Here is a 43,329-nt window from a genome sequence, read left to right as displayed (position 1 = left end):
CCCGCGGACACGCCACCGGCCCGGCCGTCCCTCGGACGACCGGGCCGACGGCATCCTGCCGTCAACTGTCAGCCTGTACTGCTCGGACATGGCCGCGGCGATGGCGTACACCTCGGCCAGGGTCGGTATCTCGTCCGGGTCCACGGCCGCATCCGCCTCCTTGAGCGGCGGCACGTCGTCACACGGGCTGAAGGGGATGCGCCGCTCCTTCACGGCCGCCGACATCATGGCCCGCAGGATGTTCATGCGGTCGTCGATGGTGGAGGCTGCAAGCCCGTCCGCGGCCAGGGAGGTCTGGAACTTCTTCACGTCCGAGACCGTGAGGCCGGCGATGGTGCGCGCCTCCAGGGCGGGCTCCGGATGGTCCGAGATGAACCCCTGGTAGTTGCGGCGGGTGGACTCGTTGACCGGATGCTGGGCCAGCCACTCCTCGGCCCACTCGCGCAGGGAGACACGGCCGAGCTGGTGGTCTGTGTGGACACCTTCCCGCTTGTCGTTCTCCGCTTTGATCCTGAAGTCCTCCGCCTCCCGCTTCGTCGGGAACGACTTCTCACGCTGACGGCCGCTGCGCCCTCCCGGCTCCCGGTGGCGGACCGTCCACAGGTGTGAGCACCGCGACTGGTTGCGGCGGTCACACTTCTTGAGAACCTTCGCCATCGAAGACATCTCACCCTTCCGGACGAGAAGCGCGTAACGACGTGAGACTTGCGCGCATGCCGCAAGTGCCAGAACACGAAGCGCCCGACGCCAGAGGCAACGAGGCCGGCGGGCGACTCACACGGGAGATCGTGGATGGTGCCCCTGCTCTGGTGAGTGGAAACGGGCCGGTGACTGCGGTCTGGCGAGAGGTTGAGTGGCCGCAGGAGAAGCGGGTTCGCTTTGCACGGCTCATCCTCAAACCAGCCGACATAGAGGAAGACGACGAAGAGGAAGACAAGCGAGCGACGTGACGATGGCGCTCGTTGAAGAGCAGCCAACGGCCACAGTCGGATCGCGTAGCTGTGGCCGTTGGTCGTCAGCGTTTGACTCGGCCACGGACAGCCAAGATGGCCAGACCTAGGAGCACCGGCTCAGTGAATCGAGAAGCCATCTCCATGTAAGTGCCGGCCGTGGTCAGATCTTGACCGGAAGAACGGAAGACGACCGAGTTGATCACCACCCGCAAGGACTTCTCGAATCGCTCGGTCGATAGACGTTCGCGCCACGGTCCAGTGGGATTGACCGGATCGGGTGTTTCCGTGGTCATCGTAATGTTGCGACCGGTGAGAGTTCCGGTGCTAGTCGACTTCGGAGAGTCCTGTGGCAAACCCCACAGCATCATCGCCAGTACGGTGGCGGTCATAGCTGCCAGCAACCAGCCCACGGCTCGGGAGGCACGCAGCCCGTAGCCAGACAGCGCCCAGTACGCAGTAAGTAGAGCGCGCTCGGCCCAGGGAATATCGTCGGCGTGACGGCGCATCTCCATCTCGCCGTAGTAAAAGTCGGCGGCTCCGGGCTCGTGCTTGCCGTCTTCGAAGCTCTTGCGCAACTGCCGGTACACCGGCGCCAGCGCGGCCGGCTCCAATACCTCCTCCCCCTCCGGCGCGGGCATCCAGCCGTCTGCGTCCGCGAAGCGGGTGGCACGCCAGTGATGCTCCTCGGCCAGCGTCCGGCGCGGCGTCCAACGCACTGGGCGCATCCCGCGCCACCGCAGCCCAGAAGGAACGGTAGCCAGGGTGTATCGCCCTTCCAGCCGTAGCTGGTCGAGATGGATGGTCCCGGCAAAGCGGCAGTCGGTGAGGTCGATGTCGGTGAGCACCAAGTGTGCCGCGTCCACTCCCCGCAGCGATACAGCTCGCACGCGGGGGTCTGTCAGGCCGGGCTCGGCCATCTCCTCGTCGCCGAAGACGAAGGGCCGGGAGCGGGCAGAGACACTCACCGGGTACTCCATGACCGCGTCACTCAGGTCCACGGCGGCGTACCTCAGCCGCAGCGCGGCAGTGGAGGCCCAGCGCGTTCGCCGACAGCGCACGGCCGCCGCTGCCACCTCGACAGTCACGGCGCGCTCGAACACCGCCTCCGACAGTTCCAACCTTTCCGTGCACACCAGTGGCCCGACCGTTGTGGCGCGCTCGAACACCGCCCCTTGGAAAGAGGCGCGACCGTCGACCATCGCTCCGCCGAACCAGACATGGTCACCAAAGGTCACCGACGCGAACCGGGCCTCGTGTTCAAACGTCGCATCTTGGAACACGGCGGGGAATTCGAATTTCGCCCCAACGAATACGGCATCACCACTGAACTTCGCCGCCTGAAACCAGACATTTTGACTGAACGTCGCCCCCGTGAACACCGCAACGTCGAGGAAACTCACATCGAAGAACCAGGCGATGTCGCTAAACGTTGCCTCGACGAACCAGGCTTCACCGCTAAAAACTGCTTCACTGAATTGAACTTCATCTTCAAACGTCGCCTCGTCAAACCGGACATGTCCTCCAAAAATCACTCCGGCAAAACTGGCAGGACCGTCAAAATTCGCCCTGACGAACCAAGCATCGCCGAGGCGAGGTTGGCCCGTAACGGGGTCTGTGAGCGCGGCAAGCAGTTCACCCAACAGTTCTTCAGTGAAGGAGGTACCGCGATGATCGATATCGGCGCCCGGAGACAAGGTGGCCAGATAAGCGGCGCGATCACTCTCCTCTAGGTGGTTCAGGCAGGCGTCGTAACCGGGGACAGGGACGCCCCGGCAGCCAACCGGGTCGATCAAGGGATGGGCGCTGTCGCCGCACGGCGGCCAGTCCGGTGTAGGCGGAAGAGGATCAAGGTTTGCAAACGTCATATCTCCGGAGACGTTGATACGCGACCAAGCAGTTTCCGTCGCTGGAACCTCATCGGATGACCAACCATGACTGCACCACGGGCGCCGTCATCCGCCGGTCGGTTCGGCATCGCGCACAAGCGCCCGTGCACGATCGCTGCGGCCAACCACCAGCATCGCTCGGGTTACATGAGCCCCGCCCGCTGCACAGCCCCAGGCGGGCTCGTGAGGGCCGGTCCCGGCCAAGGGCCGCCGAAGGCGCACCGCAGGCTTCTGAACCGCTGCACGCCCCGATCAGCTGACGAGTTGCCGACGCACGGGGCCGTGACTCGCGCCTGGGGTACCACATCGCCACTCTCCAAGGCCACGCATGCGAGTGGGCTATGGCCAACGTTATGTGTAACGGAGCAGTCGACAGCGTCGTGGACCGAGTGCTGCACCTGGAGGGCCTGGAGGCCGAAATCAACATCGCTGCCCTTGCTCGTATGACAGGCATCTCCCGGCAAACCTTTCACGCCCGCCTGCGCGCCGCTCGTGCCTCGGATTAGTCACATCACAAGCCCTCGCGTCATGCGTCTCAACCGCGCAGAACGCGAGGATTCTTGCCTGGGCCGACGCACCGCGCCCAGATGGACAGACCGCCGCTACTCAGCCCGCACGACGAGGGCGAGGGAGATGCAGACCCGCCGGAAGCTCCGGTGCCCGGCCCTGCCGGTATGCCGCATGCACTCCAGGTCGCGGCTGCCCCGTCCTCCGAAGGCCCGGCCTTCCAGTCGCACCGTAGACACTCGGCCTCGTACGTGACGTCAGTGTCCGGGTGCTGTGTGATTCGGTGCGTCACGTACCGCAGAACGGAGCGGGTCATCGAGGGCTCTCCGGGGTCCTCACAGCTTCCGCGACCCGCTCCGCGGCCTCCGCGCGCACCATGCCCACGTGTACGTACGCCGCGCCCTTGTGGGTGACTACGAGACGAACAGAGCCCCAGGCACTCTCGGGAAGGCGAGGGCGGCCAGTGCCGACCGGAGAGTCTCTGCCGCCTCGACGGCTCTCGTACGGGCTTCTCGCCATGTCCGCATGTCCACCGCTTCAGCGCCTCCGCCGCGTCCGGTGCGGGTGGTTGCGAATCTCGACATCGGCGTCTGTCGCCGCCGACAGGTCTTCCCTGTCGCGCGCTTCCTGTCGTTGCTTGACCAGTGCCCCGCACACATCACACCCCGGTGCCGGCTCCGGGAGCGGGAGGGGGAGTGCCAAGTTCACCGGCCCCGCCATCGTCGTCTTCCTTGTGCTCACTGCACGACCTTCCGCCGACTGCCTGTGCGGTAGCGATACTCCCGCGAGACCCGTTTCTGTTCGCGCTTTAGTCGCGTTGTGGGGTAAAGATCAAGAGCGACAGGCAGCCGACCACTCGGCAAGTTTCGCTCTGGCCGCTTCACCGAACAGGGCGGATTCCTCGTACCCGGAGAACTCCTTCAGGTAGCTCTGGATGTCTCGACCATCGCGCAGCACGAGACTGCCCGCCGAGGTCTCGATGGTGACCAGCGACGCGTCATAGATGGTGAAGGTGTTCAGCGGATTCGTGGGAGTAGGAGTCCCCATCGGGATCACTCCGATACGCACGTTCGGCAAGTAGGTGAGCGAGGCCAGGCGATCCATCTGCTCAGCCAGCGCCAGTGGAGAAACGACCGGCCAGCGGACCGCCTGCTCGGTGAGGATGAACGTGAACTGTTTCGATGTGTCGTAGAGGACAGCCTGCCTCTCCAGCTTTCCCGCTATCGCTTTGCTCGTGTCCGCCGGGGAGTGAGCGAGGCTCGCCCGCACGTATTCCGGGGTGGCCAGCAGGCCGGTGACCATCGAAAGCAGGAAGTACCGCATGTGCGTCGAGGACGCTTCGAGCGCCTTCAGTTCCGCCTGCCTCGTCCCGATCCCTTTACGACGCAGCTCCCGCAGGTTCCTCCACTCCGTGTTGGCCATCCTGGCGAGTGCCGAGACCTCGGCGACCGTGCTCGGTGGCGCGTCGAGGGCTCGGAGGATCTGCTCGACGTCGACCAGGGACGGCCGCACCTTGCCGTTCTCGATGCGGCTCACCTTGGACTGAGACATGTTGCAGCGCGCGGCGAGCCGAACCCCGGAGAGCCCGGCTCGCTTGCGCAGGTCTCGGAGCATCGAGGCCAGCTCCTGACCGGACTGGCCGAGCTGCTCGGGCTCGAACGTCACTCGTTCACGTACTCCAGGAACGGCACCGACTCGGCGATCGCGATCCGCTGGTACTCGATGAACGGCGCCGGGTCGCCCTCGTACAGCTCCCGGCCGATCTGCGTTCCGTCTTCCTCGTAGTGCATGAGGACGACCCTCGAACGATCGAACATCCAGAAGTCCTGGACTCCCGGCAGGGGATTCTCCCGGTCCGTTACGTCGAGGATTCGGATGTCCTCGCCGGCCAGCACGTGCGGGGCGTAGTACCGCGAGAACTCGAACCGCAGGTACTCGGACAGCGGGCGGGCCACGATGTGCACTCGCCCCTTCCGCTTCCCCTCCCCTCGTATCCGCTTCAGGTTCTCGGTGTACGCGGACGAGTAAGTGCGCGGGTCGACTCGCTTACCGGCCCGGAACGCTTCGAGTTCTTCCGTCTCCTGGGGGACGAGGTACTGCGGCAAGGTCTCCAGCCGCCACGCTTCCGACTGGAATTCCCGGAGCGTCGCCCGCCACTCGTCACCATCCAAGCGCACGGAACGCCTCCCGAAGAACGCTTTCCGGAATCTCGACCAGCCCCTCCCCCCGCGGTGGCGCGAAGGCGTCGGACACGTCGCCCTGCACGATGAACGTCCCCCGCTCGGTGCGGTACACGTTCGGGCAGTCGTCCTCGCCGCACTCGCCGTTCCCGTTGCCGGTCAGTCGGGTCAGCTCTGCACGTTCGGACACATCCACTCCCCTGTCCGCGGCTCCTGGTGGAGCCGTTCAGGACGACCGTACGAAGGCCGTAGAGGGCCGGTCTATGTACTTCGGCGACTATGCACGTCTTTGCATGAAGAGGCCGCGAGCGGCCCGTCAGAGGCAGCCCCTCGCGCCTGCGGCGCCAGCCGGAAAGCGGAGCCGGTCAGCACCCGAAGAAGGCCAGGTCACAGGCGCTTCCAGCCGTGCCGATGCGTCAGCACCAAGTCAGCACAGGGCCAGGAAAGCAGCCTGAAACAGCCGGGGAAAACAGGAAGGGGCCAGATCTTGCGATCCGGCCCCTGACCTGGGGTTCCCTACCCTGATCGGCGGTTCAGTCGATCAGGGAATCAGGCATCACACGTTGAAGCGGAACTCCACCACGTCGCCGTCCTGCATCACGTAGTCCTTGCCCTCCATGCGGGCCTTGCCGCGGGCGCGGGCCTCGGCGACCGACCCCGCCTCGACCAGGTCGTCGAAGGAGATGACCTCGGCCTTGATGAAGCCCTTCTGGAAGTCGGTGTGGATCACGCCGGCCGCCTCGGGGGCCGTGGAGCCCTTCTTGATCGTCCAGGCGCGGGTCTCCTTCGGGCCCGCCGTGAGGTAGGTCTGCAGACCGAGCGTGTCGAAGCCGACACGTGCGAGGGTGGCCAGCCCGGGCTCCTCCTGGCCGACCGACTGGAGGAGTTCGAGGGCGTCGGCCTCGTCCAGCTCGACCAGCTCGGACTCCAGCTTGGCGTTGAGGAAGATCGCCTCGGCGGGGGCGACCAGCGCGCGCTGCTCCTTCTTGAACGCCTCGTCCGACAGCTCCTCCTCGTCCACGTTGAAGACGTAGAGGAAGGGCTTGGTGGTCAGCAGGTGGAGGTCGTGGAGGATCGCGGCCTGCTCGGTGCCCTGGGCGATGCCCGCGGAGAACAGGGTGCGGCCCTCGTCCAGGATGGCCTTGGCCTCCTCGACGGCCTTCACCTTGGGCTGGACGTCCTTCTTGACCCGGGCCTCCTTCTGGAGCCGGGGCAGGACCTTCTCGATCGTCTGGAGGTCGGCGAGGATCAGCTCGGTGTTGATCGTCTCGATGTCGTCCTTGGGCGAGACCTTGCCGTCGACGTGGACGACGTTCTCGTCCCGGAAGGCGCGGATGACCTGGCAGATCGCGTCCGACTCGCGGATGTTCGCCAGGAACTTGTTGCCCAGGCCCTCGCCCTCGCTCGCGCCGCGCACGATGCCCGCGATGTCGACGAAGTCCACGGTCGCCGGGACGACGCGCTCCGAGCCGAAGATCTCGGCGAGCCTGGCCAGCCGGCCGTCGGGGACGCCGACGACGCCGATGTTCGGCTCGATGGTGGCGAACGGGTAGTTGGCCGCCAGGACGTCGTTCTTGGTCAGGGCGTTGAACAGGGTCGACTTGCCGACATTGGGCAGACCGACGATTCCGATCGTGAGCGACACGTGGCGACTTCCCGTAACGAGAGGATCTTGGTGGATCGGCCCGGGCGGGGCCGATCCCCCAGTCTACGGGCACCCAAAGGGCTGCCTGGGCGTGTCCGTACCGCCCTCCGGGCCGGTGGGCGTCCTACGTTGGTGAGGTGGAGCAACACAGTGCGCGCATCATCCGTGACCGTCGGCATCTCCTTCGTCGGGGCCGGGCGGCACAGCCCCCCTCCCCCGACGCGCGGGACGAGGCACGCGGTCCCGGACGGGACCGCCTCGAACGGGAACGCCCCGGACGGAAACGACCCGCCGGGGATCGCCCCGCCGGGGACCGGCCCCGCCCGGCCTCCGGAGCCGTGACCGCCCGACGCACCTGGCCGCCCGGCGCGCGGCTCACCGGGCTGGGCTGCGGCCTGCTGGCCACCGGGTCGGCGACGGCGGCCGGCGGGCTGGACGCGCTGCTGCTGGACGGGGACCCCACGGTGTACGGGATCTGCTTCGTGCTGGTCAGCGCCGTGTGCGCGCTGTGGGTGAGGCCGGCGGACCTGGCCGCGGCGCCGATCGCGGCACCGATCGCCTTCACCGCCGGGCTGCTGTTCCTCGGCGGCGACTCGGGCGGGTCGGCCGGGTGGCTCGTGGAGCTGGTGACCGCGCTGGCCGTCAACGCCGGGTGGGTGTACGGCGGCACGCTGGCCGCCGTGCTGGTCGTCCTCGCCCGGGCGGGCGTCGGCCGCCGCGGGTCCGGCCGGTTCGCCAAGCCCGGCCGGCTCGCCAGGACGCGGCTCGCCCGGCCGGACGGTCTCGGCGAGGGCCGGTCGGGTTAGCCGGCGGCCTTCCGCGCCGCCTCGGCGCGCAGGTCCCGCCGCAGCTCCTTGGGCAGGGAGAAGGTGATGGACTCCTCTGCCGCCTTGACGATCTCCACGTCCGTGAAGCCGCGCTGCGCCAGCCACTCCAGGACCTCCTCCACCAGCACCTCCGGCACGGAGGCGCCGGAGGTGACGCCGACCGTGGCGACGCCCTCCAGCCAGGTCTCGTCGATCTCGGAGGCGAAGTCCACCAGGTGCGCGGCCTTGGCGCCGGCGCCGAGGGCGACCTCGACGAGCCGCTTGGAGTTCGAGGAGTTCTGCGAGCCGACCACGATGACCAGGTCGGCCTCGGCGCCCATCAGCTTGACCGCGTTCTGCCGGTTCTGCGTGGCGTAGCAGATGTCGTCGCTGGGCGGGGAGACGAGCTTCGGGAACCGCTGCTTGAGCCTGTCGACGGTCTCCATGGTCTCGTCGACGGAGAGGGTGGTCTGGGAGAGCCAGACGACCTTGGACTCGTCGCGCACGGTGACGTTCTCCACGTCGTCCGGACCGTCGACGAGGGTGATGTGGTCGGGGGCCTCGCCGGAGGTGCCGATGACCTCCTCGTGGCCCTCGTGGCCGATCAGGAGGATGTCGTAGTCCTCCTTGGCGAAGCGGACCGCCTCCTTGTGGACCTTGGTGACCAGCGGGCAGGTCGCGTCGATGGTGGCGAGCTTCCGCCGCTCGGCCTCCTCGTGCACGATCGGCGCCACGCCGTGCGCGGAGAACATCACGATGGAGCCCTCGGGGACCTCGTCCGTCTCGTCGACGAAGATCGCGCCCTTCTTCTCCAGCGTCTTCACGACGTACTTGTTGTGGACGATCTCGTGACGGACGTAGATCGGCGCGCCGTACTGCTCCAGGGCCTTCTCGACGGCGATCACGGCGCGGTCGACTCCCGCGCAGTAGCCGCGGGGCGCGGCGAGGAGGACCCGGCGTGCGGTCGTAGCAGTCATGGGCCCATCGTACGGGCCGGATCGACGGGCCCGGGACGAGGGACGCGGGGGCGGGGAGGCCGCCGGCGGGGCCCGCCTGTCGGCTCCGGCGGTTAGCCTCCTCGCATGGCTCTCAACACGTCGCCCGAGGCGCCGGTCCCCGTCGGCGAGGTGTCGCGGCTGATCGGCGGATGGATCGACCGGCTCGGCGCCGTCTGGGTGGAGGGGCAGATCACGCAGCTCTCCCGGCGCCCCGGCGCGGGGGTGGTGTTCATGACCCTGCGCGACCCCTCCCACGACGTCTCCCTGACCGTGACCTGCTACCGCGCCGTCTTCGACCGGGTCGCGGACGTGGTCTCCGAGGGCGCCCGGGTGGTGGTGCACGGCAAGCCGGAGTGGTACGCGCAGCGCGGCCGGCTCTCCCTGCGGGTGGCGGACATCCGGCCGGTCGGGGTCGGCGAGCTGCTGGCGCGGCTGGAGCGGCTGAAGAGGTCGCTCGCCGCCGAGGGGCTGTTCGCGGCCGAGCGGAAGAAGCCGTTGCCGTTCCTCCCCCGGCTGATCGGCCTGGTCACCGGGCGGGCCTCGGCGGCCGAGCGGGACGTGCTGGAGACGGCCCGGCAGCGCTGGCCCGCCGTCCGCTTCGCGGTGCGCAACGTGGCCGTGCAGGGCGTGCACGCGGTGCCGCAGGTGATCCAGGCGGTCAAGGAGCTGGACGCCGACCCGGCCGTGGACGTGATCATCGTGGCCCGGGGCGGCGGCAGCGTGGAGGACCTGCTGCCCTTCTCCGACGAGCAGTTGGTGCGGACGGTGGCCGACTGCGTCACGCCCGTCGTCTCGGCGATCGGGCACGAGCCGGACACCCCGCTGCTGGACCTGGTGGCCGACCTGCGCTCCCGGACGCCGACGCACGCCGCCAAGGACGTGGTGCCGGACGTCCGCGAGGAGATGGAGCGGGTGCGGCAGTTGCGCGAGCGGGCGCTGCGGGCGGTCGAGACGATGCTGGAGCGGCAGGAGCGCGGCCTGGCGGACACCATGAGCCGTCCGGTGATGGCCCGTCCGTACACGATGGTGAAGGAGCGCGAGGAGCAGGTCGAGGCGCTGCTCGACCGGAGCCGCCGGACGCTCGGCCACCTGCTGGACCGGGCCGGCACGGAGCTGGAGCACACCCTCGCCCGGGTCGTCGCGCTGTCGCCCGCGGCGACGCTCCGGCGCGGCTACGCGGTGCTCCAGCGGGCCGACGGGAGCGCGGTGCGGGCGCCCGGGGAGGTGGCGGACGGCGAGGAGCTGCGCGCCCGCCTCGCCGAGGGCGAGTTGACGGTGGTGGCCCGGCGGGCGGACGAGGGCGAGTGAGCCGCGGAGGTGTCCGACCGCGGCCCTAGGCTGGTCGCATGACGGATACGAGCACCCCACAGCCGATCGAGGAGATGGGCTACGAGCAGGCGCGCGACGAACTGATCGCCGTGGTCCGACGTCTGGAGGCGGGCGGTTCCACGTTGGAGGAGTCGCTGGCCCTGTGGGAGCGGGGCGAGCAGCTGGCCGCGGTCTGCCGCCGCCGGCTGGAGGGCGCCCGGGCCCGGCTGGACGCGGTGCTGGCGGAGGACGCCGCCGGGGAGGACGGCGAGGAGGGTCCGGAGGAGTCCGGGGAGGTCGGGGAGGACGACGAACTCGGCGGGGAGGGCCGGGCGTGACGGTTTCCGCGTGACGGACCCCACGTGCGACCGCTCGGACCTCCTCCCTAGAGTAGATGGTGCAACATTCAACCATTTACTCGAAGAGGCACGCTCCCCATGACCCTGGCTCTCGACAACGCCGCCCAGGACCTGCTCTTCCGCGAGGCCCACACCGCGCACGCCTTCACCGACGAACCGGTGTCCGACGAGCAGATCCGGGCGATCCACGACCTGGTGAAGTACGGGCCGACCGCCTTCAACCAGTCGCCGCTGCGCATCACCCTGGTCCGCTCCCCCGAGGCCCGGGAGCGGCTGGTCCGGCAGCTGAGCGAGGGCAACCGGGCCAAGACCGCGGCCGCACCGCTGACCGCCGTCCTCTCGGTCGACCTCGACTTCCACGAGCGGCTGCCGGAGCTGGCCCCGCACGCCCCGAACCTCAAGGACGCCTTCTTCTCCGAGCTCTCCGTCCGCGAGGCGGCGGGCTCCTTCAACGCCGCGATCCAGATCGGCTACTTCATCGTCGGCGTCCGCGCCGCCGGGCTGGCCGCCGGGCCGATGACCGGCTTCGACGCCGAGGGCATCAACAAGGAGTTCTTCGGCGACGGCAGGCAGAAGGTGCTGGCCGTGGTGAACATCGGCAAGCCCGGCCCGGACGCCTACCGCCCCCGGGCGCCGCGCCTGGCCTACGAGGACGTCGTCACCACCGTCTGACCCCCTCCTGCGCACCCCGACGCCCCCCGGCGCCCCCGGCCGGCCGCCGCCGCTCAGCCCTCCTCGGCCTCCAGCGCGGCGGCCAGCCGCGCGAGGCCGTCGAACGACGCCGTGCCGGTGACCACCGTGGTCACCCCGGGCTCCCGACGCACCAGCGCGTCGTACTTGGGCCCCTCGTAGCGCGTCCACTCCTCGCCGTCGATCTTCTGGACGCGCTCGGTCTCCTCCGCGCCGTGGGTGACCTCGGCGACGAACGCGTCGGACTCGCCGTCGCTCTGCTCGACGGCCGCGTACTGGTCGTCCGGGTCCATGAACCCCAGGTGCCACACGCTCCCGTGGTCGCTCTGCGCCTCGTACCTCACCGAGGTGGCGCGCCAGGTCTCGGGCAGCCCGACCGGCGCGGCCACCGGGTACGGCGCCGCGCGCCGGGCCGTGATCAGCTCCGTGTCGTAGCTGATCGGACGGACCGGGTCCAGCGAGTCGTCGTGCGGGATGAACAGGTACACGACGCCGACGCCGAGAAGGATCACCAGCATCGACAGCACCATGTCCCGCGCTGTCTGCGTGCCGCTCTTGCTTGCCACGGCTCCATCGTCCCCCATGCCCGATTCCGCCCGCCGCACCACCCCCCGCCTGTCCGCCCGCGCGCTCATCCGTGGGGCACTCTGCTCACTTTGCCGCTCCCCCGGATAGGGTCGAAGCACCCTCAAAACTTCGGCCGTCGCGTTCGGAGGCCGTACAGACGTGCAGAAAGGTGCGTCACGATGACCGATCACCACCACCTTCCCTCCCAGCTCGAGGTCAGCCCCGAAGCCCCCGACCGCAACCTCGCCCTGGAGCTCGTCCGCGTCACCGAGGCGGGCGCCATGGCATCGGGCCGCTGGGTGGGCCGCGGCGACAAGAACGGCGCGGACGGCGCCGCCGTCAAGGCCATGCGCACCCTGATCTCCACCGTCTCGATGAACGGCGTCGTCGTCATCGGCGAGGGGGAGAAGGACGAGGCCCCGATGCTCTACAACGGCGAGCGGTTGGGCGACGGGACCGGCCCGGAGTGCGACGTGGCCGTGGACCCGGTGGACGGCACGACCCTGACGGCCAAGGGCATGGGCAACGCCGTGTCGGTGCTGGCCGTGGCCGAGCGCGGCTCGATGTTCGACCCGAGCGCCGTGTTCTACATGGACAAGCTGGTCACCGGACCGGAGGCCGCGGAGTTCGTCGACATCACGGCGCCGCCCTCGGTCAACATCCGTCGGGTGGCCAAGGCCAAGGGCAGCGCCCCCGAGGACGTCACCGTGGTGATCCTCGACCGGCCCCGCCACGCGGACATCGTGCGGGAGGTCCGGGAGTCGGGCGCCCGGATCAAGTTCATCTCGGACGGCGACGTCGCGGGCGCGATCATGGCCGCCCGGGAGGGCACCGGCGTCGACCTGCTGCTGGGCATCGGCGGCACGCCGGAGGGCGTCATCGCGGCCTGCGCGATCAAGTGCCTGGGCGGTGTCGTCCAGGGCAGGCTGTGGCCGAAGGACGACGAGGAGCGGCAGAGGGCGATCGACGCGGGCCACGACCTGGATCGGATCCTGACCACCGACGACCTGGTCAGCGGCGACAACGTGTTCTTCGTCGCCACCGGTGTCACGGACGGCGAACTGCTGCGGGGGGTGCGCTACCGCGGGGAGACCGCCACCACCCAGTCCCTGGTGATGCGGTCGAAGTCCGGCACGATCCGCCTCATCGACTCCACCCACAGGCTGTCGAAGCTGCGCGCCTACAGCGCCATCGACTTCGACCGGGCCCGCTGAACCGGTCGTCGAACGCCCCGGCGGCGGGTTCGAGGCCCGCCGCCGTACGGGGTGCCGGCCGGCGGTCGCGCGCCGGGCCGGAGGGTCGTTCGGCCGGTTCGACCGGGTCGGTCAGGCGATGCGGGACACCTGCGCGGACTGCACCGGCTCGGTGTCGCGGCGGCGCCGGCGGGCGAGCATCACCCTGCGCTCGGCCGCGGTCAATCCGCCCCACACGCCGTACGGCTCGGGCTGGAGCAGTGCGTGCTCACGGCACTCGACGAGCACCGGGCAGCGCGCGCAGACCCGCTTGGCCGCCTGCTCCCGGGAGAGACGGGCGGCGGTGGGTTCCTTGGAGGGGGCGAAGAACAACCCGGCCTCGTCCCTGCGGCAGACCGCCTCGGAGTGCCACGGTCCTGCCTGGTCCCGTGAGGACGTGCGCTGGACGGGGACGACGGCGGCCTGCGGAGACTGATGCGGCGTTGGCAGCACGGTCTACTCCTGACGACGGCTACGGTTGTTCGATCTGTCGATTGAGTCACCTTGATCCGCCTTGCTGCGCACGGCAGTTCGCGCTGCGGCCGTACGAGAGACGATGCATGCGGCCTACCCACTGTGCGCGCGCTTATGCATACCGTGGCGTATCACCGAGAGCCTTTGGCCAACGCTTCGGCCCCGCTGGTGGACGGGGCCCGTGACACGGTGTGCGCAGCGTGCGCGCGGTGCGGCGGGGGGCGCGGAGCCCGCCGTCCGCGCCGTCACTCCACGATGCGCACCGGAAGTGGACGCATTGCCTCCCGCAAATCCTTGGCGAGCACCTCGAACTCGTGCCGCCGCGCCGCGCCCGCCCGCATCGCCAGGCCGATCCGCCGCGAGGGCGCCGGGGCGGCGAACCGGGCGGTCGCCAGCATCTCGTTCCGCTCCGTCTCCACGTGCAGCGAGGTGCGCGGCAGCAGCGTCACCCCGAGCCCGCCGGCGACGAGCTGGACCAGGGTGGAGAGCCCGGCCGCGCTCGTGCCGGCCGGCACGCCCTCGGACCGCCCGACCTCCCGGCAGACGTCCAGGGCCTGCTGCCGCAGACAGTGCCCCTCGTCCAGGAGCAGCAGCTCCAGGTCGCGCAGGGCCTCACGCGGCAGGCCGTCCCGGCCCGCCAGCGCGTGACCGCGGGGCGTCACCAGGACGAAGTCCTCGTCGAACAGCGGCACCGTGACCACGCCGGAGGCCGCCGCGGACTCCTGCGAGCCGAGCGGCACCGCGAGCAGCAGCAGGTCGAGCCGCCCGCCCAGCAGCCCTTCGAGCAGCGAGGCCGTCTGCTCCTCGTGCACCTGGAGATCCAGGTTGGGATAGCGATCGTGAACGAGTCGGAGCACCGTCGGCAGCAGGTACGGCGCGCAGGTGGGGATCACCCCGAGGCGCAGCGGACCCGTGAACGGCCCCCGCACCGCCTCCGCCTCCTCCAGCAGCTCGCCGACCGCTTCCAGGACCGTGCGGGCGCGGGCGGCCAGCCGTTCGCCCGCCGGGGAGAGCAGTACCCTGCGCGTCGTACGCTCGAGCAGTTGTACGCCCAGCGTCTCCTCCAGTGCCGCGACGGCTCCCGACAGGGCGGGTTGGCTCATGCCGATCTCCGCGGCGGCCTCCCGGAAGTGCAGGTGCTCCGCCACGGCCGTGAACGCCCGCAACTGGGACAGGGTGGGGGGACGTCCCTGGCGGGGATGCCCCTGTCGGGGGTGTCCCTGGCGGGGATGTCGGGTCGGCGGAGCCAACGATAACCTCCTTCGATCAATGTCAGTGAGTCTAGTTATTTCTGTGATCAATGCTGTCTATGGCAGTGTGGATCATGTCCAACCCTCAGGAAAACCCCGATCAGGGGCATTTCCGCGCAACAAGGAGAGCGTGTGCTCACTGTCGGAGACAAGTTCCCCGAGTTCGACCTGACCGCTTGTGTGGACCTCGACGCCGACAAGGCGTTCGAGCAGATCAACCACAAGACCTACGAGGGCAAGTGGAAGGTCGTCTTCTTCTGGCCGAAGGACTTCACCTTCGTCTGCCCGACCGAGATCGCCGCTTTCGGCAAGCTGAACGACGAGTTCGCGGACCGCGACGCCCAGATCCTGGGTGTCTCCGGTGACTCCGAGTACGTCCACCACGCCTGGCGCAAGGACCACCCCGACCTGCGCGACCTGCCCTTCCCGATGCTGGCCGACCCCAAGCACGAGCTGATGCGGGCCTGCGGCGTCGAGGGCGAGGACGGCTACGCCCAGCGCGCGGTCTTCATCGTCGACCAGAACAACGAGATCCAGTTCACCATGGTGACCGCCGGCTCCGTGGGTCGTAACCCCAAGGAGGTCCTGCGGGTGCTGGACGCCCTGCAGACCGACGAGCTGTGCCCCTGCAACTGGACCAAGGGCGAGGAGACCCTCGACCCGGTCAAGCTGCTCGCGGGCGAGTGAGGCGGATTCCGACATGGCTCTCGACGACCTGAAGTCGGCCCTGCCCGACTACGCCAAGGACCTCAAGCTCAACCTCGGCTCGGTGATAGGCAACTCCGACCTGCCCCCGCAGCAGCTGTGGGGCACGGTGCTGGCCTGCGCGATCGCCTCCCGCTCCGCCAAGGTGCTGACCGAGCTGGAGCCCGAGGCGAAGGCCAACCTCTCCCCCGAGGCGTACACCGCGGCCAAGGCCGCCGCCGCCATCATGGCGATGAACAACGTCTTCTACCGGACCCGGCACCTGCTGTCGGACCCGGAGTACGGCACCCTGCGCGCGGGCCTGCGGATGAACGTCATCGGCAACCCGGGCGTGGACAAGACCGACTTCGAGCTGTGGTCGCTGGCCGTCTCCGCCGTCAACGGCTGCGGGCAGTGCCTGGACTCCCACGAGCAGGTGCTCCGCAAGGCCGGGGTGGACCGCGAGACGATCCAGGAGGCCTTCAAGATCGCGGCCGTCGTCCAGGCGGTCGGCACGGTCCTGGACGCCGAGGCGGCCCTGGCCGACCCGGCTCCGACCCAGGTCTGACCACCGTCCGGTCCCGGCACGGCACACCGCCGAACGGCCCCGAACCCGTCACCGGTTCGGGGCCGTTCCGCGTGTCGCCCGCCATCCGGCGCGGCGTCCGCCGGGCCGGTGGTCTCGTCCGCCGGGCCGGTGGCCGGCCTTCCGCGGGAGCCCCTACGGAAAGGGGATCTCGAACCAGACCACCTTGCCCGTGCTCAGCCGGGTGGCGCCCCAGCGCCGGGCGAGCCGGTTGACCAGGTACAGCCCCCGGCCTCCCTCGTCCGTGGCCCGGGCCTGCCGCAGCCGCGGCAGTTGCGGGACGTCGTCCCCGACCTCGCAGCGCAGCACGTCGGTGCGGAGCAACCGCAGCGTGATGGGGCGTTCGGCGTAGCGGACGGCGTTGGTCACCACCTCGCTGACCAGCAGCTCGACGGAGTCCGTCAGCTCGTCCAGATCCCAGCGCTCCAGCGCGCGCCGCGCCAGCCGGCGGGCCTGCCGCGCGGTCTGGGCGCGCGGGTCGAGGTACCAGTACGCCACGTCGCTGGGCGGTATCCCGTCGAAGCGGGCCGCCAGCAGCGCGATGTCGTCGTCCCGGTCGCCCGGCCCGAGGATGTCCAGCACCTCGTCGCAGAGCGGCTCCAGCGGCGGCGCGGTGTCGGGGCGGGTCAGCCCGGCCGTGTCGGCGAGCTTCTCGCGCAGCTGCTCGATCCCGGTCCACACGTCGCGGTGCCGGGACTCCACCAGGCCGTCGGTGTAGAGCAGCAGCGTGGCGCCCGCCGGGGCGTCCAGCTCCACCGCCTCGAAGTCCACGCCCCCGACGCCGATGGGCGCGCCGGCCGGGATGCGCAGCACCTCGGCCCGGCCGTCGCGGTAGAGCATCACCGGCGGCGGATGCCCGGCGTTGGCCACCACGATCCGGTGCGCCACGGGGTCGTAGACGGTGTACAGGCAGGTCGCCATGCGGTCGCTGCCGAGCCGCTGGGCCTGCTCGTCGAGGTGGTGCAGCACCTCCTGCGGCGGCAGGTCGAGTCCGGCCAGGGTCTGCGCGGTGGTGCGGAGCTGACCCATGATCGCCGCGGAGGTCATGGAGTGGCCCATGACGTCGCCGACCACCAGCGCCACCCGGCCGCCGGGCAGCGGTATCGCGTCGTACCAGTCGCCGCCGACCCGGGCGGTCTCGGCCGCCGGGAGGTAGCGGCTGGCCAGCGTCACGCCGGTGGGCTGGGGCAGCTCGTCGGGGAGCATGGTGCGCTGCAACTCGTCGGCGATGTACGCCTCGCGGCCGTAGAGCACCGCCTTGTCCACGCCCAGCGCGGTGTGCGTGGCGAGTTGCGCGGCCACCAGCAGGTCGTCGGACTCGAAGGCGGACCGGTCGGGGCGGCGCAGGAACACGGCCGCGCCGATCACCCGGCGGCGGCCGCGCAGCGGGGCCAGGATCGCCCGGCGCCCGGCCGGGGCGTCGCGTCCGGGGCCCAGCAGTTCGGGCAGCGCCTCGCGGGCGGTGGGCGAGTCGCCGAACACCGGCCGCACCCCGCGCAGCACCTCGGCCAGCGGACCGCCGCCGCGCACCTCGATCAGCTCCGGGGCCCCGGCCACGGAGCCCTCCGGCGGGCCGACGAGCAGCGGCAGCGGGAACTCCCCCGTGTCGGACGGGTCCTGGTCGGCGGGCGCCGGGGCGGCGTAGTCCGGCAGCCGGTCGGTACGGCGCAGCCGCAGGACGAAGGGGCCGGTGGGCCGCTCGTCCCCCACCGGCAGCGGGTCGCGCAGGTACACCAGGATCGCGTCGGCGAACGCGGGCACGCTGGCCCGGCACAGACCGAGCACGGTCTCGTCCAGGTCCACCCCGCGGGCGATCCGCCGGGTGGCGGCTCCCACGAACCGCAGCCGGTCGCCCCCGCGCCGCTCCCGTTCGGCCCGCTCGTCCCCGCTGGGGTGCTCGGCCGCGCCGGGCGCGGCGTCCCGGTGGGCCTCCTCCGGCCCGGCGGGACGGTGCCGGCCGACGGGCTCGTCGCCGCCCGCGGGCCGGGCGTGGCCCGTCTCCGTCGCGGGTCCGGGCACCGCCGCCTCCGGCGGCCGGCCGGGGGCGCCGTGCGGGGTGTCCGGGGAGGCGCCCGCCGCGGGGTCGGACGCGCGCCGCCCGCCGTCACGGGGATCGGGAAGCGCGGCGGGCGCGGCGTCCGCGTGGCCCGCCACGGGCATGGCCGTGCGGGCACCGCCGCCCGTCGGCCGGGCAGCGGACTGCTGGGGGGTGGGGTACTCCGTCACGCGTAGGGTTCCATCCGTCCGGGGCCGCGCATCGGGCGTGCCCAGCGAGGGCTAGGGGCGTCGTCGGCAGTTCAGGAAGATCTGGATCTCGGGGGACACGTCCGTGCTGGCCGGCGCGTACGCGAACGACTCCTCCCCGGCGATCTCGAAGCCCGCGTCCCGCACCACCTGGCGCAGTTCGTCCCGTAGGTACCCCGATACCCGGATCGTGTTGCCCAGGAACGGGATGCCGAAGTCGTCCACGTCCGCCTCGACCATGCCCAGGGCCAGCGGTCCGCCGGGCTTCAACTGCCCGTGGAGCATCCGCAGGGCGACGGGGATCTCCGCCCGCGGCAGCATCAGCAGCGAGAAGAAGGCGGTGGCGCCGTCGAAGGGGCCCAGGCCGCCGCTCTCCAGGTCGGCGAGGTCCATCTGGTGGAACTCGGCGTCGGGGACGTTCTCCCGGCTGATCTTGACCATGGTGGGGGAGAAGTCGATGCCGACGACCCGGTGCCCGGCCGCCACGAGCTGACGGGCCGTGGGCACCCCGGTGCCGCATCCGACGTCGAGCACCCGCGATCCGGCGGGCAGTTGCTCCGCCAGCCAGGCGCCGGCGGCCGTCTGCCCTTCCTTGTGCGGGAACACCTCGTCGTAGCGGTCGCCGATGGCGTCGAACGCCTCGACCTGGCCGGTGCGGTCGATCGTCGTCCGGTCGTAGTCCGCGTACGCCTGCTGGCCGTCCGTGCTGCTCACGTCTGGGGCTCCTCTCGCGGACGCGCGCCAAGTCCCCTGGCGCGACCGGGAGTTCGTACGGGTGGGGCTCTGTGGGAAGTCCGGGTTGATCCTACGGTCGCGGTCCGGGGACACAGCAAGGGGTTGCGGAATCTCCGTCGTCTCCGTCGCCATCATGCGAGAAGCGGGGGCGCGCCCACCAGCCCCCTCAGCCGATCCGTACCGGTTCGCGGTCCCAGTCCCCCGGCAGCGCGGGGATCGGCCAGGCCGGGTCGGGGCGCCAGTCCTCCCAGCCGTCGCGGAAGGGGCTGCCCCAGGACCGGATCACCTCCACGGCCCGGCGCCCGGCGGCCCGCACGCGCTCCGCCTGGTCCGCGTCCATCAGGCCGGCGCGCTGCGCCTGGTCGAACTCGTCCTCGTCCTTCCACTCCCAGGTGCGGTCGGGGTAGACGGCGATGTCCAGGAAGTGGTCCTCGGAGTCCACCCCGCCCGCCCAGCGGCGCAGCGGCTCCTCCAGGTTCACGTACCAGTTCCTGAACCGCCAGCCGCGGTCCCAGAACAGCCACACCGACCAGGGCTCGCCGGTCCGCGCGAGCTTGAGCACGCCGGTGCCGAACCACCGCGAGCGCACGGTCCTGCGCGGCTTGGTGTAGCGGGTGGCGAGCGGCTCGCGGTGCACGGGCGTGCCGTCGGCCAGCTCGGGCTTGACGCAAGCGGTCCCGGGGGCCATCCACACGGCCAGCAGCTCCGGGGTGTCGCGGACGACGGTCATGGGCCGGCAGATGTGGACGTGGTCGCCGCCGTTGGCCCGGTACCGCCACAGGATGTGCTCACCGGCCCTCCAGCGCGGGCCGTCCGCCGTGTCCGTGTTCTCCTCCGTTTGCGCTGTCATGGACGGATCCTAATCGCGGCCCGCGGGACGTTCCGCGATCCACGCCACGGCCCGCCCGCCGTCCCGGGCGGGCGGGCCGTGGGCGCGGGGGCTCAGGGACGGGTCATGCGCAGCACGTCCAGGGCCTCGTCCAACTGCTCCGGCGTGATCAGTCCGCGCTCGACGTAGCCGGACTCCAGGACCACCTCGCGGATCGTCTTCCGTTCCGCCAGGGACCTCTTGGCGACCTTCGCGGCCTCCTCGTAGCCGATGTACCGGTTCAGCGGGGTCACCACGGACGGCGAGGACTCCGCGTACTCGCGGGCGCGCTCGACGTCCGCCTCGATGCCGTCGACCGTGCGGTCGGCCAGCAGCCGGGAGGCGTTGGCCAGCAGCCGGATGGACTCCAACAGGTTCTTCGCGATCACCGGGAGCATCACGTTCAGCTCGAAGTTGCCGGACGCCCCGGCCACCGCGACCGCCGTGTCGTTCCCCGTGACCTGGGCGGCGACCATCAGGACGGCCTCGGGGATCACCGGGTTGACCTTGCCGGGCATGATCGAGGAGCCGGGCTGGAGGTCGGGCAGACGGATCTCGGCCAGGCCGGTGCGCGGGCCGGAGGCCATCCAGCGCAGGTCGTTGGAGATCTTGGTCAGGCCGACGGCGATCGTGCGGAGCTGACCGGAGGTCTCCACCAGGGCGTCGCGGGCGCCCTGCGCCTCGAAGTGGTCGCGGGCCTCGGTCAGCGGCAGCCCGGTGGCGCGGGCCACCTCGGCGATCACGGCCGCCGAGAAGCCGGGCGGGGTGTTGATGCCGGTGCCCACCGCGGTGCCGCCCAGCGGCAGCTCGGCCAGCCGCGGCAGACAGGCCCGCAGCCGCTCCACCCCGTACCGCATCTGCGCCGCGTACCCGCCGAACTCCTGGCCGAGCGTGACGGGCGTGGCGTCCATCAGGTGGGTGCGGCCGGACTTGACGACGTCGGCGAACTCCTCCGCCTTGCGCTCCAGCGCCTCGGCCAGGTGCTCCAGCGCCGGGATCAGGTCCCCGGTGACGGCCGCGGTCGCCGCGATGTGGATGGAGGAGGGGAAGACGTCGTTGGAGGACTGGCTGGCGTTGACGTGGTCGTTGGGGTGCACCGGCGCGCCCAGCCGCTCGCTCGCGAGCGTGGCGACGACCTCGTTCATGTTCATGTTGGAGGAGGTGCCGGAGCCGGTCTGGAAGACGTCCACCGGGAAGTGGTCGTCCCAGCGCCCGTCGGCGACCTCGGCGGCGGCCTCGGCGATGGCCCGGGCCATCTCCGGCTCCAGGACGCCGAGTTCGGCGTTGACCTTGGCCGCCGCCTCCTTGATCCGGGCCAGCGCCTGGATGTGCGCGCGCTCCAGGCGCAGGCCCGAGATCGGGAAGTTCTCCACGGCGCGCTGGGTCTGTGCCCGCCACCTGGCGTGCGCGGGCACCCGCACCTCGCCCATGGAGTCGCGTTCGATCCGGTGTTCGCCGCTTTTCCTGCTGTGTTCCTCGTTCGTCCCGGTCATGAGGACGAATCTACTTCTTCGGTGCGTCAGCTCCCGGAACGCACCGGGATGGAGGTGACGAAGGGCTTCGCCGGACCGGGGTCGGTGAAGAAGTCGTTGCCCTTGTCGTCGACGACGATGAACGCCGGGAAGTCCTCCACCTCGATCTTCCAGACCGCCTCCATGCCCAGCTCCTCGTACTCCAGGACCTCGACCTTCTTGATGCAGTCCTGGGCGAGGCGGGCGGCCGGGCCGCCGATGGAGCCGAGGTAGAAGCCGCCGTGCCGGGCGCACGCCTCGGTGACCTGGCGGGAGCGGTTGCCCTTGGCCAGCATCACGAAGGAGCCGCCCGCCGCCTGGAACTGCTCGACGTAGGCGTCCATGCGGCCCGCGGTCGTCGGGCCGAAGGAGCCGGAGGCGTAGCCCTCGGGGGTCTTGGCCGGGCCCGCGTAGTAGACGGCGTGGTCGCGCAGGTACCGCGGCATCTCCTCGCCCGCGTCCAGCCGCTCCTTGATCTTGGCGTGGGCGATGTCGCGGGCGACGACCAGCGGGCCGGTCAGCGACAGCCGGGTCTTGACCGGGTACTTCGAGAGCTCGGCGCGGATCTCGTCCATCGGACGGTTGAGGTCGATCCGCACGACGTCGGTGTCGAGGTCGGCGTCCGTGGTGTCGGGCAGGAAGCGCGCCGGGTCGGTCTCCAACCGCTCCAGGAAGACGCCCTCGGCGGTGATCTTCGCCAGCGCCTGGCGGTCGGCGGAGCAGGAGACGGCGATGGCCACCGGGCAGGACGCGCCGTGCCGGGGCAGTCGGACGACGCGCACGTCGTGGCAGAAGTACTTGCCGCCGAACTGGGCGCCGATGCCGAGCTTCTGGGTCAGCTCGAAGACCTTCTCCTCCAGCTCCAGGTCGCGGAAGCCGTGGCCGGTCGGGGAGCCGGAGGTGGGCAGGGAGTCCAGGTAGTGCGCGGAGGCGTACTTGGCGGTCTTGAGCGCGTACTCCGCGGAGGTGCCGCCGACGACGATCGCCAGGTGGTAGGGCGGGCAGGCGGCCGTGCCCAGCGAGCGGATCTTCTCCTCCAGGAAGCGCATCATGGACGCCTCGTTCAGGACGGCCTTGGTCTCCTGGTAGAGGAAGGACTTGTTGGCGCTGCCGCCGCCCTTGGCCATGAACAGGAACTTGTAGGCGTCGCCGTCGGTGGCGTACAGCTCGATCTGCGCCGGGAGGTTGGTGCCGGTGTTCCGCTCCTCCCACATGGTCAGCGGCGCCATCTGGGAGTAGCGCAGGTTGAGCCTGGTGTACGCGTCGTGGATGCCGCGGGAGAGGGCCTCCTCGTCGCCGCCCTCCGTCAGCACGTTCTGGCCGCGCTTGCCCATCACGATCGCGGTGCCGGTGTCCTGGCACATCGGGAGCACCCCGGCGGCGGCGATGTTGGCGTTCTTCAGCAGGTCGAGCGCGACGAAGCGGTCGTTGGGAGACGCCTCGGGGTCGTCCAGGATGCGGCGGAGCTGGGCCAGGTGCGCGGGGCGCAGGAAGTGCGAGATGTCGCGCATCGCCTCGGCGGCCAGCAGGCGCAGCGCCTCCGGCTCGACCTTCAGGAAGGTGCGTCCGCCGGCCTCGAAGGTGCTGACGCCCTCGGAGGTGACCAGGCGGTACGGGGTGGTGTCCTCGCCCAGCGGCAGCAGGTCCGTGTAGGCGAACGCCGGGGAGGCCGGACGGGAAGCGGCGGCGGTGGTCGGGCTGGAGCCAGCGGACATGGGACGGTCTCTTCCTCTCGACGACGGCGCCTCACAGCGTAAGACCCCTGGTGGAGGGCGGCGCGTGTGAGGTCCGGCTCAGTCCGCCCTCCGCACCCCCTGGTCGCGATGTATCGCGTTCGCTAGTCTGGGCGCGTGGACGAGAAGAGCTCCCTGCAGAAGCGGCCCGAGGGGCAGCCCGCGCGGCCCGTGGCCGAGGCGGACGTACGCGCGTCGGACGCCGACCGCGACCGGATCGCGGAGATCCTGCGCGAGGCGCTCGCGGAGGGCCGGCTGGACACCGAGGAGCACGCCGAGCGGATCGACGCGGTGTACCGGGCCAGGACCATCGGCGAGTTGGCGCCGCTGGTGCGCGATCTGCCGGCGGGTCGGCAGGAGGCCCCCCGTCCCGATCCCGCGCCGGCGCCGGCCTCCCCCCACCTCCCGCACGGGACGCACGGCGGCCAGAACCTCGTCGCCGTCTTCAGCGGCGCCTCCCGCAAGGGCCGGTGGCGCGTGGGGGCCAGGCTCAACGCCTTCGCCCTCTTCGGCGGCGTCGAGATCGACCTGACCGAGGCCCTGTTCGACCAGCGGCAGGTCGTCGTCAACGCCACGGCGATCTTCGGCGGCATCGAGATCAGGGTCCCGGAGAACGTGACCCTGCGCGGCAGCGGCACCGGCATCATGGGCGGCTACGACGTGACGTCCCTGGAGTCCGACGACCCGGAGGCGCCGGTGATCGTGGTGCGCGGCGCGGCGGTCTTCGGCGGCGTCGAGGCCAAGCCCCGGCGCGGCAAACGCCTGCGCGACCTGCGAGGGCGCTGACGCACACCGCCGTCCGCACGGTCCTCCCCCTGTACGGGCCGTGCGGACGGCGGCTCGCTCCCGGCCGTGGCGCGGGTCGGTCACTCCGTGCGCAGTCCGTCCGGGCGCATCATCCGCCACAGCGGCGGCAGGCTGAGGACGGTCACCAGCAGGATCACCGCGCCGCCGATGCCGGTCATCGCGGCCAGGCTCGTCCAGTCGACCGCGACGGGCGTGGACGTCATCCGCAACAGGACCGCGCCCAGCCCGATGCCGCCCACGGCCGCCAGTGCCAGGCCCAGCACCACGGGCAGCGCCGTCTGCCACAGCACCGACCAGCCCAGCGTGGAGCGCCGGGTGCCGAAGGCGACCAGCACCGACAGCAGCCGCTTGCGCTCGCGCAACTGCTCCAGCGTCGAGACGACCATGCCGGCGCCGATCAGCAGCAGCACCCCGGCGGCCCCGATGTACAGGCCCGTGCGGATGGCGGCGAACTCCCCGGCCTCCCTGGTCTCCGTCAGCGTCAGCACGTCGATGGCGGGGCGACCGGTCTCGGCGGCGTTGCGGACGTGCTCCTCCACGTCCGGCACCCTCGGGTCGATCCTCAGCATGACCTCGGCACGGGCGTCCCGCATCGCGGAGACGTCGATCGCCTCCGGGGTGACGAGGACGCCGTGGGTCGTCTCCCCCTCGGGGCTGTTGCGGGCCGCCACCACCCGGGCGTCCTCGGGGACGGTCCACGGCACGGGGTCGCCCACCTGCTCGTAGACGCCCTTGCTCTCGTTGTACTCCGGGGTGTTGAGGTCGAGCCGCGCGCCGGGCACGCCCGTGTCCCGCTCGTGTTCCCCGGAGGGCACGATGAAGGCGTCGCCCTTCGCGCAGGTGGTGATCCGCGCCAGCTCCCGCAGCGTGGCGCAGTCGGCCACGGTGACCTGGGTGTAGGGGGCGTCGCCGTTGGGGTCCTCGCCCACCGCCAGGTAGTGGCCGTTCGTCGTTCCCAGCGCGTTCCGCACGCCTTCGGCGGCGTCCAGACGCTCGGTCAGCTCGCGGGCCTCGTCGCCGTCGGCGACGGAGCCGGTGACGTGGACCTGGGCGCGGCCGGGGTCCTGGCCGGTCTCCTTGGTGTAGGCGCCGCTCACCCCGCTGAAGAGCATCTGGACGGCGATGGCACCGGCGACCGCGACGGTGATGCCGCCGACCGCGCGGGCGGCCGGTCCGCTGTCGAGCTGGAGCCGGCGGACGGCGAGCTGGACGGGGAGGGGACCGCCGCGCAGCCGCCCCACGACCGTCTCCACCAGCCAGGGCAGCACGGCCGTGACACCGATCAGCAGCAGGACGATGCCGGTGGCGATGCGGTAGGTGTCGATCGTCTCCTCGTCGGAGCCGATCCCGCCGATCGACGGGGCCAGCAGCAGCAGTCCGACCACGGGCGGCACCAGGCGCCACCACAGCCTGCGCCCGCGCACCCCCGAGTGGCGCACGACGCCGAGCGGTTCGATGGTCACCCCGCGCAGCGCGAACAGGGTGACGGCCACGGCGCAGGCGGGCACGGCCACCAGGATCAGCGCGAGGAGCGGGGCGCCGGGCCGTACGTCCGACGGGAAGACGCTGATGCCGAACAGCTCGGCCTCGCCGATGAGGAGCCTGGTGGGCAGGAACAGCGCGGCGCCCACGGCCAGTCCGAGGAGGGCGCCCACCAGCGATTCGCCGGCGGCGATGCGCCGGACCGTCCGGCTGTCGGCGCCCACCAGGCGCAGCGCGGCGAGCCTGCGGTCGCGGCGCTCCCCGCCGAAGCGGACGGCGGTGGCGATGAACACGGCGACGGGAAGCAGCAGCACCACGCAGACGACGACCACCAGCAGCAGCAGGACGGCGTCCAGCGCATCGGGTTCGTGGTCGGTGCCGAAGTGGTCGATGCGGTGGGCCGTCCCGATCTCGTCGAGTCCGTCGGAGCCCAGGACGTAGGTGAGTTCCCGCGGTCCCACCAGGCCCTTCTCGCCGATGGTGTCGACGATGCGGTAGGGCAGCCGCTCCCTGAGCAGCTCGCCCTCGGGGGAGGAGAGCAGTTCGCGCAGCGCGGGCGAGACCGCCATCTCGCCGGGGCCGGGAACCTCCCGAAGGCCCGGCGGCACCGGGGGCCGGTCGCCGTCCGGCTGGAGGACCTGGCCGTGGACGTTCTTGCCGCGGAACTCGGTGCCCTCCTCCAGGAACAGCGCGCTGCGGTCGGAGCGCTCGGCGTCCGGGGCGAAGACGGAGACCCCTCGGACCGCGCCGCGGGCGTCGCGGGCGTCGAGCATGGCGGGCACGGAGGCGGCCACCATCAGCACCGCCACGCCCAGGCCGACGCCGACCGCCGTCAGCACGGTGCGGACCCACCCCTCGCGGCCTCCGGTGACCGCGAAGCGGGCTCCCATCAGCAGGTCGGCGAGCCGGCCGGCCGTGCCGACGGGCCCCGCGGACGGCACGGGAGGCGGGGTGGCGGGTGCCGTCGGCGCCCTGGAGTCCAGGGCGCTCATGCCACGCCCGCCATGTCCCGCACCCTGCCGTCGCGGACGACGACCTCGCGGTCGGAGTAGGCGGCGACCCGCGCCTCGTGGGTCACCAGCACCACGGCGGCCCGGGTGTCGCGGGCGGCCTCGGTGAGGAGCTGCATCACCCGCTCGCCGTTGAGGGAGTCCAGTGCGCCGGTGGGCTCGTCGGCGAAGATCACGCGCGGCGTGGTCACCAGGGCACGGGCGACGGCGACGCGCTGGCCCTGGCCTCCGGAGACCTGGCCGGGCCGCTGGTGGCGCACGGTGTCGACCTCCAGCCGCTCCAGCCACTCCGCCGCCCTGGCCTCGGCCTCCTTGCGGGCCACGCCGGTCAGGCGCAGCGGCAGGGCGACGTTCTCCACGCAGGTCAGTTCGGGGACGAGTTGGCCGAACTGGAAGACGAAGCCGAACTCCGAGCGGCGCAGGGCGCTGCGCTCGGCGTCCGACAGCGCCGACAGCTCGCGGCCCTGGTAGTGGACCGTGCCGGAGTCGGGGCGGACGATCCCGGCCAGGCAGTGCAGCAGGGTGGACTTGCCGGAGCCGGAGGGACCCATCAGGGCCACGACCTCGCCGGGGTGGACGGAGAACGACGCGCCGTCCAGGGCGGGCGTGGGGCCGTAGGACTTGCGCAGGCCGTCGGCGTGCAGGAGCGGGGTGGCGGTGGTCATCCGCGGACCTCCCGAGCGAGTTGGCCGAGGCGCGCGGCGGTCAGCTCCAGCCAGCGCAGGTCGGCTTCGAGGTGGAACAGGGCGTGGTCGCAGATGAGCTGGTCGGCGAGGTCGCCGCTCCTCTTGCGCCGGGTCAGTTCACGCATCAGACGCAGGTGTTCGGAGCGCTGGACGTCCAGCAGCTCCGCCGCGTCGCGCCCGGTCAGCAGCGCGAGGACGACCTTGGTGTAGAGAGTGGACTGCAGGTACGGCTCGGGCTTCTCCGGGCGGCCGAGCCAGTCGGCGACGTCGGTGATCCCGGCGTCGGTGATGGCGTAGCGCTTGCGTTCGGGACCCTCGCCGGGCTCGATCCCCTCGACCTCCACCAGGCCGTTCTTCAGCAGTCGGGACATGGTCGAGTAGACCTGCCCGTAGTGCAGCGGGCGGTCGTGGCCGAAGCGTTCGTCGAAGGCGCGCTTGAGGTCGTAGCCGTGGCGGGGGCCGGTCTCCAGGATTCCCAGCAGGGTGTGGCCGATGGACATGCCGACGACTGTACACCACGTGTATACACACGATGTATACACGTGGTGTGTACACCTGTCCGCCTCTTTCGGCACCCCTCCGAGACGCCCCTCCATGACGCCCCTGCGAGACACCGCTGCGACACCGCGCCCCCGCGGGGCCCGGACGGGCCCCGCGGGGGTCAGTCCTCGGCGCGCGGCGGGCGGCCCCGGCGGGGATGGGGACGGGCGTCCTTCGGCATGCGACCGGCCTCGGTCAGGGCCCTGCGCAGCAGGTAGTCGATCTGGGCGTTGGTGCTGCGCAGCTCGTCCGCGGCCCACTTCGCGAGCGCGTCGTGGACGGCGGGGTCCAGCCGCAGCAGCACCTGCCGGCGCTCGCGCCGGCGCCCCTGCCGCGGCTCCCGCTCCGGGCCCTCGCCCTCCGAGGACCGCTCCGGCTGCGCGGTCACTGGTAGAGCGACCCCGCGTTGAGGACCGGCTGCGGAGAGCGGTCGCCGCAGAGCACGACCAGCAGATTGCTCACCATGGCGGCCTTGCGCTCCTCGTCGAGTTCGACGAAGTCCTGCGCGGCGATCCGGGCGACGGCGTCCTCCACCATGCCGCAGGCGCCCTCCACGATCGTCCGGCGCGCCGCGACCACCGCGCCCGCCTGCTGGCGCTGGAGCATCGCGGCGGCGATCTCGGGGGCGTACGCCAGGTGGGTGAAGCGCGACTCGATGATCCGCACGCCCGCGGCCCGCACCCGGGCGGTCAGTTCGGCGGCGAGCTTCTCGGTGATCTCCTCGGCGTTGCCCCGCAGCGACAGGCCGTTCTCGTCGTGGGCGTCGTAGGGGTACTCGATGGCGATGTGCCGCACGGCGGCCTCGGTCTGCGTGGAGACGAACTCCACGAAGTCGTCGACCTCGAAGGTGGCCTGCGCGGTGTCCTCCACCTGCCAGACCACGACGGCCGCCAGTTCGACCGGGTTGCCGTAGGCGTCGTTGACCTTGAGCACGGCCGTCTCGTGGTTGCGCACCCGCGTGGAGATCTTCGTGCGGGTGGTCAGCGGGTTGACCCAGCGCAGACCGTCCTGGCGGACGGTGCCGGTGTAGCGCCCGAAGAGCTGGACGACCCGGGCCTCGCCCGGCGCGACCATGTTGAGCCCGGCCATCGCGAAGATCGAGCCGATCACCAGCAGCACCCCGAGGACGATCAGCACCCCTCCTCCCCCGCCCGATCCGCCGGAGACGAGCCCCGCCCCGGCGAGGACGCCGCCGACTCCGGCCAGCAGCCCCAGCAGGCCGAGGAGCAGGGCGAGCCCGCCCGGAACGGAGCGCGCGGGCGTCTCGCGCACCCGCGGCACGGGCATCTCGGGCAGGTCCCCGGCGGTGGGCTTGGTCTCATCGGACATGGCGGTCCCCCGTTTCGATCCGTCGAGCTCTATCAAAGTGATATCACTTTAACCCGAACGCGGAAGCCGGCGGAAGCCCGTCCCGCGGACGCGGCCCGGCGGGTGCGCGAGGGGCCGCCGAAAAGCCCGGGACCCCGCCCGTGGGCGGGGTCCCGGTGAACGCCGTTCGTGGCAGCGGTCGCGGAGCGCCCTCACCGCCCCGGACCGTTCGTGCCGCCCGGGGAGGAGTCCGGGGGCTCGGGCCGCGAGGGGCCCGGGCCCGACGGACCGGACGGGCCCTCGGCCGTCTCCGCGGTGGCGCCGTGGGGCGTGGCCCCGCCGTGCAACGCGTTCTCCGCCGCGTACCTCCGCAGGTAGGTGACCACGGTGTTGAGCACCGCCACCACCGGAACCGCCGTCACCGCGCCGGGGATGCCGGCGATGAGGCTGCCGCCGGTCACCGCCAGCACCACGCCCAGCGGGTGGACGCTCACCAGCCGGCCCAGGATGAGCGGCTGGAGCACGTGGCCTTCGAGCTGCTGCACGGCCAGGACCACCGCGAGGACGAGCAGCGCGGTGACCACGCCGTTGGCCACGAACGCGACGAGGACCGCCAGCGTTCCGGAGGCGAAGGCACCGACGATCGGGATGAAGGAGAACAGGAAGATGAAGACCGCCAGCGGCACCGCCATCGGGACGTCGAGGAAGTAGATGCCGATGCCGATGAAGAACGCGTCGATGAAGGCCACGATCACCGTGCCGCGCACATAACTGGTGAGCGTCGCCCAGGCCATCGGCCCGGCGCCCGCGATGCCGCCGCGCGCGACCTGCGGCACGAAGTTGAGCGTCCAGTTCCACACGCGCCGCCCGTCGTAGAGCAGGAAGATCGACACGAACAGCGCCAGCAGCGCGCCGGAGAAGAACTCCACCACGACGGTCACGCCCTGCCACCCGGCGCTGGTGATCTCCTGGCTGTTGCTGCCGAGCCAGTCGTTCAGGCTGTCGGCGACGTTGTTGATCTGCTCCTCGGTGACGTGGAAGGGGCTGTTGAGCAGCCAGGTCTTCAGCTCCTCGATGCCGCCCTGGACCTGCTTGGTGAGGTCGTCGAGGTTCTCCATCACCTGCCAGACCACGAACCAGCCGACCAGCCCTATCGACGCCACACCGGTGACGAAGGTGATCATCGTGGCCAGGCCGCGTCCTATCCCCAACCGGCGCAACCGGGCGACCGTCGGCTGGAGGAGCGCGGTGATCAGCAGCCCGATGGCGAAGGCCAGGACCAGCAGGCTGAACGCGCTGATCACCTTGACCAGCACGTATATGACCCCGGCCAGGATCAGCAGCCGCCACCCCACCTCGGCGGCCACCCGCACCCCCCACGGCACCATGGACGCGGGCGGGGGCGGCCCGTCCGGGGGCCTCACGACGACCGGCCCGGTGGGCGGGGGCGGCGGTACGACGTCCTCCGCCCCCTCGGCGCGCTCCCGACGTTCCGTCACCCGGTCGGCGAGGCGCGACACGCTCACCCTCAACCTCTGAAGTCTCGACATGCCGCTTCCTTCGCCCCCTGGTGTACGGTCCGGCCGGTTCCAGTATGGTCGGCCCGGCCCGATCCGACGCATATGCCGCACCGTTCGTCCCATCGTGGGACGACACCGCCGGGGCAAAGGTTGCTTCCTCACGGAAACGTCGAACCCCCCGCCCAGCGAGGCGGGGGGTTTGTCCCGAAACGAGGTCCCGGGCTCAGTACCAGTGGTTGGCCTGCCAGAACTCCCAGGCGCCACACGGGCTGCCGTAGCGGTCGTTCATGTAGTTCAGGCCCCACTTGATCTGGGTGGCCGGGTTGGTCCGCCAGTCGGCTCCGGCCGAGGCCATCTTCGAGCCCGGCAGCGCCTGGACGAGGCCGTACGCGCCCGAGGAGGGGTTCTGCGCCTGGTAGTTCCAGCCGCTCTCGCGCTCGACGATGTTGGAGAAGCACTGGAACTGGCCCGCGCCCACGATCTGCTGCGCCATCGCCTTGACCTCGGCGATCGTGTACGAGCTCTGCACCGCGAAGTCGGTGCGCTCCGCCGAGCGGCTGGCCGCCTGCTTCGCCTCCTGGCGCTTCTTGGCGGCCTCCTTGGCGGCCTTCTCCGCCGCCTCCCTCTTGGCCTGCGCGTCCTTGGCGGCCTGCAGGCGTGCGGCTTCCTCAGCGGCCTTCTTCGCTGCCGCGTCCGCGGCGATGGCGGCGTTGTCCGCCTGCTGTGTGAGGGAAGCGGTCTGTACCTGGGCCTGCTGGCCGGCGGGTATGTCTGCGAGGAGCGTCGCGTCCGCGGCAGTGGCCTCGACCGGTTCGGTCGTGCCCTGCTCACTGCCCGAGGCCACACCGACGACGGCGCCGACGGTGGTGACCGCGGTGGCAGACGCCACGGCGAATCCCCGGACCGAGATCCGAGTCACACGGTTTCCTTCCACACTGCCCGCTCAGGTGACCTCGCGGGCGCGCTCGTGCCCCTGACACGGGCCTCCCCACGTGCTGGTCACGGGAGGCACTGGCCCGGCTGGGTCCCTCCGGAGAGGGATCCCGCGTGGTGCTCTCGGGCGGCATACGACTCACTGCTGTTGACTTGTGGATCCGCACCGGGTGGTACGGATGGTACGTCTGTGCCGTATGCGGGGCCTGACAGGAACCACACCCTGCCGGAAACGAAACGGCGGATGCAATTCCGTGACGCGTGGGAAACCTCACACCGCTCCCTTCCCTCCGATTCCGCGGAAAGGGGCGCGCGGAAGGGCCCCGCACGGCTACGCTTCTGCGTTTCTCCGCACGGGGCCCGTCCCAACTGCCTTAAACCCGGCCGTCCTCCAACATCTCGGTCACCAACGCCGCGATCGGCGACCGCTCGGACCGGGTGAGGGTGATGTGCGCGAAGAGCGGATGCCCCTTGAGCCGTTCGACCACGGCGGCCACCCCGTCGTACCGCCCGACGCGCAGGTTGTCGCGCTGGGCGACGTCGTGGGTGAGGACGACCCGGGAGTTCTGTCCGATGCGCGACAACACCGTCAACAGGACGTTCCGCTCCAGCGACTGGGCCTCGTCGACGATCACGAACGCGTCGTGGAGCGAACGGCCGCGGATGTGCGTCAGCGGCAGCACCTCCAGCATGTCGCGGGCCACGACCTCCTCGACGACCTCACGCGTCGTCACCGCCGAGAGGGTGTCGAAGACGGCCTGCGCCCAGGGGTTCATCTTCTCGTCGGCGGTGCCCGGCAGATAGCCCAGGTCCTGGCCGCCGACCGCGTACAGCGGCCGGAACACCATCACCTTGCTGTGCTGCCGCTTCTCCAGCACCGCCTCCAGGCCGGCGCACAGCGCCAGCGCCGACTTGCCCGTCCCGGCCCGGCCGCCCATGGAGACGATGCCCACCTCCGGGTCGAGCAGCAGGTCCAGCGCGACGCGCTGCTCGGCGCTGCGCCCGTGGATGCCGAACGCCTCGCGGTCCCCGCGCACCAGTCTGATCCGCCCCTCGGGCGTCACCCGTCCGAGGGCCCTGCCCCGTTCGGAGTGCAGGACCAGGCCGGTGTGCACGGGCAGCTCCGCGGCCTCGGGCACGTGCACGCTCTCCGCGGCGAACAGCTCGTCTATGTCCTCGGCGGCCAGCGTCAGTTCGGTCATGCCCGTCCAGCCGGACTCGGTGATCGCCAGCTCGGCCCGGTACTCCTCGGCCAGCAGCCCGACGGACGACGCCTTGATGCGCAGCGGCAGGTCCTTGGAGACGACCGTGACGTCGTACCCCTCGGCCTGGAGGTTCCGGGCCACCGCCAGGATGCGCGAGTCGTTGTCGATCGGCCTGCCGTGGTCCCCCCGCATGGTGGCGGGCAGGACGGCCGGGTCGGAGTGGTTCAGCTCGACCCTCAGGGTGCCGCCCAGCTCACCGATCGGTATCGGCGCGTCCAGCCGTCCGTGCAGTACGCGGTACTCGTCCAGCCGCCTCAGCGCCTGACGGGCGAAGTAGCCCAGTTCCGGGTGGTGGCGCTTGGCCTCCAACTCCGTGACCACGACCACCGGAAGCACGACCTCGTGCTCGTCGAAGCGGGTCATGGCCGCCGGGTCGGCGAGCAGGACGCTGGTGTCGATGACGTAGGTGCGCCGGTCGTGGTCTCGGCGCTTGGTGCTGGTCACCACGGATGGACCTACCCCCTCGGAAGAGATCGGGGTGCGACGGCGTCGCGGGGGATGCGGCCGGGCTCCGGCCCCGTGCACGGGCCGGGCACCGGCCCTCCGCGTACTCCGTGCGGCTGCGCACGGTCGTCCGTGGTGTGCAAAGGGCCTCCCGGGGCCTCCTCCCTGGACCGGGAAGCGGCCTGGAGGGGATATTCCCTGTCCGCGCCGACGCCATGCCACGGCATATGCCGTAGGTCGGATGAACAGACGGCGACCGATCGGGTGAGAAGCGGGGGAAGGGACTCCGGGTGCGTCTCAGGTGCCGTACCGGCGGTGGCGCGCCGCGTAGTCGCGCAGCGCCCGCAGGAAGTCCACCTTCCGGAAGGCGGGCCAGAACACGTCGCAGAAGTAGTACTCCGAATGGGCGCTCTGCCAGAGCATGAAGCCCGACAGCCGCTGCTCGCCGCTGGTGCGGATCACCAGGTCCGGATCGGGCTGGCCGCGCGTGTACAGGTGCTCGGCGATGTCCTCCAGGTCGAGGTCCTCCGCCAGCTCCTCCAGGGTCGTGCCCCGCGCGGCCCGCTCCGCGAGCAGGGAGCGCACGGCGTCGACGATCTCCTGCCGGCCGCCGTAGCCGACGGCGACGTTGACGAGTATCCCCGTGTTGTCCCGGGTGCTCTGCTCGGCCTCCTTCAGCACCCGCTGGGTGTGGTCGGGCAGCAGGTCCAGGGTGCCGACGTGGTGCACGCGCCAGCGGCCGTCGGCGGCCAGGTCCCGCACCGCGTCCTCGATGATGCCCAGCAGCGGGACGAGTTCCTCGGCGGGCCGGTTGAGGTTGTCCGTGGACAGCAGCCAGAGCGTGACCACCTCGACGTCCGTCTCGGCGCACCAGCCCAGCAACTCGCGGATCTTCTCGGCCCCCGCCTGGTGGCCCTGCTCCGTCGTACCGCCCGAGGCCCGTGCCCAGCGGCGGTTGCCGTCGAGGATGACGCCGATGTGCTTGGGCACCTGCTCGTGGTCGAGGCGGCCCTCCACCCGGTGGGCGTAGAGCCTGTAGACCAGCCGGCGCAGCCACCGGGGATACCACCGGGTTCGTCCCCGGGAAGATTGCAGCATCGGTTCGTCAGCCCCTCCATGCCGGTCCCGAGCGCTAAGAACCTTACTGCGCGTTCGCACGACCGCACGAACCGGGAACGTCACAGAACGGTAGTAAGAACGGCGGCGAGCGGCTGCGCGGGGCGAACGTCCGGGCTCTCGGCGGCGAGCCGTGCCGGGGCCGGCCGGGCGCCGGCGCGGACGCCGGAGCACGGGCGCGGCGCGGGAAACGTGAAGCGGGCCGGTCCGTGGGGGGGATACGGACCGGCCCGAGGGGGGGATTCCACCATATCCCCTACCGCGGTGCGCCGCGCGCACCGACAGGCCGGTTCACACCGTCGCTCCCCCCCACAGCAGACCCACGAGCGCTCCCGCCACCATGAACGGCCCGAGCGGCATGGCCGCCTTGCGGCTCGCCCGCCGCGCGACGACCAGCGACATCCCGTAGACCGCGCCGAACACGAGGCCCGCGAAGGCCCCGACCAGGAGCACGCCCCAGCCGTACCACCCAAGGGCTACCCCCACCGGAAGCGCCAGCTTGACGTCGCCGAGGCCCATGCCGCGCGGATTGATCAGGAACAGCACCAGGTACGCCGCGCCCAGCACCGGCCCGCCCAGCAGGGCCCGGGTCCAGCTCCCGCCCGCGCCGGGCAACAGCGCGGCGGCGCCGAGCAGGGCGACACCGCCCGCGGCCAGCGGCAGGGTCACCACGTCCGGCAGCCGGTGGACCCTGCGGTCCACGACCGCCAGCAGCACCGCGAACGGCGCCAGCAGCAGCCACACGCCCAGCTCCGGCCGTCCCCCGACGGCCGCGGCGAGCAGCGCGCACACCACCGCCGTGACCACGGCCGTCGGCGCGGCGTGCGGCCCGTACATCCCGTCCCGGCCGCTCCCGCACTCCCGGCAGCGGGCGGCTCCCGCCCACCCCGACAGCGCGTGCCCGGCGGGACAGTGCGCGCGCGACGGCGTCCCCGGCTCGACGGCGAGCCGGTAGGCGGCACGCGGCACGAGCGTCCCGGCGACGGCGCCGTAGACGGCGGCGAGAGCGATCAACGTGAGGCGCACGCCGTGAGCGTACGGCGGACGGCCACACCGGGCACGGGGCCCGTGCCCCTCTCCGCCGTCCCTCCCGCCGGCTCCGGTGGGCCGGCTCTGGTAGAACGGCGCCCGGAGCCGCGCCAGGGAGGGACGCCATGGGCCGCCTGCGGGACGGGAGGGGGACGCTGCGCGTCGAGGGGGGCGCGGACGGCGTCCCGGTGGAGATCGCCGCGTCCTGCCGCACCCGCACCCTCGGCCTGCTGGGGCGCGACGGCGTCGACGGCGCGCTCCTGCTGACCCCCGCGAACGCCGTGCACACCTTCCGGATGCGGTTCGCGATCGACGTCGCCTACCTCGACCGCCGTCTGAGGGTGCTGGCCGTACGGACGATGCGGCCCGGCCGCCTCGGCCTCCCGCGCCCGCGCGCCCGCCATGTGCTGGAGGCCGAGGCGGGCGCCATGGCGCGCTGGGGGTTGCGGCCGGGCGCGCGGGTCGTACTGGACGTGTCGGAAGCGTGAGGCGCGGGGCGTGCGGGGGGGTCAGTCGCCGCGCGGGAAGGAGACCTCCACGCGGCGGTTCTTCTTGCGCCCCTCCTCCGTGGAGTTGTCGGCGATCGGATAGTCCTCGCTGTAACCGCGGATGTTGAAGGCGACCTCGGAGGAGAGTTCCTTCAGCAACTGCCGGTGGACGGCGTTGGCGCGCTTCCTGGAGAGCTCCTCCCCGTGCTCGTAGGAGCCCAGGTTGTCGGTGAAGCCGAAGACGTTGACCTCCGTGGCCCCCTGCTTGTCGATCTCCGCGGCGATGTCCTTGATGCGGGCGTACGCCTCGGTGTTCAGGCGGGCGCTGTCCCGGCCGAAGAGCACCTCGGCCTGGAGGGTGAACTTGGTCTGGCTGTTGGAGTCCTCGCGCCGCTCGGCACCGCTCTGCTCCTCGACGATGGAGCGGATGTCGAGGACCTTGGGCTCCTTGAGGGTGGCCCCGTCCTTCATCATCAGGCCGGGCGCGTTCGGATCCACCTTCACCGGAGGGGACGGGGAGGGGGCGAAGTCCGGAGGCGCGCCGGGGCTGGGCTCGGCGGAGGCGGTGCCCCCCGCCGTCACCGTCAGCGCACCGACGACCAGGAGGACGCCGGCGCTCGCCGCCGCGGTGCGCCGCACGGCGCGGGTGCGCGATCGGGTCGTCATCGCTGCGCGCCTCTCACTTGTCGGTGATCCGGATGGTGACGCTGCTCATGGTGGGGACCTGCAGGTCGACCTCGGTCGTGCTCGCGGGCGGGGCGGGGAACTGGGCGAAGAAGTCGGCGGTCTTCCCGGCGCCCACACCGCCGGGGAACATCGTGCACAGGCAGTTGTTGTCGGTGTCGCGGAGGATGAAGTAGCGCTTCTTGCCCTTCCCGTCGACGAGCGTCATACCGGCGACCGAAGCTCCTTTGCCTCTGAATTCCTGGTCGCCCGCGGTCCAGCCGTCGAACAGATAGGCCTGGTCGCCGGTGTTCTCGATCCTGCCCTTGACGGTGACGAATCCGCCCTGGTCACGGACCGCCGAGGTCACGACGATGTTCAGGCCGTTCGCGCCGTTGATGGTCGCCATGGCCTTGCCGTCCTCGGAGCCGGTGTCCGAGGTGTCCGAGGCGTTCTCCTGCCCCTCCTGCTGCGACGGTTGGGAGGAGCCGGTCTCCGGTGCCTCGTCGTCCCCCCCGCCGCACGCAGTCAGGGTGAAGGCCAGCGACGCCGTCATCACCACGGCGGCGCCTCGCAGCAACTTCCCGATCTCGCGTGTGCCCATGAATCGTGCTTCCTCTGCTCGTCGTTCGCTCACCGGTCCGCCAGGTGGACGGAGAACAGGTCCTCCGGGTCCGGGAGGATCTCCGCGAGGCGGTCGGGGTCGATCTCGACGGGCTCGTCGAGCCCCTCGCAGACCAACTCGTGTTCCTTCCCGTCCTCCTCGCCGCCCTCTTCCGTGTTGTCCTCTTCCCCACCGGTTCCGGGATTCTCGGTCTCCTCCAGGCGGCAGCGGGGTTCGACGACGGCCGTGGCGGTGGCCGTGGCGTACTGCCTCTCCGTGCCGGGGATCAGCGACTCCCCCACCGGCTTGGTGTTCTTCACCTCGACCGTGAAACCGAGGGGAGAGAACACCGGATCGCAACCGCTCCCGGACAGCTCCGCGCCGTTCTTCTCCGCGAACTCAGCGGCTTCACCGCAGGGGCCGGCCGTGTCGCCCGGTCCCCGCCCGTCGAGCAGATCCTCCCAGGCGTCCGGGTCGAAGAGGTCCAGGAGATCGTCCCGCAGGCCGTCCCTGGCGTCCTGTGCCGCGGCCAGCGCGGCGGCGTCCGCCGCGCCCTGGGCGTCGTTGCGGCTCGCCGACGCCATTCCGACCGCGAAGAACGCGAACGCGAGGAAGAGCAGGCCCGCCACCGCCGCGATGTAAACGGGATAGGCCTGCCCCGACTCGGAGGAAGCGCGGCTCACCCGGCGGTGATCTTTTCGATCTGTTCGCTGATCTCCGACGCGATCCTGTCTCCGAAGTTGGTGCTGAGAAGCACCACGATGATCGCCACGACCACCACGATGATGCCCATGTACTCCACCGCGGACTGCCCCTCGTCCGAGCGGCGCCGCAGCGCTTCGACCGTGGTGTCTCGCCAACCGCGAGCACGTGTCCGGACGTTGACGGCGGTCTTCAGCAGTTTGTCGCTCACGGTGTTCCCCTCCGAGTCCGGCCGAGCGCGCGTCGGCCGACGCATACGATTCTGTGCCCCCGACACCGTTTCCGTCACCGGCTTCCGAGCGGCCGGTTCCGTTGGCGGCACGAGAAACGTACGCGGGTCCTTCCGACTCGTCCCAGGGTCCCAGGGCCCAATTCCCGCTCCCCGGGCCGGTCTTCCGGTCAGCCATGGCGGGACCTCCCCCTCCACGCCGTGCCGAGCCAGACCGCGATGGCCTCGCTGCGGCTGGTGACGTGCAGTTTGGCGAAGATGCGGTTGACGTGGTTCTTGACCGTCTTCTCGCTGATGAAGCAGGCGGCGGCGATCTGGGAGTTGGCCATGCCGGACGCGATCAGTTCCATCACCTCCGCCTCCCTGCCGCTCAGGCCGAACCGTCCCGCCCGGGAACCGCCCGGGCCCGGTACCGACTGTGCCACATGGAATTGCGGTTGCGAAGGCTTCTGTGAGTCCCGGGGCTCATTCGAGACACCCCGTACTCCTCTTGCCTGTGGGGCACTTGACCGGGGTTGGGAGGTTTGCTCCCGGCGGTCGTGTGCGGATGCGTCCGGTGGGGCGGGAAGCGCTTCGACGGCCGTGGGCCCGAGGTGCGCCCTGCCCTCCCCCACGTCGCGGACGGCCGTGGCCAGTTGGCCGGATGTGAACTCGCCGTGGACGAGGTAGCCCTTCGCCCCCAGCCGCAGCGCCTCCCGGACGGTCCCGCTCTCGCCGCTGTACGTCAGCATCAGCACGGGCGCGACGCGGACCAGGCGCGGCAGCGCCGAGAGGCCGTCGAGGCCCGGCATCCGGACGTCGAGGAGCACCACGTCGGGTCGCTCCCGCCGCGCGGCCTCGCATGCCTGGCGGCCGTCGGCGGCCTCGGCGACCACGCGTATGCCGTCGCGTCCGTGGAGCAGGGTGGTCAGACCGGCCCGGACGACCGGGTTGTCGTCGGCGACGACGACCCGGAGCGGCGGGGTGCGGTGCGTCATGGTGCTGCCTCCTCTCGGAACGCGGAGTGCCGGGGCCGGCCGGCGGGGTCAGCCGGTCGGGTGTCGGTGCCGCCGCGCGGTGCCCGCCGGTCCCCTGGACGGCAGGGCCGCCAGGGGCAGGTCGAGCCGGACCTCGGTGCCGGTGGCCGCGCTCCCCCTGCCGACGCGGAGACGGGCGCCGATCGCCGCGGCGCGCTCCACCATGCCGACGAGGCCGAAGCGTCCCGCCCGGCCGAGTCGGTCGAGGTCGGTGTCCGGCGGCAGGCCGCGGCCGTAGTCGAGGACGCTGATCCGCAGGGCGCCGCCGACGACTCCGGCCCGGACGTCGAGGCGGGTGGGCCCGGCGTGCCGGTGGGCGTTCTCCAGCGCCTCGGAGACGATGGCCAGGACGTGCCGTGCCACGGTGCGCGGGACGGGCGGCGCGGGCGCCGTGCCCAGGGGGCGGAAGACGGCCCGCAGGCCCGAGCGGCGGGCGAAGTCGGCCGTCCGGGCGGAGAGTTCGTCGACGAGGGCCACCCCCGTGTCCGGGTCCGGCGTGCCGCGCAGGTCGGAGAGGAGTTCGCGGGACTCGGCCGCGGCGCGACGGGCCGCCCGGGCGACGAGTTCGGCCCGCCGGCGGACGGCGGTGGGGTCCAGACGGTCGGCGGACTCGGCCAGTCCGTCGGCGGCCAGGGCGAGGCCGTGGAGGGTCTTGGCCACGGAGTCGTGCATCTCGCGGGCGAGGCGGGCCCGTTCGCCCGCCACCGCCTCGCTCGCGGCGAGGCGGGCGCGGGTCTCCGCCAGTTCGCGGGTCGCCGCACCGAACCGGAACAGCAGATTCCGGACGGTGACGCCTGCGGCGCCGGCCAGGAGGCAGAAGCCCGCCAGGAGCAGCGCGCCGGTCAGGGCGGCCCGGTTCCCGGGCAGGGCGGCGTAGGAGGCGCCCAGGACCAGGAGTTGGAGGACGGCGAAGACGGCGGCGCCCCGCCACCCGTACATCAGGCCCGCCAGCAGGGGCGTGCAGACGACGACGTATCCCAGGGTGGACCCGGGCGTGGCGGTGACCAGCAGGAGCGCCCCGAAGAGCGTGTCCGCCCCGAGCAGGACGGGGTGCCGCAGCAGCAGGGGGCCGAACCTCTCCCAGTCCCGGTAGGCGGCGTACGACCCCATGACGGTGACCAGGACCGCCCCGCCCACCAGCCAGGCCGCCGGGCCCTTCGCCGTGCGGCCCAGCGCGATGGGGGCGGCCACCGCGATCATCGCCAGGCGGAACAGGAACACCTGCCGGCACATCGCCTGTAAGGCGCCCGCCTGAACGGAGACCGCGGGCTCCGGCACCGCGGGGTGCGTCGGTGTGGTCGCCATGCGCCGCGCTCCTACTCCCCGGTGAAGGAGCCGAAGTCGGTTCCGGAGCCGAGCAGGAGGCCGGCGGCCATCAGGATGATGGTCGCGGGCACCATGAAGGTGGTGACGATCATGGTGGCCTTGGGGACCGCCTTCGCCGCCCGGCGCCGGGCGTTCTGCGCGTCGGCGCGCCGCATGTCGTTCGCGATGGAGATCAGGGTGTCGACGATGGGGGCGCCCAGTTCCTCGCCCTGCTGGAGGGTGGTGACGAACATCGCGACCTGCTCGGAGTCGTTGCGCCGGCGCAGTTCGTCGAAGGCCTGGCGGCGGCTGACGCCCATGTCCATCTGGCGCAGGGTGATGCGCAGCTCGTCGGCCCAGGGCCCCTCGTACCGCTCCGCCACCCGCTCCAGGGCCTGGCGGAAGCCGAGCCCGGCGCTGACGACGACGGCGAGGACGTCCAGGAAGTCGGGGAGGGTGCGCTCGATGTCCTCCCGGCGCTTGCGGACGGCGACCCACAGTCCGACCTCGGCCCAGAAGAGCCCGAAGGCGACCAGCAGGACGGCCGGGATCGGCTGCCCGTCGGCCAGCATCACCAGGGCGCCGAAGAGGCCCAGGAAGCCGTAGACGGCGCGGCGGGCGGCGTAGCGGTCGATGGTCAGGCCACCGGGGTTGCCCGCCATGCTGATCCGGCGGCGCTTGCGGTCGACGCGTTCCGGTCCCATCAGGCGCAGCACCAGCGGGGCCCAGCGCATGCCGAGCCGGTCGACGACCGAACCGACGGCGCCGGTGCGCGAGGAGCCGACCTCCAGGGCGACCGCCAGGTCGCCGGGGAGTTTCGTCTCGCCGCGGTACATCCGGACGCCCGCGAAGATCCCGTAGACGCCGATTCCCATGAGGAGAGCGAGCAGCAGTCCCATGGTCCCCCTCCTCAGACGTCGATCCTGGAGATGCGGCGGATGGCGACGAACCCCAGGACGTACAGCGTCAGGGAGACGACCACGGCGACCTGTCCGGCGAAGCTCCCGGTGACCCGGTCCAGGGCGCCGGGCTCGATGGTGTCGATCAGCAGCATGGCGGCCAGGCCGATGGCCGGCACCGTGTAGGCGGTGACGTTCACCTGGGAGAGCTGGGTGCGGACCTCGCGCCGGGTCTCCTTGCGCTCCTCCAGGGTGCGGGTGAGGTTCTGCAGGGAGCTGACGACCGCGCCGCCGGCCCGGTTGGAGAGCACCAGGGTGGTGACCAGGACGACCAGCTCGCGGGAGGGGAGCCGGTCGGCGAGCTCGTTCAGGGCGTCGTCGATGGAGTGGCCCACGGCGAGCTGGGCGGCGACCTTGGCGAGTTCGTCGCCGGCGGGGGCGTCGAGCTCCTCCGCCGCCATGTCCAGGGCGGTGCGCAGGGCGAGCCCGGCCCGGGTGGCGTTGGCCAGGACCCGGGAGAGTTCGGGGAGTTGGGCGATGAACGCCTCGATGCGCCGGTTCCGCTGCCAGGTGAGGAAGGCGTTGGCGCCCCAGACGCCCACGAGTCCGGCGAGCGGCCCGAAGAAGGGGGCCAGGACGGAGGAGGCGAGCAGCCACAGGCCCGCCACCACGGCGGCCATGGAGACGAGGAACTCGCCGGGGGTCAGGTCCAGGCCGGTGGCGGCGAGCTTCAGCTCGATCCGCCGGCCGATCCCGGTCCTCCTCAGCCGTCGGTCGACGCCGGTGAACCTGCGGCGGCGTCCTTCCGTCCCCGCGCGCCCGGTCTGCGAGAGCCGGTCGATCAGGGCCCGGCGCTGCGCCCTGCCGGAGGAGTAGGCGTGGATGCCCGCGACGGCGAGCGCCCCGGCGAGCAGGGTGGCGACGATCGTCGGCAACGCGAGAGTGTCCATGTCGGCTGCCGGCCTCCTAGGTGGCTTCTCTGGTGAGCAGTTGGCTGTCGTCCCGGGCGACGCCGAAGGCCGGCGGGACGGTCTCCCCCTTCAGGTGGAGGCGCTCGGCCACGCGGCGCGGCAGCGGGAGGTACCGGAAGGCGCCGCGCACCACGCCGTCCGCCCCCATGGGCTGCGCCTCGAAGCGGCACACGGTCGCGATGCGGTACTCCTCGCGGCCCCGGGAGTCCAGGACGGCGATCTCGCCGATGCGGCGGGAGCCGTCGGGGTAGCGGCCGAGCTGGACGATGACGTCCAGGGAGCTGTTGATCTGGTCCCGCAGCGCCTCGAAGGGGATCTTCACCTCCGACATCGAGGCGAGCGTCTGGAGCCGCATCAGGGCGTCCTCGGCGCTGTTGGCGTGGACGGTGGCGAGTGATCCGTCGTGTCCGGTGGACATCGCCTGGAGCATGTCGAGGGTCTCCCCGCCGCGGACCTCGCCGACGATGATGCGGTCGGGACGCATGCGCAGGGAGTTGCGCACCAGGTCGCGGATGGTGATCCGGCCCTTGCCCTCGACGTTGGCGGGGCGGCTCTCCAGGCTGATGACGTGGCTCTGCTGGAGCTGGAGTTCGGCGGCGTCCTCGATGGTGATGATGCGCTCGCCGTCGGGGATCAGCCCGGAGAGGGCGTTGAGCAGGGTGGTCTTGCCGGAGCCGGTGGCGCCGGAGACGACGATGTTGAACCGGGCGCGGACCAGGCCCGCCAGCAGCAGGAGCATCTGCTCGTCCAGGGAGCCCAGGCCGATCATCTCGTGCAGGGTGTAGGCGCGGGGGAAGCGGCGGATGGTGAGGGTGGGGCCGGACAGGGAGAGCGGCGGGATGATGACGTTGACGCGCTCGCCGGAGGGGAGCCGGGCGTCGACCATGGGGTTGGACTCGTCGACCCGGCGGTTGACCGTGGAGACGATGCGCTCGATGGTCTGCATCAGCTGCTCGGTGGAGGCGAAGCGGAGGGGCAGGCGCTCGACCCGTCCGGCCCGCTCCACGAACACCTGGTCGGGTCCGTTGACCATGATCTCGGTGATGGAGGCGTCCTCCAGCAGCGGTTCCAGGATGCCCAGGCCCAGGGCCTCGTC

Annotated in this window: 45 protein-coding genes (1 of these 45 cut by a window edge); 10 read left to right on the top strand and 35 right to left on the bottom strand. The window is 71.5% G+C overall.

What is annotated here, in order from left to right; all coding sequences use genetic code 11:
• Positions 1-657, bottom strand: a 657-nt coding sequence (locus ABD335_RS20825) for a tyrosine-type recombinase/integrase (RefSeq protein WP_486387928.1), incomplete at its 3' end; no start/stop codon positions are given.
• Positions 658-713: 56 nt separating this feature from the next.
• Here ABD335_RS20825 and ABD335_RS20820 point away from each other — a divergent pair.
• Positions 714-950 (top strand): hypothetical protein, encoded by a 237-nt coding sequence (locus ABD335_RS20820; protein WP_344325670.1) that lies wholly within the window; start codon positions 714-716, stop codon positions 948-950.
• A 65-nt stretch (positions 951-1,015) separates the two neighbouring features.
• Here ABD335_RS20820 and ABD335_RS20815 read toward each other — a convergent pair whose 3' ends face one another.
• The 6 genes from ABD335_RS20815 to ychF form a co-directional block, all read right to left on the bottom strand.
• Positions 1,016-2,818 carry a pentapeptide repeat-containing protein gene (locus ABD335_RS20815; protein WP_344325667.1) on the bottom strand — a complete coding sequence of 601 codons (1,803 nt, stop codon included), beginning with the start codon at positions 2,816-2,818 and terminating at the stop codon, positions 1,016-1,018.
• 556 nt (positions 2,819-3,374) lie between these two features.
• Positions 3,375-3,662, bottom strand: a complete 288-nt coding sequence (locus ABD335_RS31035) for a DUF7848 domain-containing protein (protein ID WP_486387927.1) — start codon at positions 3,660-3,662, stop codon at positions 3,375-3,377.
• Between the two features lie 515 nt (positions 3,663-4,177).
• The gene (locus tag ABD335_RS20810; RefSeq protein ID WP_344325663.1) at positions 4,178-5,011 is read right to left on the bottom strand and encodes a helix-turn-helix domain-containing protein; all 834 of its coding nucleotides are present in this window, start codon (positions 5,009-5,011) and stop codon (positions 4,178-4,180) included.
• Positions 5,008-5,523 carry a DUF6879 family protein gene (locus tag ABD335_RS20805; protein WP_344325660.1) on the bottom strand — a complete coding sequence of 172 codons (516 nt, stop codon included), beginning with the start codon at positions 5,521-5,523 and terminating at the stop codon, positions 5,008-5,010. Before ABD335_RS20805 ends, ABD335_RS20810 begins: the two co-directional genes overlap by 4 nt.
• Positions 5,507-5,716, bottom strand: coding sequence for a hypothetical protein (locus tag ABD335_RS20800; RefSeq protein ID WP_344325657.1), 210 nt, complete (start codon positions 5,714-5,716; stop codon positions 5,507-5,509). Before ABD335_RS20800 ends, ABD335_RS20805 begins: the two co-directional genes overlap by 17 nt.
• Before the next feature lie 366 nt (positions 5,717-6,082).
• Positions 6,083-7,171, bottom strand: coding sequence for a redox-regulated ATPase YchF (ychF, locus tag ABD335_RS20795; RefSeq protein ID WP_344325654.1), 1,089 nt, complete (start codon positions 7,169-7,171; stop codon positions 6,083-6,085).
• Positions 7,172-7,509: 338 nt separating this feature from the next.
• Here ychF and ABD335_RS20790 point away from each other — a divergent pair, with 338 nt between their 5' ends.
• Positions 7,510-7,977 carry a DUF6542 domain-containing protein gene (locus tag ABD335_RS20790; protein ID WP_344325651.1) on the top strand — a complete coding sequence of 156 codons (468 nt, stop codon included), beginning with the start codon at positions 7,510-7,512 and terminating at the stop codon, positions 7,975-7,977.
• Here the strand turns inward: ABD335_RS20790 and ABD335_RS20785 are convergent.
• The gene (locus ABD335_RS20785; protein ID WP_344325648.1) at positions 7,974-8,954 is read right to left on the bottom strand and encodes a 4-hydroxy-3-methylbut-2-enyl diphosphate reductase; all 981 of its coding nucleotides are present in this window, start codon (positions 8,952-8,954) and stop codon (positions 7,974-7,976) included. The genes ABD335_RS20790 and ABD335_RS20785 overlap by 4 nt on opposite strands.
• Positions 8,955-9,059: 105 nt before the next feature.
• Between ABD335_RS20785 and xseA the strand changes: the two genes are divergently transcribed.
• From xseA to ABD335_RS20770, 3 genes are all read left to right on the top strand, one after another.
• Positions 9,060-10,283 carry an exodeoxyribonuclease VII large subunit gene (gene xseA / locus ABD335_RS20780; RefSeq protein ID WP_344325645.1) on the top strand — a complete coding sequence of 408 codons (1,224 nt, stop codon included), beginning with the start codon at positions 9,060-9,062 and terminating at the stop codon, positions 10,281-10,283.
• Between the two features lie 38 nt (positions 10,284-10,321).
• Positions 10,322-10,621 (top strand): exodeoxyribonuclease VII small subunit, encoded by a 300-nt coding sequence (locus ABD335_RS20775; protein WP_344325642.1) that lies wholly within the window; start codon positions 10,322-10,324, stop codon positions 10,619-10,621.
• A 99-nt stretch (positions 10,622-10,720) separates the two neighbouring features.
• Positions 10,721-11,314, top strand: a complete 594-nt coding sequence (locus ABD335_RS20770; RefSeq protein ID WP_344325639.1) for a malonic semialdehyde reductase — start codon at positions 10,721-10,723, stop codon at positions 11,312-11,314.
• Between the two features lie 53 nt (positions 11,315-11,367).
• Here ABD335_RS20770 and ABD335_RS20765 read toward each other — a convergent pair whose 3' ends face one another.
• Positions 11,368-11,898 (bottom strand): DUF4245 domain-containing protein, encoded by a 531-nt coding sequence (locus ABD335_RS20765; protein ID WP_425583688.1) that lies wholly within the window; start codon positions 11,896-11,898, stop codon positions 11,368-11,370.
• Between the two features lie 180 nt (positions 11,899-12,078).
• On the opposite strand from ABD335_RS20765, the gene glpX reads away from it, so the two are divergent.
• Entirely contained in the window at positions 12,079-13,113 is a 1,035-nt protein-coding gene (gene glpX, locus ABD335_RS20760) for a class II fructose-bisphosphatase (RefSeq protein ID WP_344325633.1), read from the top strand.
• A gap of 111 nt (positions 13,114-13,224) precedes the next feature.
• On the opposite strand, the gene ABD335_RS20755 is transcribed toward glpX, so the two are convergent.
• Together ABD335_RS20755 and ABD335_RS20750 are read right to left on the bottom strand one after the other, a co-directional pair.
• Entirely contained in the window at positions 13,225-13,584 is a 360-nt protein-coding gene (locus ABD335_RS20755) for a WhiB family transcriptional regulator (RefSeq protein WP_344325630.1), read from the bottom strand.
• A gap of 266 nt (positions 13,585-13,850) precedes the next feature.
• The gene (locus ABD335_RS20750) at positions 13,851-14,771 is read right to left on the bottom strand and encodes a LysR substrate-binding domain-containing protein (RefSeq protein ID WP_344325628.1); all 921 of its coding nucleotides are present in this window, start codon (positions 14,769-14,771) and stop codon (positions 13,851-13,853) included.
• 216 nt (positions 14,772-14,987) lie between these two features.
• On the opposite strand from ABD335_RS20750, the gene ABD335_RS20745 reads away from it, so the two are divergent.
• Together ABD335_RS20745 and ABD335_RS20740 are read left to right on the top strand one after the other, a co-directional pair.
• On the top strand, positions 14,988-15,542 hold the full coding sequence (locus tag ABD335_RS20745) for a peroxiredoxin (RefSeq protein WP_344325625.1): 555 nt from the start codon (positions 14,988-14,990) through the stop codon (positions 15,540-15,542).
• Between the two features lie 13 nt (positions 15,543-15,555).
• Entirely contained in the window at positions 15,556-16,107 is a 552-nt protein-coding gene (locus ABD335_RS20740; RefSeq protein WP_344325622.1) for an alkyl hydroperoxide reductase, read from the top strand.
• 153 nt (positions 16,108-16,260) lie between these two features.
• On the opposite strand, the gene ABD335_RS20735 is transcribed toward ABD335_RS20740, so the two are convergent.
• From ABD335_RS20735 to ABD335_RS20715, 5 genes are all read right to left on the bottom strand, one after another.
• Positions 16,261-18,351, bottom strand: coding sequence for a SpoIIE family protein phosphatase (locus ABD335_RS20735; protein WP_425583687.1), 2,091 nt, complete (start codon positions 18,349-18,351; stop codon positions 16,261-16,263).
• 51 nt (positions 18,352-18,402) lie between these two features.
• Positions 18,403-19,083 (bottom strand): class I SAM-dependent methyltransferase, encoded by a 681-nt coding sequence (locus ABD335_RS20730; protein ID WP_344325619.1) that lies wholly within the window; start codon positions 19,081-19,083, stop codon positions 18,403-18,405.
• A gap of 187 nt (positions 19,084-19,270) precedes the next feature.
• Positions 19,271-19,954 (bottom strand): cytidylyl-2-hydroxypropylphosphonate hydrolase, encoded by a 684-nt coding sequence (fomD, locus tag ABD335_RS20725; RefSeq protein WP_344325615.1) that lies wholly within the window; start codon positions 19,952-19,954, stop codon positions 19,271-19,273.
• Between the two features lie 92 nt (positions 19,955-20,046).
• The gene (locus tag ABD335_RS20720; protein ID WP_344325613.1) at positions 20,047-21,465 is read right to left on the bottom strand and encodes a class II fumarate hydratase; all 1,419 of its coding nucleotides are present in this window, start codon (positions 21,463-21,465) and stop codon (positions 20,047-20,049) included.
• Positions 21,466-21,491: 26 nt separating this feature from the next.
• Positions 21,492-23,198: a fumarate hydratase gene (locus ABD335_RS20715; protein WP_344325610.1), complete on the bottom strand. Its 1,707-nt coding sequence runs from the start codon at positions 23,196-23,198 to the stop codon at positions 21,492-21,494.
• 135 nt (positions 23,199-23,333) lie between these two features.
• On the opposite strand from ABD335_RS20715, the gene ABD335_RS20710 reads away from it, so the two are divergent.
• The gene (locus tag ABD335_RS20710) at positions 23,334-24,002 is read left to right on the top strand and encodes a DUF1707 SHOCT-like domain-containing protein (protein WP_425583686.1); all 669 of its coding nucleotides are present in this window, start codon (positions 23,334-23,336) and stop codon (positions 24,000-24,002) included.
• 80 nt (positions 24,003-24,082) lie between these two features.
• Here the strand turns inward: ABD335_RS20710 and ABD335_RS20705 are convergent, their stop codons facing one another.
• The 10 genes from ABD335_RS20705 to ABD335_RS20660 all read right to left on the bottom strand — a co-directional run bounded on the left by ABD335_RS20705 (position 24,083) and on the right by ABD335_RS20660 (position 35,353).
• Positions 24,083-26,497, bottom strand: coding sequence for an ABC transporter permease (locus tag ABD335_RS20705; RefSeq protein ID WP_344325607.1), 2,415 nt, complete (start codon positions 26,495-26,497; stop codon positions 24,083-24,085).
• A complete protein-coding gene (locus tag ABD335_RS20700; protein ID WP_344325604.1) occupies positions 26,494-27,180 on the bottom strand; it encodes an ABC transporter ATP-binding protein in 687 nt (228 codons plus the stop codon). Before ABD335_RS20700 ends, ABD335_RS20705 begins: the two co-directional genes overlap by 4 nt.
• Entirely contained in the window at positions 27,177-27,701 is a 525-nt protein-coding gene (locus ABD335_RS20695; RefSeq protein ID WP_344325601.1) for a PadR family transcriptional regulator, read from the bottom strand. Before ABD335_RS20695 ends, ABD335_RS20700 begins: the two co-directional genes overlap by 4 nt.
• Before the next feature lie 161 nt (positions 27,702-27,862).
• On the bottom strand, positions 27,863-28,129 hold the full coding sequence (locus ABD335_RS20690; protein WP_425583685.1) for a type II toxin-antitoxin system antitoxin: 267 nt from the start codon (positions 28,127-28,129) through the stop codon (positions 27,863-27,865).
• The gene (locus ABD335_RS20685) at positions 28,126-29,070 is read right to left on the bottom strand and encodes an SPFH domain-containing protein (RefSeq protein ID WP_344325599.1); all 945 of its coding nucleotides are present in this window, start codon (positions 29,068-29,070) and stop codon (positions 28,126-28,128) included. The genes ABD335_RS20690 and ABD335_RS20685 overlap by 4 nt, the downstream gene beginning before the upstream one ends.
• A 191-nt stretch (positions 29,071-29,261) precedes the next feature.
• Complete coding sequence (locus ABD335_RS20680; protein WP_344325597.1) at positions 29,262-30,599, bottom strand: AI-2E family transporter; 1,338 nt, start codon at positions 30,597-30,599, stop codon at positions 29,262-29,264.
• 193 nt (positions 30,600-30,792) lie between these two features.
• Positions 30,793-31,488 (bottom strand): aggregation-promoting factor C-terminal-like domain-containing protein, encoded by a 696-nt coding sequence (locus ABD335_RS20675; protein WP_344325595.1) that lies wholly within the window; start codon positions 31,486-31,488, stop codon positions 30,793-30,795.
• 388 nt (positions 31,489-31,876) lie between these two features.
• A complete protein-coding gene (phoH2, locus tag ABD335_RS20670) occupies positions 31,877-33,214 on the bottom strand; it encodes an RNA 5'-3' helicase PhoH2 (protein WP_344325593.1) in 1,338 nt (445 codons plus the stop codon).
• Between the two features lie 294 nt (positions 33,215-33,508).
• On the bottom strand, positions 33,509-34,309 hold the full coding sequence (locus ABD335_RS20665) for an isoprenyl transferase (RefSeq protein WP_344325591.1): 801 nt from the start codon (positions 34,307-34,309) through the stop codon (positions 33,509-33,511).
• Positions 34,310-34,618: 309 nt separating this feature from the next.
• On the bottom strand, positions 34,619-35,353 hold the full coding sequence (locus tag ABD335_RS20660; protein WP_344325588.1) for a prepilin peptidase: 735 nt from the start codon (positions 35,351-35,353) through the stop codon (positions 34,619-34,621).
• A gap of 128 nt (positions 35,354-35,481) precedes the next feature.
• On the opposite strand from ABD335_RS20660, the gene ABD335_RS20655 reads away from it, so the two are divergent.
• Positions 35,482-35,844, top strand: coding sequence for a DUF192 domain-containing protein (locus ABD335_RS20655; protein ID WP_344325585.1), 363 nt, complete (start codon positions 35,482-35,484; stop codon positions 35,842-35,844).
• Between the two features lie 21 nt (positions 35,845-35,865).
• Here the strand turns inward: ABD335_RS20655 and ABD335_RS20650 are convergent, their stop codons facing one another.
• From ABD335_RS20650 to ABD335_RS20610, 9 genes are all read right to left on the bottom strand, one after another.
• Positions 35,866-36,510 carry an OmpA family protein gene (locus ABD335_RS20650; RefSeq protein ID WP_344325582.1) on the bottom strand — a complete coding sequence of 215 codons (645 nt, stop codon included), beginning with the start codon at positions 36,508-36,510 and terminating at the stop codon, positions 35,866-35,868.
• A gap of 13 nt (positions 36,511-36,523) precedes the next feature.
• Positions 36,524-37,111, bottom strand: a complete 588-nt coding sequence (locus ABD335_RS20645; protein WP_344325579.1) for a hypothetical protein — start codon at positions 37,109-37,111, stop codon at positions 36,524-36,526.
• Between the two features lie 29 nt (positions 37,112-37,140).
• Positions 37,141-37,794, bottom strand: a complete 654-nt coding sequence (locus ABD335_RS20640) for a pilus assembly protein TadG-related protein (protein ID WP_344325576.1) — start codon at positions 37,792-37,794, stop codon at positions 37,141-37,143.
• Positions 37,791-38,024: a hypothetical protein gene (locus ABD335_RS20635; RefSeq protein WP_344325574.1), complete on the bottom strand. Its 234-nt coding sequence runs from the start codon at positions 38,022-38,024 to the stop codon at positions 37,791-37,793. Before ABD335_RS20635 ends, ABD335_RS20640 begins: the two co-directional genes overlap by 4 nt.
• A gap of 188 nt (positions 38,025-38,212) precedes the next feature.
• Positions 38,213-39,019, bottom strand: coding sequence for a response regulator (locus tag ABD335_RS20630; RefSeq protein WP_344325571.1), 807 nt, complete (start codon positions 39,017-39,019; stop codon positions 38,213-38,215).
• Between the two features lie 48 nt (positions 39,020-39,067).
• Positions 39,068-40,363 carry a sensor histidine kinase gene (locus ABD335_RS20625; protein WP_344325568.1) on the bottom strand — a complete coding sequence of 432 codons (1,296 nt, stop codon included), beginning with the start codon at positions 40,361-40,363 and terminating at the stop codon, positions 39,068-39,070.
• Between the two features lie 11 nt (positions 40,364-40,374).
• A complete protein-coding gene (locus ABD335_RS20620; RefSeq protein WP_344325565.1) occupies positions 40,375-41,262 on the bottom strand; it encodes a DUF5936 domain-containing protein in 888 nt (295 codons plus the stop codon).
• Positions 41,263-41,273: 11 nt separating this feature from the next.
• Positions 41,274-42,212, bottom strand: a complete 939-nt coding sequence (locus tag ABD335_RS20615; protein WP_344325562.1) for a type II secretion system F family protein — start codon at positions 42,210-42,212, stop codon at positions 41,274-41,276.
• Between the two features lie 16 nt (positions 42,213-42,228).
• On the bottom strand, positions 42,229-43,329 hold the 3' portion of the coding sequence (locus tag ABD335_RS20610; protein WP_344325559.1) for a TadA family conjugal transfer-associated ATPase. Its footprint extends 237 nt past the window's final position; the window shows 1,101 of its 1,338 coding nt (coding positions 238-1,338); the start codon falls outside the window, past its right edge; its stop codon occupies positions 42,229-42,231.

Source organism: Streptomyces macrosporus, assembly GCF_039533145.1.
In the GTDB taxonomy this organism is placed as follows: Bacteria; Actinomycetota; Actinomycetes; order Streptomycetales; family Streptomycetaceae; genus Streptomyces; species Streptomyces macrosporus.
The sequence above is the reverse complement of the archived record's forward strand: the minus strand, read 5'-3'. Positions and strand labels throughout refer to the sequence as shown.

What these genes read in the sequence shown, in the direction of transcription:
- ABD335_RS20625 (WP_344325568.1), bottom strand. Translation starts at nt 40,363, where the DNA reads ATGGCGACCACACCGACGCACCCCGCGGTGCCGGAGCCCGCGGTCTCC.
- ABD335_RS20645 (WP_344325579.1), bottom strand. Translation starts at nt 37,111, where the DNA reads ATGGGCACACGCGAGATCGGGAAGTTGCTGCGAGGCGCCGCCGTGGTG.
- ABD335_RS20620 (WP_344325565.1), bottom strand. Translation starts at nt 41,262, where the DNA reads ATGGGACTGCTGCTCGCTCTCCTCATGGGAATCGGCGTCTACGGGATC.
- ABD335_RS20665 (WP_344325591.1), bottom strand. Translation starts at nt 34,309, where the DNA reads ATGCTGCAATCTTCCCGGGGACGAACCCGGTGGTATCCCCGGTGGCTG.
- ABD335_RS20815 (WP_344325667.1), bottom strand. Translation starts at nt 2,818, where the DNA reads ATGACGTTTGCAAACCTTGATCCTCTTCCGCCTACACCGGACTGGCCG.
- ABD335_RS20615 (WP_344325562.1), bottom strand. Translation starts at nt 42,212, where the DNA reads ATGGACACTCTCGCGTTGCCGACGATCGTCGCCACCCTGCTCGCCGGG.
- ABD335_RS20630 (WP_344325571.1), bottom strand. Translation starts at nt 39,019, where the DNA reads ATGACGCACCGCACCCCGCCGCTCCGGGTCGTCGTCGCCGACGACAAC.
- ABD335_RS20740 (WP_344325622.1), top strand. Translation starts at nt 15,556, where the DNA reads ATGGCTCTCGACGACCTGAAGTCGGCCCTGCCCGACTACGCCAAGGAC.
- ABD335_RS20705 (WP_344325607.1), bottom strand. Translation starts at nt 26,497, where the DNA reads ATGAGCGCCCTGGACTCCAGGGCGCCGACGGCACCCGCCACCCCGCCT.
- fomD (WP_344325615.1), bottom strand. Translation starts at nt 19,954, where the DNA reads ATGACAGCGCAAACGGAGGAGAACACGGACACGGCGGACGGCCCGCGC.
- ABD335_RS20700 (WP_344325604.1), bottom strand. Translation starts at nt 27,180, where the DNA reads ATGACCACCGCCACCCCGCTCCTGCACGCCGACGGCCTGCGCAAGTCC.
- ABD335_RS20650 (WP_344325582.1), bottom strand. Translation starts at nt 36,510, where the DNA reads ATGACGACCCGATCGCGCACCCGCGCCGTGCGGCGCACCGCGGCGGCG.
- ABD335_RS20715 (WP_344325610.1), bottom strand. Translation starts at nt 23,198, where the DNA reads ATGTCCGCTGGCTCCAGCCCGACCACCGCCGCCGCTTCCCGTCCGGCC.
- ABD335_RS20775 (WP_344325642.1), top strand. Translation starts at nt 10,322, where the DNA reads ATGACGGATACGAGCACCCCACAGCCGATCGAGGAGATGGGCTACGAG.
- ABD335_RS20655 (WP_344325585.1), top strand. Translation starts at nt 35,482, where the DNA reads ATGGGCCGCCTGCGGGACGGGAGGGGGACGCTGCGCGTCGAGGGGGGC.
- ABD335_RS20770 (WP_344325639.1), top strand. Translation starts at nt 10,721, where the DNA reads ATGACCCTGGCTCTCGACAACGCCGCCCAGGACCTGCTCTTCCGCGAG.
- ABD335_RS20720 (WP_344325613.1), bottom strand. Translation starts at nt 21,465, where the DNA reads ATGACCGGGACGAACGAGGAACACAGCAGGAAAAGCGGCGAACACCGG.
- ABD335_RS20820 (WP_344325670.1), top strand. Translation starts at nt 714, where the DNA reads ATGCCGCAAGTGCCAGAACACGAAGCGCCCGACGCCAGAGGCAACGAG.
- ABD335_RS20685 (WP_344325599.1), bottom strand. Translation starts at nt 29,070, where the DNA reads ATGTCCGATGAGACCAAGCCCACCGCCGGGGACCTGCCCGAGATGCCC.
- ABD335_RS20680 (WP_344325597.1), bottom strand. Translation starts at nt 30,599, where the DNA reads ATGTCGAGACTTCAGAGGTTGAGGGTGAGCGTGTCGCGCCTCGCCGAC.
- ABD335_RS20695 (WP_344325601.1), bottom strand. Translation starts at nt 27,701, where the DNA reads ATGTCCATCGGCCACACCCTGCTGGGAATCCTGGAGACCGGCCCCCGC.
- ABD335_RS31035 (WP_486387927.1), bottom strand. Translation starts at nt 3,662, where the DNA reads ATGACCCGCTCCGTTCTGCGGTACGTGACGCACCGAATCACACAGCAC.
- xseA (WP_344325645.1), top strand. Translation starts at nt 9,060, where the DNA reads ATGGCTCTCAACACGTCGCCCGAGGCGCCGGTCCCCGTCGGCGAGGTG.
- ABD335_RS20785 (WP_344325648.1), bottom strand. Translation starts at nt 8,954, where the DNA reads ATGACTGCTACGACCGCACGCCGGGTCCTCCTCGCCGCGCCCCGCGGC.
- glpX (WP_344325633.1), top strand. Translation starts at nt 12,079, where the DNA reads ATGACCGATCACCACCACCTTCCCTCCCAGCTCGAGGTCAGCCCCGAA.